The 53,354-nt window shown below is 63.9% G+C and carries 63 protein-coding genes, 1 tRNA gene and 1 riboswitch (1 of these 65 running past the window's edge); of the genes, 36 read left to right on the top strand and 28 right to left on the bottom strand.

Annotation, left to right across the window (positions count from 1 at the left end; translation table 11 throughout):
• On the bottom strand, positions 1–898 hold the start of the coding sequence (gene dnaG, locus IVA82_RS21695) for a DNA primase (protein ID WP_247382473.1). The gene continues 1,103 nt to the left of window position 1, outside the view; 898 of the gene's 2,001 nt are visible here — the first part of the coding sequence; the start codon lies at positions 896–898; its stop codon lies beyond the left edge, outside the window.
• Between the two features lie 240 nt (positions 899–1,138).
• Between dnaG and IVA82_RS21690 the strand changes: the two genes are divergently transcribed.
• Positions 1,139–1,702 carry a chlorite dismutase family protein gene (locus tag IVA82_RS21690; RefSeq protein WP_247382477.1) on the top strand — a complete coding sequence of 188 codons (564 nt, stop codon included), beginning with the start codon at positions 1,139–1,141 and terminating at the stop codon, positions 1,700–1,702.
• Positions 1,703–1,775: 73 nt separating this feature from the next.
• Here IVA82_RS21690 and IVA82_RS21685 read toward each other — a convergent pair whose 3' ends face one another.
• Both IVA82_RS21685 and IVA82_RS21680 read right to left on the bottom strand, forming a co-directional pair.
• Positions 1,776–2,174 (bottom strand): gamma-glutamylcyclotransferase family protein, encoded by a 399-nt coding sequence (locus IVA82_RS21685; protein WP_247382472.1) that lies wholly within the window; start codon positions 2,172–2,174, stop codon positions 1,776–1,778.
• An 82-nt stretch (positions 2,175–2,256) separates the two neighbouring features.
• Positions 2,257–3,168 (bottom strand): transglutaminase family protein, encoded by a 912-nt coding sequence (locus IVA82_RS21680; RefSeq protein ID WP_247382471.1) that lies wholly within the window; start codon positions 3,166–3,168, stop codon positions 2,257–2,259.
• Between the two features lie 89 nt (positions 3,169–3,257).
• Between IVA82_RS21680 and IVA82_RS21675 the strand changes: the two genes are divergently transcribed.
• Positions 3,258–4,061: an N-formylglutamate amidohydrolase gene (locus IVA82_RS21675; RefSeq protein WP_247382470.1), complete on the top strand. Its 804-nt coding sequence runs from the start codon at positions 3,258–3,260 to the stop codon at positions 4,059–4,061.
• A 4-nt stretch (positions 4,062–4,065) separates the two neighbouring features.
• Here IVA82_RS21675 and IVA82_RS21670 read toward each other — a convergent pair whose 3' ends face one another.
• Positions 4,066–4,686 carry a LysE family translocator gene (locus IVA82_RS21670; RefSeq protein WP_247382469.1) on the bottom strand — a complete coding sequence of 207 codons (621 nt, stop codon included), beginning with the start codon at positions 4,684–4,686 and terminating at the stop codon, positions 4,066–4,068.
• 139 nt (positions 4,687–4,825) lie between these two features.
• Between IVA82_RS21670 and IVA82_RS21665 the strand changes: the two genes are divergently transcribed.
• The 3 genes from IVA82_RS21665 to IVA82_RS21655 are packed head-to-tail and all read left to right on the top strand — an operon-like array spanning position 4,826 to position 6,112.
• A complete protein-coding gene (locus IVA82_RS21665; RefSeq protein WP_247382476.1) occupies positions 4,826–5,140 on the top strand; it encodes a metalloregulator ArsR/SmtB family transcription factor in 315 nt (104 codons plus the stop codon).
• Positions 5,133–5,603: an SRPBCC family protein gene (locus IVA82_RS21660; RefSeq protein WP_148741937.1), complete on the top strand. Its 471-nt coding sequence runs from the start codon at positions 5,133–5,135 to the stop codon at positions 5,601–5,603. Before IVA82_RS21665 ends, IVA82_RS21660 begins: the two co-directional genes overlap by 8 nt.
• A complete protein-coding gene (locus tag IVA82_RS21655; RefSeq protein WP_247382468.1) occupies positions 5,600–6,112 on the top strand; it encodes an SRPBCC family protein in 513 nt (170 codons plus the stop codon). The genes IVA82_RS21660 and IVA82_RS21655 overlap by 4 nt, the downstream gene beginning before the upstream one ends.
• Before the next feature lie 262 nt (positions 6,113–6,374).
• Here IVA82_RS21655 and IVA82_RS21650 read toward each other — a convergent pair whose 3' ends face one another.
• The 5 genes from IVA82_RS21650 to IVA82_RS21630 form a co-directional block, all read right to left on the bottom strand.
• Positions 6,375–6,818, bottom strand: a complete 444-nt coding sequence (locus IVA82_RS21650) for a hypothetical protein (protein WP_247382467.1) — start codon at positions 6,816–6,818, stop codon at positions 6,375–6,377.
• A 2-nt stretch (positions 6,819–6,820) separates the two neighbouring features.
• On the bottom strand, positions 6,821–7,189 hold the full coding sequence (locus IVA82_RS21645; RefSeq protein WP_247493518.1) for a nuclear transport factor 2 family protein: 369 nt from the start codon (positions 7,187–7,189) through the stop codon (positions 6,821–6,823).
• 80 nt (positions 7,190–7,269) lie between these two features.
• Positions 7,270–7,737 (bottom strand): MarR family transcriptional regulator, encoded by a 468-nt coding sequence (locus IVA82_RS21640; protein ID WP_247382465.1) that lies wholly within the window; start codon positions 7,735–7,737, stop codon positions 7,270–7,272.
• Positions 7,738–7,764: 27 nt separating this feature from the next.
• On the bottom strand, positions 7,765–9,375 hold the full coding sequence (locus tag IVA82_RS21635; protein ID WP_247382464.1) for an acyl-CoA synthetase: 1,611 nt from the start codon (positions 9,373–9,375) through the stop codon (positions 7,765–7,767).
• A gap of 24 nt (positions 9,376–9,399) precedes the next feature.
• On the bottom strand, positions 9,400–9,855 hold the full coding sequence (locus tag IVA82_RS21630) for a GatB/YqeY domain-containing protein (RefSeq protein WP_247382463.1): 456 nt from the start codon (positions 9,853–9,855) through the stop codon (positions 9,400–9,402).
• Positions 9,856–10,088: 233 nt separating this feature from the next.
• Between IVA82_RS21630 and carA the strand changes: the two genes are divergently transcribed.
• Together carA and IVA82_RS21620 are read left to right on the top strand one after the other, a co-directional pair.
• Positions 10,089–11,279, top strand: a complete 1,191-nt coding sequence (gene carA / locus IVA82_RS21625; protein ID WP_247382462.1) for a glutamine-hydrolyzing carbamoyl-phosphate synthase small subunit — start codon at positions 10,089–10,091, stop codon at positions 11,277–11,279.
• Between the two features lie 247 nt (positions 11,280–11,526).
• The gene (locus tag IVA82_RS21620; protein ID WP_247382461.1) at positions 11,527–12,051 is read left to right on the top strand and encodes a cupin domain-containing protein; all 525 of its coding nucleotides are present in this window, start codon (positions 11,527–11,529) and stop codon (positions 12,049–12,051) included.
• A 199-nt stretch (positions 12,052–12,250) separates the two neighbouring features.
• Here IVA82_RS21620 and IVA82_RS21615 read toward each other — a convergent pair whose 3' ends face one another.
• Positions 12,251–12,775 carry a DNA starvation/stationary phase protection protein gene (locus IVA82_RS21615; protein WP_247382460.1) on the bottom strand — a complete coding sequence of 175 codons (525 nt, stop codon included), beginning with the start codon at positions 12,773–12,775 and terminating at the stop codon, positions 12,251–12,253.
• A gap of 115 nt (positions 12,776–12,890) precedes the next feature.
• Between IVA82_RS21615 and IVA82_RS21610 the strand changes: the two genes are divergently transcribed.
• The gene (locus IVA82_RS21610) at positions 12,891–13,592 is read left to right on the top strand and encodes a class I SAM-dependent methyltransferase (RefSeq protein WP_247382459.1); all 702 of its coding nucleotides are present in this window, start codon (positions 12,891–12,893) and stop codon (positions 13,590–13,592) included.
• A 54-nt stretch (positions 13,593–13,646) separates the two neighbouring features.
• Positions 13,647–13,722, top strand: a tRNA-Ala gene (locus IVA82_RS21605).
• Positions 13,723–13,851: 129 nt separating this feature from the next.
• On the opposite strand, the gene IVA82_RS21600 is transcribed toward IVA82_RS21605, so the two are convergent.
• A complete protein-coding gene (locus IVA82_RS21600) occupies positions 13,852–14,229 on the bottom strand; it encodes a helix-turn-helix transcriptional regulator (protein ID WP_247382458.1) in 378 nt (125 codons plus the stop codon).
• 110 nt (positions 14,230–14,339) lie between these two features.
• Between IVA82_RS21600 and IVA82_RS21595 the strand changes: the two genes are divergently transcribed.
• The 3 genes from IVA82_RS21595 to greA all read left to right on the top strand — a co-directional run bounded on the left by IVA82_RS21595 (position 14,340) and on the right by greA (position 19,804).
• Complete coding sequence (locus IVA82_RS21595) at positions 14,340–15,509, top strand: MFS transporter (RefSeq protein WP_247382457.1); 1,170 nt, start codon at positions 14,340–14,342, stop codon at positions 15,507–15,509.
• A gap of 144 nt (positions 15,510–15,653) precedes the next feature.
• A complete protein-coding gene (gene carB / locus IVA82_RS21590) occupies positions 15,654–19,118 on the top strand; it encodes a carbamoyl-phosphate synthase large subunit (protein ID WP_247382456.1) in 3,465 nt (1,154 codons plus the stop codon).
• A 212-nt stretch (positions 19,119–19,330) separates the two neighbouring features.
• A complete protein-coding gene (gene greA / locus IVA82_RS21585; protein ID WP_027534300.1) occupies positions 19,331–19,804 on the top strand; it encodes a transcription elongation factor GreA in 474 nt (157 codons plus the stop codon).
• Positions 19,805–19,902: 98 nt separating this feature from the next.
• On the opposite strand, the gene IVA82_RS21580 is transcribed toward greA, so the two are convergent.
• Positions 19,903–20,382 (bottom strand): Lrp/AsnC family transcriptional regulator, encoded by a 480-nt coding sequence (locus IVA82_RS21580; protein ID WP_247382455.1) that lies wholly within the window; start codon positions 20,380–20,382, stop codon positions 19,903–19,905.
• A gap of 265 nt (positions 20,383–20,647) precedes the next feature.
• Here IVA82_RS21580 and trxB point away from each other — a divergent pair, with 265 nt between their 5' ends.
• From trxB to IVA82_RS48570, 5 genes are all read left to right on the top strand, one after another.
• Complete coding sequence (gene trxB / locus IVA82_RS21575) at positions 20,648–21,613, top strand: thioredoxin-disulfide reductase (RefSeq protein WP_247382454.1); 966 nt, start codon at positions 20,648–20,650, stop codon at positions 21,611–21,613.
• A gap of 5 nt (positions 21,614–21,618) precedes the next feature.
• Positions 21,619–22,542: a LysR family transcriptional regulator gene (locus IVA82_RS21570; RefSeq protein WP_007614700.1), complete on the top strand. Its 924-nt coding sequence runs from the start codon at positions 21,619–21,621 to the stop codon at positions 22,540–22,542.
• A 460-nt stretch (positions 22,543–23,002) separates the two neighbouring features.
• Positions 23,003–23,911, top strand: a complete 909-nt coding sequence (locus IVA82_RS21565) for a 4-hydroxy-tetrahydrodipicolinate synthase (RefSeq protein WP_247382453.1) — start codon at positions 23,003–23,005, stop codon at positions 23,909–23,911.
• A gap of 415 nt (positions 23,912–24,326) precedes the next feature.
• Positions 24,327–24,473: a hypothetical protein gene (locus tag IVA82_RS21560; RefSeq protein WP_247382452.1), complete on the top strand. Its 147-nt coding sequence runs from the start codon at positions 24,327–24,329 to the stop codon at positions 24,471–24,473.
• 149 nt (positions 24,474–24,622) lie between these two features.
• Positions 24,623–24,751 (top strand): hypothetical protein, encoded by a 129-nt coding sequence (locus tag IVA82_RS48570; protein ID WP_256469691.1) that lies wholly within the window; start codon positions 24,623–24,625, stop codon positions 24,749–24,751.
• Positions 24,752–24,828: 77 nt separating this feature from the next.
• On the opposite strand, the gene IVA82_RS21555 is transcribed toward IVA82_RS48570, so the two are convergent.
• Positions 24,829–25,506, bottom strand: a complete 678-nt coding sequence (locus tag IVA82_RS21555) for a ParA family protein (protein WP_148739356.1) — start codon at positions 25,504–25,506, stop codon at positions 24,829–24,831.
• Between the two features lie 459 nt (positions 25,507–25,965).
• On the bottom strand, positions 25,966–26,307 hold the full coding sequence (locus tag IVA82_RS21550) for a hypothetical protein (protein ID WP_247382451.1): 342 nt from the start codon (positions 26,305–26,307) through the stop codon (positions 25,966–25,968).
• Positions 26,308–26,733: 426 nt separating this feature from the next.
• Between IVA82_RS21550 and IVA82_RS21545 the strand changes: the two genes are divergently transcribed.
• The 4 genes from IVA82_RS21545 (at position 26,734) to IVA82_RS21530 (ending at position 29,423) form a co-directional block, all read left to right on the top strand.
• Entirely contained in the window at positions 26,734–27,174 is a 441-nt protein-coding gene (locus IVA82_RS21545; RefSeq protein ID WP_247382450.1) for a nuclear transport factor 2 family protein, read from the top strand.
• Positions 27,175–27,442: 268 nt separating this feature from the next.
• Positions 27,443–28,309 carry a hypothetical protein gene (locus IVA82_RS21540; protein ID WP_247382449.1) on the top strand — a complete coding sequence of 289 codons (867 nt, stop codon included), beginning with the start codon at positions 27,443–27,445 and terminating at the stop codon, positions 28,307–28,309.
• 252 nt (positions 28,310–28,561) lie between these two features.
• Positions 28,562–28,981, top strand: coding sequence for a hypothetical protein (locus IVA82_RS21535; protein ID WP_148739354.1), 420 nt, complete (start codon positions 28,562–28,564; stop codon positions 28,979–28,981).
• Between the two features lie 304 nt (positions 28,982–29,285).
• Positions 29,286–29,423 carry a hypothetical protein gene (locus IVA82_RS21530; protein WP_247382448.1) on the top strand — a complete coding sequence of 46 codons (138 nt, stop codon included), beginning with the start codon at positions 29,286–29,288 and terminating at the stop codon, positions 29,421–29,423.
• A gap of 39 nt (positions 29,424–29,462) precedes the next feature.
• On the opposite strand, the gene IVA82_RS21525 is transcribed toward IVA82_RS21530, so the two are convergent.
• The 3 genes from IVA82_RS21525 to IVA82_RS21515 form a co-directional block, all read right to left on the bottom strand.
• A complete protein-coding gene (locus IVA82_RS21525) occupies positions 29,463–29,609 on the bottom strand; it encodes a hypothetical protein (protein ID WP_166103493.1) in 147 nt (48 codons plus the stop codon).
• A 200-nt stretch (positions 29,610–29,809) separates the two neighbouring features.
• Positions 29,810–30,292: a MaoC family dehydratase gene (locus tag IVA82_RS21520; protein WP_247382447.1), complete on the bottom strand. Its 483-nt coding sequence runs from the start codon at positions 30,290–30,292 to the stop codon at positions 29,810–29,812.
• The gene (locus IVA82_RS21515) at positions 30,292–30,744 is read right to left on the bottom strand and encodes a MaoC family dehydratase (RefSeq protein ID WP_247382446.1); all 453 of its coding nucleotides are present in this window, start codon (positions 30,742–30,744) and stop codon (positions 30,292–30,294) included. Before IVA82_RS21515 ends, IVA82_RS21520 begins: the two co-directional genes overlap by 1 nt.
• Before the next feature lie 157 nt (positions 30,745–30,901).
• On the opposite strand from IVA82_RS21515, the gene IVA82_RS21510 reads away from it, so the two are divergent.
• Positions 30,902–31,198: a DUF4282 domain-containing protein gene (locus tag IVA82_RS21510; RefSeq protein ID WP_148739351.1), complete on the top strand. Its 297-nt coding sequence runs from the start codon at positions 30,902–30,904 to the stop codon at positions 31,196–31,198.
• Between the two features lie 118 nt (positions 31,199–31,316).
• On the opposite strand, the gene ychF is transcribed toward IVA82_RS21510, so the two are convergent.
• The 4 genes from ychF to IVA82_RS21490 form a co-directional block, all read right to left on the bottom strand.
• Positions 31,317–32,414, bottom strand: coding sequence for a redox-regulated ATPase YchF (gene ychF / locus IVA82_RS21505; protein WP_247382445.1), 1,098 nt, complete (start codon positions 32,412–32,414; stop codon positions 31,317–31,319).
• A gap of 164 nt (positions 32,415–32,578) precedes the next feature.
• The gene (gene pth / locus IVA82_RS21500) at positions 32,579–33,184 is read right to left on the bottom strand and encodes an aminoacyl-tRNA hydrolase (RefSeq protein ID WP_247382444.1); all 606 of its coding nucleotides are present in this window, start codon (positions 33,182–33,184) and stop codon (positions 32,579–32,581) included.
• A 58-nt stretch (positions 33,185–33,242) separates the two neighbouring features.
• Positions 33,243–33,965 carry a 50S ribosomal protein L25/general stress protein Ctc gene (locus IVA82_RS21495; RefSeq protein ID WP_247382443.1) on the bottom strand — a complete coding sequence of 241 codons (723 nt, stop codon included), beginning with the start codon at positions 33,963–33,965 and terminating at the stop codon, positions 33,243–33,245.
• A gap of 203 nt (positions 33,966–34,168) precedes the next feature.
• The gene (locus tag IVA82_RS21490) at positions 34,169–34,432 is read right to left on the bottom strand and encodes an accessory factor UbiK family protein (protein ID WP_247382442.1); all 264 of its coding nucleotides are present in this window, start codon (positions 34,430–34,432) and stop codon (positions 34,169–34,171) included.
• Between the two features lie 199 nt (positions 34,433–34,631).
• On the opposite strand from IVA82_RS21490, the gene lgt reads away from it, so the two are divergent.
• The 5 genes from lgt (at position 34,632) to IVA82_RS21465 (ending at position 39,368) form a co-directional block, all read left to right on the top strand.
• A complete protein-coding gene (gene lgt / locus IVA82_RS21485; protein ID WP_247382441.1) occupies positions 34,632–35,477 on the top strand; it encodes a prolipoprotein diacylglyceryl transferase in 846 nt (281 codons plus the stop codon).
• Positions 35,478–35,497: 20 nt separating this feature from the next.
• A complete protein-coding gene (locus IVA82_RS21480) occupies positions 35,498–36,616 on the top strand; it encodes an SAM-dependent methyltransferase (protein ID WP_247382440.1) in 1,119 nt (372 codons plus the stop codon).
• Positions 36,613–37,380, top strand: coding sequence for a peptidoglycan editing factor PgeF (pgeF, locus tag IVA82_RS21475; RefSeq protein WP_247382439.1), 768 nt, complete (start codon positions 36,613–36,615; stop codon positions 37,378–37,380). Before IVA82_RS21480 ends, pgeF begins: the two co-directional genes overlap by 4 nt.
• Before the next feature lie 212 nt (positions 37,381–37,592).
• A complete protein-coding gene (locus IVA82_RS21470) occupies positions 37,593–38,210 on the top strand; it encodes a hypothetical protein (RefSeq protein WP_247382438.1) in 618 nt (205 codons plus the stop codon).
• Between the two features lie 204 nt (positions 38,211–38,414).
• Positions 38,415–39,368 (top strand): ribose-phosphate pyrophosphokinase, encoded by a 954-nt coding sequence (locus IVA82_RS21465; RefSeq protein ID WP_247382437.1) that lies wholly within the window; start codon positions 38,415–38,417, stop codon positions 39,366–39,368.
• 124 nt (positions 39,369–39,492) lie between these two features.
• Here the strand turns inward: IVA82_RS21465 and IVA82_RS21460 are convergent, their stop codons facing one another.
• The gene (locus IVA82_RS21460; protein ID WP_247382436.1) at positions 39,493–40,053 is read right to left on the bottom strand and encodes a 6,7-dimethyl-8-ribityllumazine synthase; all 561 of its coding nucleotides are present in this window, start codon (positions 40,051–40,053) and stop codon (positions 39,493–39,495) included.
• A gap of 75 nt (positions 40,054–40,128) precedes the next feature.
• A riboswitch (FMN riboswitch) is annotated at positions 40,129–40,287 on the bottom strand.
• Positions 40,288–40,696: 409 nt separating this feature from the next.
• Here IVA82_RS21460 and IVA82_RS21455 point away from each other — a divergent pair.
• Positions 40,697–41,197, top strand: a complete 501-nt coding sequence (locus tag IVA82_RS21455) for a YbjN domain-containing protein (protein WP_247382435.1) — start codon at positions 40,697–40,699, stop codon at positions 41,195–41,197.
• Between the two features lie 227 nt (positions 41,198–41,424).
• Entirely contained in the window at positions 41,425–42,252 is an 828-nt protein-coding gene (gene proC, locus IVA82_RS21450; RefSeq protein ID WP_247382434.1) for a pyrroline-5-carboxylate reductase, read from the top strand.
• Positions 42,253–42,391: 139 nt separating this feature from the next.
• On the opposite strand, the gene IVA82_RS21445 is transcribed toward proC, so the two are convergent.
• The 4 genes from IVA82_RS21445 to IVA82_RS21430 all read right to left on the bottom strand — a co-directional run bounded on the left by IVA82_RS21445 (position 42,392) and on the right by IVA82_RS21430 (position 46,190).
• Complete coding sequence (locus tag IVA82_RS21445) at positions 42,392–42,784, bottom strand: hotdog domain-containing protein (RefSeq protein ID WP_247382433.1); 393 nt, start codon at positions 42,782–42,784, stop codon at positions 42,392–42,394.
• A 240-nt stretch (positions 42,785–43,024) separates the two neighbouring features.
• On the bottom strand, positions 43,025–43,294 hold the full coding sequence (locus IVA82_RS21440) for a tautomerase family protein (RefSeq protein ID WP_256469692.1): 270 nt from the start codon (positions 43,292–43,294) through the stop codon (positions 43,025–43,027).
• 55 nt (positions 43,295–43,349) lie between these two features.
• Positions 43,350–44,834 (bottom strand): histidine--tRNA ligase, encoded by a 1,485-nt coding sequence (hisS, locus tag IVA82_RS21435; protein WP_247382432.1) that lies wholly within the window; start codon positions 44,832–44,834, stop codon positions 43,350–43,352.
• Between the two features lie 273 nt (positions 44,835–45,107).
• A complete protein-coding gene (locus IVA82_RS21430; RefSeq protein ID WP_247382431.1) occupies positions 45,108–46,190 on the bottom strand; it encodes a branched-chain amino acid aminotransferase in 1,083 nt (360 codons plus the stop codon).
• 401 nt (positions 46,191–46,591) lie between these two features.
• On the opposite strand from IVA82_RS21430, the gene IVA82_RS21425 reads away from it, so the two are divergent.
• The 3 genes from IVA82_RS21425 to IVA82_RS21415 are packed head-to-tail and all read left to right on the top strand — an operon-like array spanning position 46,592 to position 49,201.
• A complete protein-coding gene (locus IVA82_RS21425; RefSeq protein WP_346659678.1) occupies positions 46,592–47,059 on the top strand; it encodes a MarR family transcriptional regulator in 468 nt (155 codons plus the stop codon).
• The gene (locus IVA82_RS21420; protein ID WP_247382429.1) at positions 47,056–47,787 is read left to right on the top strand and encodes a response regulator transcription factor; all 732 of its coding nucleotides are present in this window, start codon (positions 47,056–47,058) and stop codon (positions 47,785–47,787) included. Before IVA82_RS21425 ends, IVA82_RS21420 begins: the two co-directional genes overlap by 4 nt.
• A 25-nt stretch (positions 47,788–47,812) precedes the next feature.
• Positions 47,813–49,201, top strand: a complete 1,389-nt coding sequence (locus tag IVA82_RS21415) for an ATP-binding protein (RefSeq protein WP_247382428.1) — start codon at positions 47,813–47,815, stop codon at positions 49,199–49,201.
• Positions 49,202–49,368: 167 nt separating this feature from the next.
• Here IVA82_RS21415 and IVA82_RS21410 read toward each other — a convergent pair whose 3' ends face one another.
• Both IVA82_RS21410 and IVA82_RS21405 read right to left on the bottom strand, forming a co-directional pair.
• Positions 49,369–49,899: a DUF3617 family protein gene (locus tag IVA82_RS21410; RefSeq protein ID WP_247382427.1), complete on the bottom strand. Its 531-nt coding sequence runs from the start codon at positions 49,897–49,899 to the stop codon at positions 49,369–49,371.
• Positions 49,900–49,954: 55 nt separating this feature from the next.
• Entirely contained in the window at positions 49,955–50,260 is a 306-nt protein-coding gene (locus IVA82_RS21405; RefSeq protein WP_247382426.1) for a hypothetical protein, read from the bottom strand.
• 182 nt (positions 50,261–50,442) lie between these two features.
• Between IVA82_RS21405 and IVA82_RS21400 the strand changes: the two genes are divergently transcribed.
• From IVA82_RS21400 to IVA82_RS21385, 4 genes are all read left to right on the top strand, one after another.
• Positions 50,443–50,907 (top strand): hypothetical protein, encoded by a 465-nt coding sequence (locus tag IVA82_RS21400; protein WP_247382425.1) that lies wholly within the window; start codon positions 50,443–50,445, stop codon positions 50,905–50,907.
• 105 nt (positions 50,908–51,012) lie between these two features.
• Positions 51,013–51,705, top strand: coding sequence for a ribonuclease T2 (locus IVA82_RS21395; RefSeq protein WP_247382424.1), 693 nt, complete (start codon positions 51,013–51,015; stop codon positions 51,703–51,705).
• A 213-nt stretch (positions 51,706–51,918) separates the two neighbouring features.
• Positions 51,919–52,779 (top strand): 23S rRNA (adenine(2030)-N(6))-methyltransferase RlmJ, encoded by an 861-nt coding sequence (gene rlmJ, locus IVA82_RS21390; RefSeq protein ID WP_247382475.1) that lies wholly within the window; start codon positions 51,919–51,921, stop codon positions 52,777–52,779.
• Between the two features lie 250 nt (positions 52,780–53,029).
• Complete coding sequence (locus IVA82_RS21385) at positions 53,030–53,245, top strand: cold-shock protein (RefSeq protein ID WP_028176631.1); 216 nt, start codon at positions 53,030–53,032, stop codon at positions 53,243–53,245.
• Positions 53,246–53,354 lie beyond the last annotated feature (109 nt).

Below are 53,354 nucleotides of genomic sequence, written 5' to 3'. Positions count from 1 at the left end.
CCGCCATCTTCCAGAGCAACGCGAGCTGGCTTTCGGTCAGCGCCGTGCCAAGCGGCGCGACCGTGCCGGAGAAACCTGCCGTGATCATCGCGATAACGTCGACATAGCCTTCGACGACAATGAGCGGCGCGCCATTGTGGGCGGCGGCGCGTGCGGTCTGGTGATTGTAGAGGTTATCGCCCTTGTGGAAGAGCGGCGTCTCCGGCGAGTTCAGATATTTTGCCGCAACGTCCTTCTCCAGCGCACGGCCGCCGAAGGCGATGACGCGGCCGCGCAAGTCAGTGATCGGAAACATCACGCGGTCGCGGAAGCGATCGTAGGGCACGGGAATGCCGTCGCCGGCCACCAGCAGCCCGGTCTCGACCATGTCGTCGACGGAGACACCGAGCTTGCCGAGATGCTCCTTCAGGGCGAAGCGCTCGGGCGAGGCGTAACCGATGCGGAACTGCAATTGCGTCGCCGGCGAGATCGCGCGGTCGGCAAGATAGCCGCGCGCCTTGGCGCCGAGACGCGAGGCCAGCGTCTCCGCGAAGAATTTGGCGGCGAGATCCATGACGTCGTGCAGCGACTTGCGCCGCTGCTCATGCCGCGCCGCGTCGGGCGTCACCGCCGGCAACGGCAGCCCCGCCATGCTCGCGAGCCGCTCCACGGCCTCGGCGAACGGCAGGCCGTCGGTCTCCATCACGAAGGCGATGATGTCGCCGTGCTTGCCGGAGGAGAAGTCGTGGTAAAATCCCTTCTGGTCGTTGACGTAGAAGGACGGCGTCTTCTCCTGCTGGAACGGCGACAGCCCCTTCCACTCCCGCCCCGCCTTCTTCAGCTTGACGCGCTTGCCCACGACTTCGGAAACCGAAAGCCGGGCACGCAGCTCGTCGAGGAATTGGGGCGTGAAGCGCATAGGGTGAGTCTAGCGGACCGGCTGAGTCGGGGCGAACAGTTAGGCATATAGGAAGCGCGCCCTGAGAAGTCAGGAATGTTAGCCTTGTCCGAGTTATTCGACCTGTGCACAGCCGCGTCATTCCGGGGCGATGCGAAGCGTCGAGCTATGATGCGCAATTGCGCATCATAGCTCGCCTCTCCGAGGCGCCCCGGAATGACGGAGCTTGAACCCGGCCCGGTTCCACGCTTCCATGTCGCCATGTTCAGGACGTTTCGAGGCGGCCAGAGCGGGGGCTGGCGGGTGACCTCGATTTCGCCCGTGACGGGCGAACCCCTGCCCTTCATGCCGGCGCTGTCGGTCACCGACAGCGAGGCGATCGCGTTGCCGCTGGTGCCCTCGCGCAATGCGTGGCGGCTGGTCGGCGTGCCGAGCTCGCTGCGCTACACCGAGCGGCCTGAGAAGCAGCAGCTCATCGCCGTGCAGGCCGGGCTCGGCCGGCTGGAGGCCACCTGCGCGGCGCTGATCCCGATCCGCAAGTCGCAAGCCTGGTGGGAGCTGACCCAGGAGGAGCGGCGCAGGATTTTCGAAGACAAGTCGCATCACATCGCCAGCAGCCTGCGCTTTCTGCCCGCCATTGCGCGCCAGCTCTATCACTGCCGCGATCTCGGCGAGCCCTTCGACTTCCTGACCTGGTTCGAATTCGCACCCGCGCATGCCTCGCTGTTCGAAGAGCTGGTGGCGATGCTCAGGCGGACCGAAGAATGGACCTACGTCGAGCGCGAAGTCGACGTGCGTGTGGTCAAGGAAGTGCTCTCTGCTTAATGCTCGACTGCCGGCCGCGATGAAGGTGCACTCCCTCGCCCCGCTTGCGGGGAGGTGAAGTCCGCATCCGGCGTCAATGATCGAGAAAGCGCCCCGACTCGATGCGCGGCAGATCGGCGACGGGCCAGTTGTAGATGTAGGTCCAGGCCTTCTCGGTGGCGCCGTCCGGCCGCGTCACGTCGACCAGCTTGCGCAGATATTCGGTCGGCTCCGGAAAGCCCTCGCCGCAGGCTTCGTACATGTCGAGCTCGCGCAGCAGCTCATCGGGGGCGCGCAGGTGAAAGAGCTCGCCGTGGACGAGCTCGGACGACACCTCGGACAGCAGCAGTCCCGGATAGTGTTTCACCAGCACGAGCCGGCCGCGGCAGGTCGCATCCCCGAGGAAATCCGCATGGGCTGCAAGCAGCCGCGCCATCGGATGATCGAAGCCGCGCATCAGCGTGCCGTAGACGAAGAGACGATCGGAGGTCATTTGGGTGTCTATAGCTGTCAATTGTGTAGAGCGACAGCGCCGCGCATTTGGCGTCGTCCCGGCGGAAACGGCCAGGCCATCTCTATGAAACCTCTGCCTCCATATCCAGGTCGCTGTCCTGGTCGTCCGAGACCACCTTGATGTTCACGTCCATGGCCTCGAACGCGCCGGCGGAGCCGACATAGACGCCGTGCAGCGGGATCGCCTGGCGCGGGTCGCGGGCGACCGCGACGCGGATGAGATCGCGGGTGCCGACGATGCCGTTGGTCGGATCGAACTCGATCCAGCCCGCGCTCGGCAGGTAGACCTGCACCCAGGCATGCGTCGAGCCGCCGCCGACATGACGCTGCTCGATATCCTCGGGCACGAAGATGTAGCCGGAGACGAATCGCGCCGCGATGCCGAGCTGGCGCAGCGCCTCGATCATGAACAGCGCATAGTCCCGGCAGGTTCCAGTGCCCGACTGCAAGGTATCAAGCGGATGCTGCGTCCCCAGTTCGTGACGCTTGCGGTACTTGAACTGCTCGCGGATGCCGTGGGTCATGCCGCTGAGGATCTTGTAGGTCGGCGTCGGCGCGTCCTCGTCCAGAAAGCCGCGCGCCCACTCCGCGATCTCGCCGTCCGGATCGGTATATTGCGGCGTGGTGTATTGCACGAGGTCGGGAAACTCATCGTCGTTGTAGACGAACGGATAGAAATAGGCAGGATCATCCGGCGTCAGCGCGAACTCCTCCACCGGATTGTGCTCGACGGTGACGTGCCAGTCGAAGATCAGCCTGTCCGCGCGTTCGTCGAAATTGGCGATCGCGACCGAATTGCCGAACACATCGTGGATCCAGTGCAGCGACATCGGTGTGGGCGAGATATCGAGCTGAGAGTCGAGCACGCGCAGATCGTGCCCGTCGCGCGGACGCAGCATGATTCTGTGTTCGCCGAACGCCACGGGGCGGTTGTAGCGATATTCGGTCTTGTGATGAATCGTGAGCAGCGGCATCGTCAGCCAATCATGGAGATTTTGGGCAGATCAATCTATAGCGATTCTGCCCAATTTTGGGGGCGACTGCTTTTTCCAGGGCAATCAGGATGGCTTTAGACACAGCCGGCGCGACGGATCAAATCCTCGGCGAGGGCGACATTCCGCCGGTGCATGAGGTGAATGCGGAAGGGGCATCGCCCTTCCTGCTCACCTCCGATCACCATGGACGGGCGCTGCCGCGCGCGCTCGGCGACCTCGGCGTTGCCGAAGGCGAACTGCAACGGCACATCGCCTGGGACATCGGCATTGCCGGCGTCGCCGAGCGGCTGGCCAAAATGCTGGGTGCGCATCTGGTCGCGCAGCGCTATTCGCGGCTGGTGATCGACTGCAACCGCCCGCCGGGCGCTGCGAGCTCGATTCCCATGATTTCCGAGGCCACTTCGGTCCCCCGCAACGAGGGGATTTCGGAGCACGAGCGCGAGGCACGGCGGCGCGAGATCTTCGAGCCCTATCACCACCGCATCGACGCCGCGATCAACCGACGTTTGCACAACAAGCGGCCGACCGTGCTGGTGTCGCTGCACAGTTTCACACCGGTTTATGCCGGCGTCGCGCGGCCCTGGCACATCGGCGCGCTCTACAACCATGACAAGGTGCTGCCGCATCTGCTGCTGAAGCACCTGCGCCTCGAGAGCGATCTTGTCGTCGGCGACAACGAGCCCTATGCAGTGAGTGACCTCACCGACTACACCATCCCCGTGCATGGCGAAGCCCGCGGCCTCGTCAACACCGGCATCGAGATTCGCCAGGATTTGATCGCGGACCAGTCCGGCCAGCAGCAATGGGCCGAGCGGCTGGCGCGGATTTTCGCGGAGATAGAGGTGGAGTTGCGGGCGAAGAGACTGGTGTAGGCCGTCACTTCGCCCGGGTCAGCGCCAGCCAGATGCCGCCGCCGATCATGAAGCCGCCGGAGACGCGCGACATCATGCGTGTGCGGCGGGCCGAGAAGAATTTTCGGGCGCGGCCGGCAGCGATAGCGTAGAGCGCGTCCGTCATCGCCGCCGTCACCATGAAGGTGGCCCCGAGCAGCGCGACCTGCGGGAAGTGGTCGCGGTTCATGTCCATGAACTGGGGAATGAAGGCGCCGAAGAACACCAGCACCTTCGGGTTCGACAACAGCACCACAAAACCTTGCAGGAAGAAGCCGCCGCGCGGCGGCGGAGGCGGCTGGTCGACATTGACGCCTTCGACCGGCGCCCAGATCAGCTTGATGCCGAGCCAGACCAGATAGGCGGCGCCGGCAAAGCGCACCCAGTCGAACCAGTAGCCCATCGTTGCCATCAACGAGGTCAGGCCAACCGCGACGATGCAGATGACGATGGCAAGGCCCGCCTGCGCGCCCGCGACATTGGTCAGCGCCGCGCGGGTGCCATGGCGCAGGCCGTTGGCGATGACGAGAGTCACGATCGGGCCAGGCAGCAGCGCCAGCGCAATGCAGGCGGCGAAAAAGGCAAGGTAGGCTTGCAGGGACATCATGGCGGAGACTCGCTGAAGGCGGTTTGCAGGCCATTAATGCATGACAGAGCCGGGAACGGAAGCTGCGACGATGCACAGTATCGGGATCTCTCAGGTTGCAGCTTGACAGGCAACCATTTGGTTGCATATTATCCCTGCCATGGACGAGGTCTTCAAAGCGCTGGCCGACGCATCCCGACGGTCGCTGCTGGACAGGCTTCACGCCCGCAACGGACAGTCGTTGAACGAACTCTGCGAGGGCCTCGCGATGACGCGCCAGGCAGTCACAAAACATCTTGCGATCCTGGAACAAGCCAACCTGGTCACGGCCATCAAGCATGGCCGCGAGAAGCTGCACTATCTCAACCCAGTGCCGATCCATCAGATCGGCGAACGCTGGATCAGGAAATTCGAGCGCGGCAAGCTTGCCGCGCTCGGCAAGTTGAAACGCCAGTTGGAGAAGCGCGATGAGTAAACCGGAATTTGTCTACGTCACCTATATCGAGACCACGCCGGAGAAGCTGTGGGAGGCGCTGACATCGAGCGAATTCACCAAGCAATACTGGTTCGGCGCCGAGGTCAGGTCCGACTGGAAGGTCGGCTCTCCCTTCGCACTGCTGCTGGACGGCGAGACCACCGATTCCGGCGAAATCCTCGAAGCCGATCCGCCGCGGCGGTTGTCCTACAGCTTTAAGCACCAAAAGTACGAGGAACTGCGCGGCGAACCGATCTCGCGTGTGGCCTTCACCATCGAACCGTTCGGCTCGCTCGTGCGTTTGACCGTGCTGCATGACGGCTTCGTCGAAGGCGGGAAATATCTCGGAGCCGTTTCCAATGGCTGGCCGGCGATCCTGTCCGGGCTCAAGAGCCTCCTGGAAAGAGGCAAAGTGCTCGCCATCCCGCGCACGGCGCTTAATAAGGGATTCGACGCAAAATGAACCTCGATCAATTCAAGCCGCTTACGGTCTACACCATCTACATCGCCTCGACGCCCGAGAAGGTATGGGAGGCGCTGACCTCGGCGGAGTTCAGCCGGCAATACTTCTTCGGCAATGCCGTGGAGGTCGAGCCACGGCTCGGCGGCGCGTTTATCGTGCGTACGCCCGACGGTGCCCTGCACATCAGCGGCGAAGTCCTCGAATATGATCCGCCACGGAGGCTTTCCGTCACTTTCAACGTCAAGTGGCCCGAGCTGATCGAAAAGCTCGGTCCGACGCTGGTGACCTATGAGATCGAGGCGGTCGGCGACGCGGCCCGGCTCACCATGAGTGAGAGCCACGACCGGCCGCTCAGCGACGACATCCTTGCCGGCGGACGGCAAGGCTGGCCCGCGATCCTGTCGGGACTGAAGAGTTTGCTGGAGACGGGCAAGGCGCCACAGATCAAGATGGCGCCGCCGGCGCAGATGCTCGCCGCGCTGAAGGCGATGGGGATCAAGACGCCGTAGCGGCTACAATGCTCATTGTCGTCCCGACGAAGGCCGGGACCCATAGCCACTGAATGAATTTTCGCGAAGGCTGGTCATCACCAACTTGCGTCAAACTCTCCCTAGGGATATGCGTCCCGGCTTCGCCGGGACGACATCAGAGCACCACCGGCACCACCAAGCGCCGAGACGATCAAGAGCACCACGATCACCGCGGCTCAGCCGATCATCGGCAAGTGGCGCCTTTGCTCAAGCTGCCGTGCGATCTGCACCACACGCTGTGTCACGACTGCAACGCCAGCAAAATCGCCACACCAAGGTTGGCCACGAACAATGCCGCGTCGACGACAAATATCCTGAGCATCGGGCCCTTCAGCACGGGCCAGTAAGCCACCCCGACGCGTCCGCCGCGCATCAAAACCGGAACGGTGTAGGCGAACTGGCTGAAGTGGCAGGCGGCAAAAAACAGCAGCAGTACAAGCTGCGCCTCGAGCGATCCGAAAAACGGCGGACGAGCAGCGAGAAGATAGAGCGACAACAGCCCGATCGGCAGATTGATCCCGCCCAGGAACGCGACGCTCGCGGCCAAGGTCGGCGCGATCGGGTTGCTGCGCTCTTCCCGCGGCAGCAATATCTTCAGCGTGTTGCGCTGGGCAACGCTGAACTGGATGAAGGCACCGCCGAACCAGAGAGCATTGAGAAGCAGTACGAAGTCGGAAGGGCGCATGATTATTTTCCGTAGAAGGCCTCGCTGCGCACTACACGGCCGGCGTCATCAAAATCCATGAACTCGCTGGCGCGCGTGTCGCCCAGTTGCCACCACACCGTCAGTCGCGCGATCGTGTCGTCCCAGCTCCAATTCAGGATCCTCAAATCGGCGCTTTCGATGCTGCCATAGGCTTTGCGCCAGTAGGCGCGGATGTTCTCGGCGCCGGTGACGATGGGAGAGTCGGTCAGTTTGAGGGCCAGAGGGCTGCGCATCTCTGCATTGGCGGCAAAATGCGCAACGACCGCATCGATATCGACCCTGCACCAGTTCGCGCACCATGCCGCGACAAACCGTTCGGCGGCTGCGCGATTCATTGCCTGTCCGCTCATGAAGCGACCCTCCCCTGGTTCGTTGCCCGAACAGTGGCAAAGCTCGGCTCTCATGTCAACTATATTGACTTTAGGATCCGTCAGCTGTTGTCGGCGATCGTCTCCATGACGGCCATCCATGCGGCAGCACCGGGCGCCCCGACGCGATCGAACGCTTCGCGCAGAACCTTGCGCTCATGGTCGGATGCCCTTCGCTCGATGCGCTGCCCCGCGCCCGTCAGGCGCAGCAGTTTGGAGCGATGCTGCTCGGGCGACCGCTGCGAGATCAGGAGCTTGCGCTCCAGGAGGAGGTTGAGTGGCCGGTTCAAAGCCTGCTTGGACACCCCGAGGATCTCGATCAGCGAGCCGATTGCGATATCCGGCCGGCGCGCCACCACATAGAGGATACGATGGTGCGGGCGCGAGAGGCCCTGCTTGGCAAGATACGCGTCGGCCTCCAGCGTCATCCCGCGCCAGCCGTAATACATGAGCTCCAGCGCTGCATCCAGATCGTGCAACTTCTCGAGTGAGGCGCGGTGGAGGCCGGCGGCTTGAGACATCTTTGCCATCACCTGACTTCGTCGAATCAAAACAACTTACCCGAGCGCCCGCAGCTCGCGTCGCAACACCTTGCCGGTCGCCGTCATCGGCAAGGTTTCCGCAAACTGCACGAAGCGCGGATATTCGTGGGCGGCGAGTTGCACCTTGACGAACTCCTGGATCTCGCGCGCGAGTGCGTCGCTGCCGGCAAAGCCCGGACGCAGCACGATCCAGGCCTTGATCGATTCGGTGCGGATCGGATCGGGGATGCCGACCACCGCGGCCATCGCCACCGCGGGATGCTTCATCAGCGTGTGCTCGATCTCGGACGGGCCGACGCGGTAGCCGGCGGTGGTGATGACATCGTCCTCGCGGCTGACGTACCAGAAGTAACCGTCCGCATCGTGCACGCCGAGATCGCCGGTGAGCAGGAACTCGCCGGCATATTTCTTCGCCGTCGCCTCCGGATTGCGCCAGTATTCGATCATCGTGCACGGGCACGGCTGGCGCACACCGATGATGCCGCGCTGCCCGCGCGGTAATTCCTCGCCCTTGTCATTGACGATGCGGACGTCGAAGCCGGGTGTCGCCTTGCCCATCGAACCGGGGCGGATCGGAAACAGGTTGGAGTTGCTGCCGATCACGAGGTTGCACTCGGTCTGGCCGAACACCTCGTGCGCATCGATGCCGAAGGTCTCGCGCACCCAGCCCAGAAGCTCGCCGCCGAGCGATTCACCGCCGGTAAAAATACTGCGCAGCTTGACGCCCGGATGCTTCACGCCGGCCTGGCGCATCAGCTTCAGCGCCGTCGGCGGCAGGAAGACGTTGCGGACGCCGAGATCAGCCATCATCTGCATCGCCGCCTGCGGTTCGAATTTTCGCGCCCGGTGGCCGACCAGGGGAATGCCGTGATACCAGAATGCGAACAGGCCGTTGACGAGCCCGCCGATCCAGGCCCAGTCCGCCGGCGTCCACATGAGATCGCCCGGTCGCGGCAGGAAGTTGTGGCACATCTCGACGTTCGGGAGATGCCCGAGCACAAGGCGGTGCGCATGCAGCGCGCCCTTGGGATTGCCGGTCGTGCCTGACGTGTAGATGATCAGCGCCGGATCATCCGCAGAAGTATCGACCGTCTCAAAGTCCTCTGAGGCGGTTTCGATCGCCGACCAGAACGGTTTTGCGCCCGCGTGAACGGCGCCGCTCGTGACGTAGATGTCTTGCAGATAGGGCAGCCGATCGCGGATCTTTGTAAGCTTCTCCCAGCCGGCTTCGTCGGTGACGATTGCCTTGGCCTGCGCGTTCGACAGACGGAATTCCAGCGCGTCCTCACCGAACAGCGCGAATAGCGGGATCGAGATCAACCCGGAGCGGAACGCCGCCATGTGCACGATCGGCAATTCCAATGACTGCGACAGGAACACCGCGACGCGGTCGCCGCGCGTGAGCCCGTCCGCCCGCAGCACGTTGGCAAAGCGCCGCGACATCTCGGCGACCTCGTCAAATGAGGTGCGCGAGGTTGCGCCGTTCTCGTCGACATAGACCAGCGCGAGGCGTCCCGTGCCGTCGGCATGGCGATCGCAGCACGCCTCCGCCATGTTGAAGCGCGCCGGGATGTCCCAGCGAAAGTTGCGATAGAGCTCGTCGTAGGTGGACGCTTCGGTCAGCATGACAAAGCTCCAGAGGAGGGTAAGTTAGCCCGACAACGCCGCCTTCACCAAACCGCTGGCCTTGCCGAAATCCATCTGCCCTGCGTACTTCGCCTTCAAGGCCGCGATGACCTTGCCCATGTCCTTCATGCCGGCCGCGCCGGTCTCGGCGATGGCGCCCGAGATCGCCGTCTTCACGTCGTCATCCGACATCTGCTTCGGCAGGTAAGCCGAGATCACCGCGATCTCCTCGCGCTCCTGCGCGGCGAGCTCGGCGCGGCCGCCCTTGTCGTAGAGCTCGACCGACTCCTGACGCTGCTTGATCATCTTCTGGAGCACGCCGAGCAGGTCGGCATCCGACAGCGGCGGCTTGCCGCTGCCGCGCGCCTCGATGTCGGCATTCTTGATGGTCGAGTTGACCATACGCAGCGTGGAGAGCTTGCGCTCCTCCTTGGCCTTCATGGCCTCCTTCACCGCATTGTTGATGTCATCGCGCAACATGGTCGTGATCCTCTCAATCCATAGCGCCTGATCTAGGACGTTCGCAGGCAAGAGGCCATACCGGACCCGCCGTGGTCCGGTTCATTGTTTCCCGGCGGCCACCCTAAAACTGCGCAAAAATTGCCAGTTCCAGCTTAGGTGCCCGAGGAGAACTGTCAAATATGCAAAAACGCATGTGAATCGGCGCTGTCCTGCTTTGACGGCGGCGTCCGCGGAGACTATGAACCGGGCTCATGACACAACATGACAACGACCCCGCCTGGCCGGACCACAAACCGACCGCGCTCCTCGTGCTCGCCGATGGCACGGTGCTCGAAGGCTTTGGTCTCGGCGCCGAGGGCCAAGCCGTCGGTGAAGTCTGCTTCAACACCGCGATGACCGGATACGAGGAGATCTTGACTGATCCCTCCTATGCCGGGCAGCTCATCACCTTCACCTTCCCGCATATCGGCAATGTCGGCACCAACGAGGACGACATCGAGACGGTGAACATGGCCGCGACGCCCGGCGCGCGCGGCGTGATCCTGCGCACCGCGATCACCGATCCCTCGAACTACCGCGCCACCAGGCATCTCGACGCCTGGCTCAAGGCGCGCGGCATCATCGGCCTCTCCGGCATCGACACCCGGGCGCTGACCGCGTTGATCCGCTCCAAGGGCATGCCCAATGCCGTGATCGCGCACGCCAAGGACGGCGAGTTCGACCTGCATGGCCTCAAGGAAGAGGCGCGCGAATGGCCGGGGCTCGAGGGCATGGACCTCGTGCCGATGGTCACTTCCGGCCAGCGCTTCACCTGGGACGAGACGCCCTGGCTGTGGGACAAGGGCTTTGGCCGCCAGGAAAACCCGGAGTTCAACATCGTTGCCATCGATTACGGCATCAAGCGCAACATTCTGCGCCTGCTCGCCGGTGTCGGCTGCAAGGTGACGGTGGTGCCGGCCACGACCTCGTCCGAAGACATTCTGGCGATGAAGCCGGACGGCGTGTTCCTGTCCAATGGTCCGGGCGATCCGGCCGCGACCGGCAAATATGCCGTGCCGGTGATCCAGGACGTGATCAAGTCGGGCACGCCGACCTTCGGCATATGCCTCGGCCACCAGATGCTCGGCCTCGCCGTCGGCGCCAAGACCAGGAAGATGCATCAGGGCCATCACGGCGCCAATCACCCGGTAAAGGACGAGACCACCGGCAAGGTCGAGATCACCTCGATGAACCACGGCTTTGCCGTGGACGAGAGCACGCTGCCGAAGGGCGCAACCCAGACCCACATCTCGCTGTTCGACGGCTCCAATTGCGGCATCCAGCTCGACGGCAAGCCGGTGTTCTCGGTGCAGTACCACCCGGAAGCTTCACCCGGCCCGCGCGACTCGCACTATCTGTTCCAGCGGTTTGCGGATCTGATGCGGCAGAAGAAGAGCGCGTAAGGCGCGCTCTCCTCTCTCAACTGCACTCACGACATCAAGCCTGGGCATGGTCCCGGGCTTTTTTTGTCATTCCGGGGCGTGCGAAGCACGAACCCGGAATCCATCAGACAACAAGCTCTGCGGCACGATGGATTCTCAGGTGCGCAATTGCGCATCATAGGTCGACGCTGCGCGTCGCCCTGGAATGACGGGGAACGTCGAGTGACGCCCCTCGTTGATCCCTGCCACGCTCACGCAGGAGCCCGCCATGTCCGTCGTCCGCGACAATGCCGAGCCGCTCGCCATCGTGTTCGAGGATGACGGGCTGGTGCCGAACAACATCCTCCCCTTCCTGGTCTATCAGGGCGCAGTGAAGCTCGATCCGAAACACCCGGAGGAGTCCATCGAAAATCTGTTCGGCGCCAATGGCTGGGGCGGGACGTGGCGCAACGGCGTCTTCGACTATCTGCACTATCACACGACGGTGCACGAAGTGCTCGGCGTCGCGCGCGGTAGCGCCCGGGTGCGCTTCGGCGGCGATCATGGCCAGGAGCTGGAGATCAAGGCAGGCGATGTCGCGATCCTTCCCGCCGGCACCGGACATCAATGCATCAAGGCGAGCGACGATTTCTGCGTGATCGGCGCCTATCCGCCGGGATCGAAGATGGAGATCACGCGGCCGACTCCGGAGAACCACGCCAGGGCGCTGAAGACGATTCCCGCCGTGAAGCTGCCGCCGGCCGATCCGGTGCAAGGCAAGGACGGGCCTTTGATGCAGCTGTGGCGCGACTGAGTTGCTCAGGTCTATCCAAACACTCGTCGTCGTCCCGGCGAGGGCCGGGACTCATAACCACCAAACGTAGTTTGGCGAAGACTCGCTAACGCGCATCCCGCGCCACAACTTCTCCCTGGGGATATGGGTCCCGGCCCCCGTACGCAAGTTGCGCGCTAGGCCTGGACGACATTGTGGAGGCGTTTGCGTCTAACGTCCTCTACGCCGCGTTGCTGCCTTCCTGGCGGGTGGCTTCGAACAGGAACCAGGTGCGGCGCTCGGTCTCGTCGATGAAGACTTCGAGGATGCTGGCGCTGGCGACATCTCCGGCTTCGTCGCAGACCTCGTGCGCCTTGCGCATCGCAGCTGCGACATGCTTGTTGTCCTGCATCAGTTCGCGCAGCATCTCGCGCGGCGGGACGTAATCCTCGTTGTTGTCCTTGATGGTCTGCAGCTTGGCGACCTGGCCGATCGACTTCAGTGTGGTGCCGCCGATCTTGCGCACGCGCTCGGCGAGCTGGTCCGTGGTGGCGAAGATCTGATCGGACTGCTCGTCGAGCAGCAGATGATAATCGCGGAAATGCCGGCCGCTGATGTGCCAGTGGAAATTCTTGGTCTTCAGATACAGCGCGAATGCATCGGCCAGAAGCACGTTGAGCGCCTCGGAAACCTTGTTGACGGCCTGTGGCGACAGATCCGTGGGAGTGTCGAGGTCGGGCGAGACCTTGTTGGGGGCTTTGCTCACGGGAAACCTTCCTGTTAGGACGCGGACATTGACGGCGCGCCGTCGCACCCCTAACGCAAGGCGGGCAGCGCCGGTTCCGCTCACGGAACCGTTAGGCCGGGACCTTCGAAATACCATGGATGATTGGATCGATTATTACGACTCCACGCATACGATCTATGTCAGCAAGTTGCATCGCGATTTGCACTTCCGGATCATCGCGCGGGACATCATCGGCTACATCTCGTCGCCCGAGGCGACCGTGCTCGACTATGCCTGCGGCGAGGCGCTCTCGGCCGAGCAGGTGGCATCCGCCTGCGGCAAGCTGATCCTGGCCGAGCCCGCCCCGGGCGTGCGCGGCCGCCTGATCGCCCGGTTTGCCCCGAATACAAAAATCCGCGTCCGCTCGCTCGATGACGTTCGCAAGATGCAGGACCAATCCATCGACCTTGTCGTGATGAACTCGGTCGCGCAATACATGACGCCGGGGGAACTCGATGCGGCGCTACGCAACATCCGGCGGTTGTTGACGCCGTCCGGCAAGCTGGTGCTCGGCGACATCCTCCAGCCCAATGTCGGGATGGCCCAGGACGTCACCGCGCTGCTCAGCTTCGCCTTGCGCCACGGCTTCTTGAAGGATGCGCTGGTCGGGCTGATCAGCACGGCGCTGTCGGACTACCGCCATCTGCGAACGCGCATTGGACTGCAGCGCTACAGCGAGGACGAGATCACCGCGAAGCTGGCGGCGGCCGGGTTCGCGGTCCAGCGTGCCCACACCAATATCGGCCATAACCGCTGGCGCATGACCTTCATCGCGCGGCCGCCCTTGGTCCGTTAAGCATAACAATTGGCTGAGGTGGCTTGTCGCCTCCCGATCGGCAATGATCCGCGCGGCCCGGTGGCGGAAGCGTCTACGCGAGAGCAGTGCATTGCTCTTTATCCTGGTTCAAATCCAGGCCGGGCCTCCACGCTTCGCCCCTGCGGGGCTACGCGTGGCGCAGCCACGCCAGACCCGCAGCGTGTCCGGCGTAGCTTGAGCGAAGCGAAAGCGTAGACGGACTGGAGCTTCCTCGGCCCGGCACCTGCGCGCAATCGGCTCAATTGCTCTGCGCGTCGACCACATCGCACCCGGACAGCAGCTGAAGCCGGTCGGCATCCTTCGCGGCGGAGTTGATCACGGCATCGAGCAGGCCCGGGAAGCGCGCATCCAGATCCTCGCGGCGCAGCCGCACGAACCGATTGGTCCCCGCCACCCGAGTCTGCATCAGCCCGCATTCGCGCAGCTTGGCGAAGTGGTAGGCGAGGTTGGACTTCCCGCCGAGGCCGCTGAAATCGCCGCAGCACAATTCGCTGCTGATATGTTCCTGCTGGGCGAGCTGGTAGACGATTGCCAGCCTGATCGGATCGCTCAGGCAATCCAGGACCATCGGCAGCTCGATCTGCTCGCGGGTGGGATGAAGGGGCGTGCGGCTCATGTCGGAATCATAGCGAAGTGACCGCATTGTTCAATAGTTCTTGAACCAATTGACACCGAAACGTTGCCGATCAATAGTTCAATAAACGTTGAACATAAGGATAAAATCGGATGAGCGTCTTCTGGCTGGCCTTGGCGGCGTTCGCGATCGGCACGGAAAGCTTTGTCATTGCAGGACTTTTGCCGACGATCGCCACTGACTTGGGAATTTCGGTCCCGGCCGCCGGTCAATTGGTCACCGCTTACGCCCTCACCTATGCCGTGGGCTCGCCCATCCTCGCGGTGACCATGAACAACATCGACCGCCGCACCGCGCTGGCGCTGGCGCTGTCGACCTTCATTGCCGGAAACCTGTTTGCAGCCGTTGCGTCGGGCTACGCACTGCTGCTCGCCTCGCGCATGCTGATGGCGCTGGGCGCGGGGCTGTGCATGCCGACGGCGCTCGCCGTGTCGGTGGCCGTCGCCTCGCCCGAGCGGCGCGGCCGCGCCGTGGCGCTTGTCACCTCGGGCCTTACGGTGGCGACCGTCGTCGGCGTCCCGCTTGGCAATCTGGTTGGCAGCGTGCTCGGCTGGCGCGCAACCTTTGCCATGGTTGCGGTCCTCGGCGCTGTCGCACTCGCCGGCCTCCTGCTTGGCCTGCCTCGCGGCCTGCCGCGAAACACGGCTTCGCTCGCTGAACGGCTGGCCGTGGCGCGTCACAGCAACGTGCTGGCCGCGCTCGTCATTACGATTCTGTGGGCGCTCGGCGGCTTCACCGTGTTCACCTATTTCGCGGTCCCGCTGCGCGGCCTGGGATTCGATGCGTCGCAGATCAGCCTTGCGCTGCTGGTGTTCGGCGGTGCAGCCGCAATCGGCAACATGCTCGGCGGCGTCCTGGCTGACCGGCTCGGCACGCTGATGACCGCGGCGCTCGGACTCGCCGGCATGGCGAGCGCGCTGATCCTGCATTCGCTGGTCCTGAAGCTGATGCCGGGGCAGGCGCATTATGCCGTGCTGGGTGCGATCTTCCTCTGGGGCATTTCCGGCTGGGCGTTCTATCCGGCCCAGATTGCCAGCATCATCCGGATCGAGCCACAGGCCTCGATGATCGCGCTCTCGCTCAACGCCTCCGCCATGTATCTCGGCTTCGCCATCGGCGGGGCCCTGGGCGGCGCGGTGCTGGCGACGCTGTCGCCGACAGACCTCGGCTGGATTGGCGGATCGAGCGTTACGGCTTCGCTTTTGGTCCACCTCACCCGCGGCTGGCAGGCCCGGCCGAAACCCGTCAAAATTGCCGGTTGATGGGCATTTTTCGGGGTTTCGCCGCCCCGGAATCTGGTCTAAGACCCACCCGCGCGCGAGGAAGACCAACGCGCTCTCGGCCACAGGGGACGCGCAGCAAGCGCGCCCTTTTTTTGTGCCCAAATCCGACTTCGGCGAGAGTTGATGCCCAAACGTACAGACATCACCACCATCCTGATCATCGGCGCCGGTCCTATCGTGATCGGACAGGCCTGCGAGTTCGACTATTCGGGCACGCAGGCGGTGAAGACGCTGAAGGAAGAGGGCTATCGCATCGTGCTCGTCAATTCCAACCCGGCCACCATCATGACCGACCCGGAATTGGCCGATGCGACCTATATCGAGCCGATCACGCCCGAGATCGTCGCCAAGATCATCGAGAAGGAACGTCACATCATTCCCGGCGGCTTCGCGCTGCTGCCGACCATGGGCGGGCAGACCGCGCTAAACTGCGCGCTGTCGCTGCGCCGGCAAGGCACGCTCGAAAAATTCGACGTCGAGATGATCGGCGCCACGGCGGATGCGATCGACAAGGCGGAAGACCGCCAGCTGTTCCGCGAGGCCATGACCAAGATCGGGCTTGAGACGCCGAAGTCGCGGCTTGCCAACGCCTCCGCCCTGAAGAAATCCTATCGCGACAAATACCAGGCCGAGCGCGAGAAACTGTCCGGCGCAGCTCTCGAAGAACTCGAGCGACAATGGATCCTCGGCGAAAGCGACCGCCGCAAGCGCTACCAGGAATATGCGCTCGGCCAGGCGCTGATGGCGCTGTCCGAGATCGGCCTGCCGGCGATCATCCGCCCCTCCTTCACGATGGGCGGCACTGGCGGCGGCATTGCCTATAACAAGGAAGAATTCCTCGACATCATCGAGCGCGGCCTGGATGCATCTCCCACCAACGAAGTGCTGATCGAAGAATCCGTGCTCGGCTGGAAAGAGTTCGAGATGGAGGTGGTGCGCGACAAGAAGGACAATTGCATCATCGTCTGCTCGATCGAGAACCTCGATCCAATGGGCGTTCACACCGGCGATTCCATCACGGTGGCGCCGGCGCTGACGCTGACCGACAAGGAATATCAGATCATGCGCGACGCCTCGCTGGCGGTGCTGCGCGAGATCGGCGTGGAGACCGGCGGCTCCAACGTTCAGTTCGGCGTCAATCCGGACGACGGCCGCATGGTGGTCATCGAGATGAATCCGCGGGTGTCGCGCTCGTCCGCTTTGGCCTCCAAGGCCACCGGCTTTCCGATCGCAAAAGTCGCCGCCAAGCTCGCGGTCGGCTACACCCTGGACGAAATCGCCAACGACATCACCGGCGGCGCGACGCCGGCCTCGTTCGAGCCGACCATCGACTACGTCGTCACCAAGGTGCCGCGTTTCGCGTTCGAGAAGTTCCCGGGCGCATCGACCACGCTGACGACGTCGATGAAGTCGGTCGGCGAAGTGATGGCGATCGGCCGTACCTTCCAGGAGAGCCTGCAAAAGGCGCTGCGCGGGCTCGAGACCGGCCTCACCGGCCTCGACGAGATCGAGATCGAGGGTCTCGGCCGCGACGACGACAAGAACGCGATCCGGGCCGCACTCGGCACGCCGACGCCGAACCGGCTGCTCCAGGTCGCCCAGGCGATGCGGCTCGGCTGGTCGAACGAGGACATCTTCAATTCCTGCAAGATCGATCCGTGGTTCCTCAGCGAGATGCGCGGCATCGTCGAGATGGAAGAGAAGGTTCGCAAGAACGGCCTGCCGGGCAACGCCTTCGCCATGCACTCGCTCAAGACGATGGGCTTCTCGGACGCGCGGTTGGCCGTGCTCGCACAGGCGACGGAGGCCGAGGTGACCGCGAAGCGCCACGCGCTCGGTATCCGTCCCGTGTACAAGCGCATCGACACCTGCGCGGCCGAATTCGCCTCCCCCACCGCCTACATGTATTCGACCTATGAGGCGCCGTTCGCAGGCGCGCCGGCGGACGAGAGCATGCCGTCGGACAAGAAGAAGGTCATCATCCTCGGCGGCGGACCGAACCGCATCGGCCAGGGCATCGAGTTCGACTATTGCTGCTGCCATGCCTGCTTCGCGCTGCATGACGCCGGCTACGAATCCATCATGGTCAACTGCAACCCGGAAACGGTGTCGACGGACTACGACACCGCCGACCGGCTCTATTTCGAGCCGCTCACCGCCGAGGACGTGCTGGAGATCATCGCGAAGGAACGTTCGAACGGCACGCTGCACGGCGTCATCGTGCAGTTCGGCGGCCAGACTCCGCTGAAGCTTGCGCGCGCGCTGGAAGCTGCCGAAGTGCCGATCCTCGGCACCTCGCCCGACGCCATCGATCTTGCGGAGGACCGCGACCGCTTCAAGCGTGTGCTCGACAAGCTGCGTCTCAAGCAGCCGAAGAACGGCATCGCCTATTCGGTCGAGCAGGCCCGCCTGGTCGCGGCCGATCTCGGCCTGCCGCTGGTGGTGCGGCCCTCCTACGTACTCGGCGGCCGCGCGATGCAGATCATCCGCGAGGAGAACCAGCTCAGCGACTACCTGCTCGGCACGCTGCCGGAGCTGGTGCCCGCCGACGTCAAGGCGCGCTACCCGAACGACAAGACCGGGCAGATCAACACCGTGCTCGGCAAGAATCCGCTGCTGTTCGACCGCTATCTGTCAGACGCCACCGAGATCGACGTCGATTGTCTGTGCGATGGCAAGGACACCTTCATTGTCGGCATCATGGAGCACATCGAGGAAGCGGGCATCCATTCCGGCGATTCCGCCTGCTCACTGCCGCCGCACTCGCTCGATGCCAGGATGATCGGGGAGCTGGAGCGGCAGACACGTGAGCTGGCGCTTGGTCTTGACGTCGTCGGCCTGATGAACGTGCAGTACGCGATCAAGGACGGCGCTATCTACGTGCTCGAAGTCAACCCGCGCGCCTCGCGCACCGTACCGTTCGTCGCCAAGGTGGTCGGCACGCCGGTCGCAAAAATCGCCGCCCGAATCATGGCCGGCGAGAAGCTCGCCGACTTCAAGCTGACGAAGGCGGACTTCAAGCATGTCGGCGTGAAGGAATCGGTGTTTCCGTTCGCGCGCTTCCCGGGCGTCGACACGGTGCTCGGCCCGGAGATGCGCTCGACCGGCGAGGTCATGGGCATCGATAGCTCCTTCGCCGTAGCGTTTGCCAAGAGCCAGCTCGGCGGCGGCACGCACGTGCCACGCAAGGGCACGGTGTTCGTCTCTGTGCGTGAGAGCGACAAGACACGCATCGCCGAGGCCGTTCGCGAACTGCATTCGCTCGGCTTCAAGGTGCTGGCGACTTCGGGCACGCAGCGCTTCCTCACCGATCAGGGCATTCCGACCGAGAAGGTGAACAAGGTGCTGGAGGGGCGGCCGCACATCGTCGACGCCATCACCAACGGCGATATCCAGCTCGTCTTCAACACCACCGAAGGCCCGCAGGCGCTCGCCGACAGCCGCTCGCTGCGGCGCGCGGCCCTCTTGCATAAAGTGCCATATTACACCACTCTTTCCGGGGCCGTGGCGGCCGCGCAGGGCATCCGGGCCTATCTGGGCGGGGACCTTGAGGTTCGTACCCTGCAGAGCTATTTTTCGGAAACCTGATCATTGGCGGGGCAAAGCCTCCGCTAAGTGATAGGCACTGAGGCCACAATGGCCGGAGGAACCGTCCGGTCGTGTGGCAGTTCTGTTCCGTCGCCTAGCCCCTATCTGTCAACGTCCGGCGGCCCCTGTCTTGGGCCTCGGAATACCGACGAATCAAGGTTGCGGGCGCCCAACTGCGGTTTCGGGCGCACGATCGAAGGACGAGAGAGAAGATGGAAAAGGTTCCGATGACAGCGGGCGGGTTTGCCGCGCTCGGGGAAGAATTGAAGAAGCGCCAGTCGGAGGACCGTCCGCGCATCATCGAGCATATCGCGGAGGCGCGCTCGCACGGCGACCTGTCTGAAAACGCGGAATATCATGCTGCGAAGGAAGAGCAGTCCCACAATGAAGGCCGCATCGCCGAACTTGAGGACAAGCTCGCGCGCGCCGACATCATCGACATCTCGAAGCTGTCCGGCGACACCATCAAGTTCGGCGCCACCGTGACGCTGGTCGACGAGGACACCGAAAAGAAGGCGGTGTGGCAGATTGTCGGCGAGGTTGAGGCCGACGCCAAGAAAGGCCGCATCTCCATCACCTCGCCGCTCGCGCGCGCGCTGATCGGCAAGAAGAAAGGCTCGACCGTCGAGGTCAACGCACCCGGCGGCGCCAAGGCGTATGAGATCACCAAGGTGGAGTGGCGGTAAGGATTTTGCCGTCGCATGCGCCGACATTTGAAAAGGCCGCGCTTAGCGCGGCCTTTTTGTTGCTGCGCAAGAACGGGGAGAGGGAGAGATACAGCGAGCTATCTCCGTCCCTTCACGTCCAGCGGCACGGCCGCCTCGTACTTCGAATTGTGCAGCACCAGCGAGGTCCGCACGTTGCGGACATGGGGGGCCGCGGTCAGGTGCGTGACGAAATCCTGGAAATTGGCCATGTCGGGCGCGACGCATTTCAGGATGAAGTCGACCTCGCCGGACAGCATCCAGCACTCCCGCACCAAGGGCTCGGCGCGGACGAACTCCTCGAAGGCGCGCAAATCCGCCTCGGCCTGGCTGGAGAGATGCACGGCGGCGAACACCGTGACGTCGAATCCGAGTTTCCGCGGATCCAGCAGGCCACGGTAGCCATGGATATAGCCCTCTTCCTCCAGCGCGCGGACGCGGCGCAGGCAGGGCGGCGGCGAAATTCCGACGCGCTTGGCCAGCTCGACATTGGTGATTCGTCCGTCGGCCTGGATCTCGGCGAGAATTTTGAAGTCGATCTCGTCTAGGTTCCGCGACACGTGAATGGAACTCCTGGCCTTTATGGCGGTCTCGGGTGGGTTTGCCGCAACCTCATAGCCCAGTCTTGGCGGAATGAGCAATTTTATTGCGCGTGCAGCGCAAATCGACTTTTGTTCCCTGCTGGAAAAATCCGCCGATTGGGAATGCAATTCTTGCATGGCTCACCAGAAGGCTTAGATTGGCTCTGATATTTCAGCGTCTCCGCGAGGCCTCCCCGGCACGTTCCGCGCCGCGCTGCAATCCCCGTGAAAGGCGTCCGTCACCATGTCCGCCCATGTCCATGCAAAGGTCGTCATCATCGGCTCCGGTCCTGCCGGATACACAGCGGCGATCTACGCCGCGCGCGCGATGCTCGAGCCGATCCTGATCCAGGGCATCCAGCCGGGCGGCCAGCTCACCATCACCACCGACGTCGAGAATTATCCGGGCTTCGCCGACGTGATCCAGGGCCCCTGGCTGATGGAGCAGATGGAGAAGCAGGCGCTGCATGTGGGAACCCAAATCAAGACTGACCTGGTCATCAGGCTGGACACTTCACACCGGCCGTTCCGCCTCATCTGCGACTCCGGCGACGTCTACCTCGCCGAGACCGTCATCCTCGCCACCGGCGCCCAGGCGCGCTGGCTCGGGATCTCTTCCGAGGAGACCTTCAAAGGTTTTGGCGTCTCGGCCTGCGCCACCTGCGACGGCTTCTTCTATCGCGGCAAGGACGTGATCGTGGTCGGCGGCGGCAACACCGCGGTCGAGGAGGCGCTGTTCCTGACCAACTTCGCCTCGCAGGTGACGGTGGTTCACCGCCGCGACCATTTCCGCGCCGAGCGCATCCTACAGGATCGCCTGTTCAAGCACCCCAAGATCAAGGTGGTCTGGGACAGCGCCATTGACGAGATCTGCGGCGAGACCAACCCTGGCAAGGTCACCCATGTCCGCCTGAAGAACGTCAAGACCGGCGCGCTCCGCGAGCTGAAGGCCGACGGTGTCTTCATCGCCATCGGGCACGCGCCGGCGACTGAGCTCGTGAAGGACCAGGTCAAGCTCAAACGGTCGGGCTATGTCGAGGTCGCCCCGAACTCGACCGCCACTTCGGTGCCCGGCCTGTTCGCCGCCGGCGACGTCGCCGACGAGACTTATCGCCAGGCCGTCACGGCCGCAGGCCTCGGCTGCATGGCAGCGCTCGAAGCCGAACGATTCTTGGCCCTGCGCGCCTGCGAGCGCGCGGCAGCGGAATAACGATCATGGCTAGAACACGCGACGGATTTACGGATATGGACTGGGACAAGCTGAAGGTGTTTCACGCGGCGGCGGAAGCGGGCAGCTTCACGCATGCGGGCGAGCAGCTCGGCCTGTCGCAATCGGCGGTGTCACGCCAGGTCTCGGCGCTGGAGCAGGAGCTCTCGGTCTCGCTGTTCCACCGCCACGCCCGCGGCCTGATCCTCACCGAGCAGGGCGACCTCTTGTTCCGCACCGCGCATGACGTGTTCATGCAGCTCCAGGCGGCGCGCGCGAAACTGACCGACAGCCGCGAGCGGCCGAGCGGCGATCTCAAGATCACGACCACGCCCGGCGTCGGCATCAACTGGCTGATCCCGCGGCTCGGCGAATTCACCGCGCTCTATCCGGAAATCCGGATCTCGCTGATCGTCACCGACGAAGAGCTCGACCTGTCGATGCGCGAGGCCGACGTCGCGATCCGAACCCGCAAGCCGACGCAGCCGGATCTGATCCAACGCAAGCTGTTCGCGATGGGCTTCCACGCCTATTGCTCGCCGGACTACATCAAGCGATTCGGCACGCCGCGAACGCTGGAAGAGCTCGACTCCCACCGCATCATCACGCTCTCCGACGGAAATTTCGCGCCGCATCTGCAGAACCGCAACTGGCTGGTCGAAGCCGGCCGCAACGGCAGCGGTCCGCGCGAAGCTTATTTCAGGGTGAACAACATCCTCGGTCTCGTGCGCGCCTGTCAGCAGGGCCTCGGCATCGCCGCGCTGCCGGACTACCTGATCGAAGAGCAGAGCCGCTTGGTGCAGCTGTTCGGCGAGTCCGACTCGATCCAACTCGACACGTATTTCGTCTATCCCGAGGAATTGAAGACGGTCGCACGCGTGCAGGTGTTCCGCGACTTCGTGGTGAGCAAGGCGCAACGCTGGCCGTCCTGATTTCCGCATGTCTGACATGCGACCTCGACGGTTGCTGCATGGCGTGGGGCAAGCTCATAATGTATGCACGCTGAGCCTTCGCGTTGCGCATTTGTCCCCCTCCTCCAGTGGCGCGGGAGTTCAGTAATCCCTCTTGGAAGGTGATTGTGTCGGCCTCACGTGGCCAATACCTTAAGCCGGGCTCGTTCGAGTCCGGCTTTTTTTTGAATATTTCACCCTCGCCTTCCACGTGTATTGACAGTTCCACGTATACCCCACATCATTTGCGAATGATCACGAAGTCGTGCGCAATCTCGTTCGAGGCAGTCGTCTCGAAAAAGGGCCCCCATTCGGGGACCTCGGATTATTGCGCGCGCTAGGCTGACTTCGTCATCGTCGCAATCTTCGAAAACCCCGCCGCCTGGACGGGGTTTTTTCATGTGCCCTCCGTCTCAGGTCCTGTCCGAGAAGGAGATGGAACATGACCGACCTACCAAGTCATTTGCACGGGCTCTGGCTGCCGCTGGTGACGCCGTTTCACGACGGTCGTCTCGATGAGACGTCGCTGCGGCGGCTGACGCGGCATTACAGCGGACAAGCCGTCGACGGCTTCATCCTGGGGGCGACCTCCGGTGAAGGCATGACGCTGCGGGACGCCGAGCTCGAGCGCCTCGTCGCCGTCGTGCGCGACGAGATGGCGGCCGGTCGCCGCACGGTGCCGATCTGCCTCGGGCTCTCCGGCGCCGATACGTCGCGACTAAACGACCGCCTCGATGAGACCGCGGACTGGCCGATCGACGGCTATTTGATCGCCAGTCCCTATTATGTGCGACCGTCGCAACGCGGACTGCTGGCGCATTTCGAGGCGCTCGCCGATCACGCCGCCTGGCCGCTTGCGCTCTACAACATCCCGTATCGCACCTCGGTCAACATCACCAACCAGACGCTGCTGCGGCTCGCTGAGCATCCAAACATCGTCGGGCTAAAGGATTGCGGCGCGAGCCGCGCGCAATCCATCGCGCTGCTGCGCGACCGGCCGCAGGGCTTTCGCGTGCTCACCGGCGAGGACGCAAATTATCACGAAGCGCTCTGCGATGGCGCCGACGGCGGCATCGTGCTGTCAGCACATGTCGAGACCGCGACCTTCGCCGCGGTCCATGCCGAGCTCAAGCGCGGCAATCACGACGCGGCGCTGGCGCGCTGGCAGGAGGTCGCGGAGCTGACGCGCCTGCTGTTCGCCGAACCCAGTCCCGCACCTGCAAAGTACTGGCTGTGGCGAAGCGGCCTCATCGACAGCCCCGAGGTGCGCCTGCCGATGGTGGAGATCAGCAGCGAGCTCGCCGCCGCGCTCGATCGCGAGATCGAACGGCGGATGAGAGTTGCGGCCTAGCTCTTCCTTTGCCTCTCCCCGCAATCGGCAGGGCAATCGCATATGGATGCACGATGCGGCGACATCGGCAGTGGGCTCCCTCTCCCGCTTGCGGGGGAGGGTTGGGGTGGGGGCGTCTCCGCGTCGGGATTGTCGAGATTGGAAAGGATATCCCGCCATGGCGAGAGCCCGCACCCGCCGCGCTCTGCGAGCGCGTCGGCCTCTCCCGCAAGCGGGAGAGGCGGAGCAAGCCCGCGGACAATCCGCGTGAAATCCATATGGGATTGCCCTGGTAAGAACGGGGAGAGGGAGCGAGAGAGCGGAGTCCGTGGTTAACCGCGCGCGAACGGCCTTCGCAGGCGCCGCATGGGCATCCTCGTCTCGTTTACGCGAGGGTGCCTATCGTTTCCTCCAATGTCTTTCAGAGGGGGAAATCATGGGACATCGTATCCGGCCGACGGCCGCGGAGAATTTCGCGCCTGCCGATCTCTTGCAGGGAATTCTGGTGGTGTCGCCGTTCGGGTTCTGGGCCGTGTTGCTCGACCTGATCCCGGTGCTGGTGTTTCGCGTCTGGCTGGCCTGACACGGCCTGCCCACGGATGGTTAATCCGTGGTAGCACCTGTGTTCAAATACGCGCGACACTGCGACCCGGAATCTTAAAGCATCGTGCGTATCGTTCACGCCCATAAAGCGAAGAAATCGCGGGGGCGTTTGTGAATAGTCAGAATGATATGGCGTCGCATTACGACGCTGGACAGCAGAACTTTAGCACCGAGGACATTCTCTGGGCTGTCGGCATCTGGTCGGTGATCCTGACGCTGTCGCCGGTCATCGTGTTCTACATGCTGATGGTGGCGTAACTTCCATCTTCACTTCCAGAAAACGCAAAACGCGCGGACATCCGCGCGTTTTTCGTCCCAGGGAAATGAATGATGAATTATGCCGCCTGCTTGTGCATTGCGCCGGATGCCGACGCTGTGCCGCGAATAGCCTTAACTGAACGTTCGATCGCCGCCCACAGCCTTGCAATTTCATGAGCCGCGCGGCTCTCGGCCTGATATTCCCGCGCGCCTTCGCCATGGCTCAGCGCCATCAGAAGATCGGAACGGTTAGTGATCTGGCCGCCCCATACGGGAGCGCGGAACTTTGCCAGCGCCTCGCGGGCAATGGTGACGATCGGGCTTTCGGACTCGTCGCGGCGGGCCGGCGCGCCGTTGAGCACGACCGCATAGGGCTTGCGCGCCGCACGGCACATCTGAATGGTTTCCTGCACCGCGTTGACGTCGAACACGCCGGGACGCGCCGGAATCACCACCATCGTGGCGTTCCTGATCGCATCGTCGACGACGGCCGACAGGTTCGGCGGCGTGTCGATCAACACCCATTCATATCCGTCGCGCTTGGCAGCGGAGACGATGCCGCTGACCGAGTTCACCGCCGACTTGATCGGCGGCTCGTTGGTGCCACGCAGCTTGTGCCACAGCGTGAGCGACCCTTGCGGATCTGCATCGACGAGCAGGATGGGCTTCGTCGCCTTGATCTGCGCGGCGAGATGTGCGGCCAGGGTACTCTTGCCCGAGCCGCCTTTACGCGATGCAAAAACAATAACGTTCATACCTTGGCCTCCAGATTGACCCTAGATCGCGAAAATGAATCACTGCGCTGATTCGCGAAAGAAAAATTTACCGGGAGTTGCGCCCAAGCCACGAAATAACAAGACGTGTTGGCTTTTGAGTCACACTGATTGGCGCGACGATAGACACAAATTGCCGCGCAGCGTCTTTCGCACCCGGCAATCGTGCGTTTCTTGAGCAGCGCTGCGAGAAAAAACGAAACGCAACCCTGCCGAGCAAGTCGCATCGCGACTCTTCTTTCATCGACGGCGATCGCAATTGGCGCAAGCATGCGCGCGAGCGGGCGAACAAAAGGAGTCCAGTAGCTGTCGCGTAGCTGATGCCTCGGTCATTTTGATTCAAGCGGCTGCGAAACAACGCACCGGAAAAGTGAACGCCCGGAGGTCGCGCTTTGCCCGGGGCATGACGCAGTTTCGCGACAGGAACGTGCCAGGAAGCGCTCAGCCCTCGCTGGGCTTTTTCTTCTTGGCCGCCTTCGTGCTCTTCCTGGCGGTTTTGGGCGCAATGTTGGTCGGCTTGCCGGCGCGGACCTCGCCTGGCTCCGGTCCCTGCCGGAAGAACGGCCGGCACTGCGGCGAGAGCTGCGCCTTCTTCTGGATCATGCAGGCGGTAATGGCATCGACGTTCGGAACGAACTCGCCGCACAGCCGCATCGCGTCGGGCGTGCAGGCCTGCTGTTCCTCCTGCGTGTAGGCAAAGCAAGCGCGAGGCTGGAGTAGGACGGCCAGGGCAATCCCGAAGATCGCAGCGGCCAAGAACTTCTCAAAGCGGAACGCCGGCATCGATCCCCCCAAAATGTCGAGTCAGGGCGGAAGTGTGGGTGAACGGTGGTTGGTTGGCAACCGAGCGGGGAAGCGAAACCCGGGACCTGTGCGGTCACGGCAACAGGCCGGTCAGCCCGGCACCAACCAGACCAGAGGCATCACAAAGGCCGGGCTGAGGGGTTATGCCGTCTTCTCAGCAATCGCCACGCCTTGTGCACAAGGCGCGCACTGCGGCGGGTGACCCGGTTTCGGGAGACGCCGGACGGGCATCTATTGGGTAAATTTCACGAAGCGCGCTCAATTGTGCATGCGAAAACGTGAATTGCGGTTTTGGCCAGGATCCGGTATTTTGTTCGTACACTAATGAATTGAGCGGCCGCGGCGCCTTACGGTGCGTGGGGTTGTTTTTCGTTTTTTGCAAAGCCAGTTTTAGGACGCCCCAAAATGACAGAGCACAGCCTCTGGCGTTTCTCGCGCGCGTTGCACCGCGCGATCAACAACCGGCATTTCGAGGATATCGAGGCCCTGATCGACGAGGACGTCGACTGGGCGCTTTACGGCCCGATCGACATGTTCCCGTTCCTCGGCGCGCGCCAGGGCAAGGCGGCGGTTCTCGACGTGATCCGCCAGCTCGCCGACAATTTCCGGGTCCGCCGTTTCGACCGCGAAAGCATCATGCTCGGGGTGGATTCGGCCGCCTCGATGCTGCGCTATTCGCTGACCGCACTGGATTCCGACAAGCCGATCTCGCTGCGGGTGGCGCAGTTCGCCCAGTTCAGGGCGGGCAGGCTCGTCAACATGCGCGTGCTGATCGACACCTTTGATCTGGTCGAGCAGGCACTTGGCCGCGCCACTCATCTGCCGAAGATGACCAGCGTCGGCTGAGGGAGACACCAACGGGCCCCGGTTTCGGGACCGATGGCTGATGCTCCCTGCGACGCGTCCTGGCCTCCAGCCCCGCCGCCGTCGTGGAGATGCTCGTCATCGGGCGCGCGCCTTTCGCGCGGCCCGTTGGTTCGTTTTTGAGTGGTCGTTTTTTGAGATGAGGCCAGCGCCACAATTTCGCAACGATAGTTCCGCATCCTCCGCGCGAACTGGGCTCGCGGGCAGGACGATGGAATTCTCGACAGGTTTGGGTTGGACCAGGCTGCCAATGCTGGTGGCCGCGTTCATATTCGCCTCCGTGCTGACGGCATCGGCGCAGATCATCCCGCCAGCCGAGGCGGCGCCTGACGAGGAGGCCGAGGCCGCGGAGGCCCCCGACGTCAACGACCCCGACGTGCTCAAAGGCATCGACGTCGACAAGCTCGATTGGAGCCAGCTCGCGATCGACGCCGGCACGCTCAACGACATCACCGCCGCCAAGAAGCGCGCGCAGGCCGCCGCCAAGGACGGCCTCAACTGGTCGTCGAACGCCAACGCGAACGGCTCCTCGGCGGTGACGGTGAAGCAGTCGGTGTCGTCGTTCTGGGACGCCCGGATCGGCGCCGACATGACGGTAGCGAGTGAGCCGCGGACGATGTCCGAGCTCTTGGCGCAGAAGGCCACCAATGGTGGCAACCTGCCGCAATCCTCCGGCAGCGCCTGGGCGGCCGCGACCGCGCCGGGCGCGGGCTCGATCTGGGATAAAACCGCGGTGGAAGCCCGCGTCGATCCCGGCGCCGAGCAGAGCAAGATGGGCGCCTCGCTCATCAAGTCAGTGCCGCTGTCGAACGACACCTCGCTGACGCTCCAGAACGGCTATAGCATCAACCAGCAGGGCACCACCGCGCTCCCCGGCGTCGGCGGGCATATCGTCCGCAATTACGCGACCGACCAATCTGCCAAGGTCACCCTGACAGACACCGGCACCAGCATCATCGCCGGGCAGACGCTGTCGACCACCGACGACAAATGGCTGCACAAGTTCGGCGCTGAGCAGAAGCTGTTCGACAACGTCACGGTCTCAGGCTCCGTCGGCGAGACCTCGCAAGGCGCGATCAACAAGAGCCTCACGGCGGGCTTCAAGAAGAGCTGGTGAGGCTTCATACCTCGCCCCGCTTGCGGGGAGAGGGAGTCGAACACCGACCGCGCGCAAGTGCACTTCGTGCCCCGCCGCAGCAAGTATTCAGACATTTGTAACTTCGCGCCACGGCAAAGCCCCCGAATGGTCCGCCCTTGCCGCATCTTAGCCCATTTACCGTCAAAATCGGACGCCCTGATACAGAAGCCTTACAGACGTCGTCGTGCGGGGGACACTCGCGCTGCGCTCAACGCGATCAGGGGAACAACGATGAACGCCATTCGTCCGGAAAAGATCGAATCAACTGAGACCGAAACCGTCGACAACAATCTTGCCGCGGTGACCGAAGTCGAAGCTGGCATCCGCGATTTCGTCCGCAACGACATCGCCTATCTGCGCCGCCCGGCGGCGGGCAGCGCCGAGCCGGCGCTCGACCCGAGCGCGGAAGCCACCGTCACCAACGTCAACTCGCTGATCCAGCGCGTCGCCGGCACCTCGCTTGCCGAGATCGAGAACCTGATCTCCGAGCTCGAGAGCCTGCGCGACCTGCTCCATGCCGAAGGCCAGCGCGTCCAGCGTGAGATCTCCGGCTACGCTCAGCTCAGCCAGGCCGCGATGAAGTCGACCCGCATGATCTCCGACAACGTCGCCCAATGGAAGCGCGCCGCCGACGGCCTGCGCAACAGCTGATCGCATCATACTCACAGGCCGCCGCGTTCCCGCAAGGGACGCGGCGGTTTTGATTTATGGGCGGTGTCATTACGTCTTGTGCGCAATTGCGCACTGGAACGGGTGATCCAGTATTCCAGAGACAGCGGGGCGAGACCCGAGAAGCCGCGGCGTACTGGATGCCCCGCCTTCGCGCGGCATAACGGCGAATGCGGTCTGCGCCGCGTAGCCCAGCCAGCTACCGCGCTTTGAACTTTGCGCGCCCCCGCGCCGACCAATGCCCAGCGCCGGTCTATGTTGCGACCGGCCCGAGGGGACATTTCAGATGCAAAGCATTCGGCCCGACAACACGGACCCCATTCCGTTGCAGCCAGCGCCGAACCAGTTCGGCACGATCATGCTGCGCTTTGTCGGATTGTTGGCGATTGCGATCGCAGTGCTGGTGTTCGTCTACAGCCGCTGAGTGGAGACCGGACGCCGGCCTCAAGGAGTTAACGAACTCTTAACGGCTCGCGTCGACCGTCGAAGCTTCCAGGGTGTAGCCGCCGTCCGCATAGCCCTTCACCACCATGCCGGCGACCAGCATCACGGCGAGCGTAGCGGTCGCGAAGATAAATCCGACCAGCTTGAGTGCGCCGCGGTCTGCCATGGTCCTCGTCCCCCTGTCCTCTGCCCAGTTCATTCAAATAGACAGCGACAGGTTCATAATTGGTTAGCAACTCGATGGTTTCGCGAACTGCTGCGCAGGTAGCCCATCTCGCGCTGGCTTATGGCAGCCACCCGGAATCGCGTCCATAGCGCGCGGGCAACAGTCGCGCGCTCATTTCGGCTGTTCATCTTGGAAAGGGGCTAACTGCCCTTGCCACGCATCGGAACGAAGGCGCTGGCGGTGATGGAATAGACTTGTTCGCCGCGCTGGTTGGTGCCGGAGGTGCGGGCCGTTAAAATGCCCCAGCCGGGACGCGAACCGGAGGCGCGCTTGTCGACGACCTCGTTGACGAAGCTGACGGTGTCGCCGGCGAGCACCGGCCTCAGCCAGCGCAAGTCCCGAAAGCCTGGCGACGGGCCCCACACCGCGACCTCCTCACCGCGCACAGCGGCTTCTCGCGCCAGACGCTGGCCGTCCGCGACAAGAAGACTCATGCAGGCCGACCCGACATGCCAGCCCGAGGCTGCGAGCCCGCCGAACAGCGAGTTCTTGGCTTCCTCCTCGTCGAGGTGGAAGCGCTGCGGATCGAATTTTGCGGCGAACGTCTTGATGGAGTCCGCGGTGAAAATATAGGCGCCGATCTCGCGGCGATGGCCGATCTCGATCTCCTCGAAGAAGCCCATCAGACCGTCCCCTCGCGCCGCGCGATCAGGATCGGCGAGGTCATCTCGCACAGCGCCTCGCCTTTGGCGTTGCGCGCAGTGCATTTGAACTTGACGATGCCGAGCTCGGGACGGCTGTTCGAGGTGCGCGCGTCCACGACGTCAACGTCGAGCGTGAGGTCGTCGCCGGGCCGCAAGGGAGAAAGCCAGCGCACCTCGTCGACGCCGGGCGAGCCGAGCGAAGCGGCGCGGGTGATGAACCCGTCGTCCATCATCCGCATCATCAGCGAGCAGAGGTGCCAGCCCGAGCCGGACAGGCCGCGCAGCATGCTCTTGGCCGCCGCCTCCTCGTCGAGGTGCATCGGCTGCGGATCGAACTCGGCGGCAAAGGCCAGGATCTCGTCGCGGGTGACATGCCGCGGGCCGAACGTTCCGAACCGGCCGGGTGGGAAATCTTCGAAGGTCAGGGTCATCTTGGGAAAGCTTTGCGGGAGGGTCAGATTGTGGCCGCACTTTCCGGCAATCTCAACCCGCCGGCCCGCATGGCTCGTGCTACATTCGACGAGTCGGGCCAGACCTGCCTCGAATCGGTTGACGCAGCCGGAGGCGCGATTTGCCCGGGGGAGAGAGATGTTTTCATTCAGCGATCTGTTTCAATGGGACCGCTTCATCACGCCGACGATCATCAAGACTTTCTACTGGCTGGTGATCGCGGTGATCTGCCTGTTCGGACTGTCCGGAATCTTTGCAGGGTTGACCGCGATGGCGATCAGCCCGTTCGCCGGCTTCCTGATGGTGCTGGAATCGATCGCGGGCGTGGTCGTCGGCATCATATTCTCGCGCATCGCGGCGGAACTGATCCTGATCATCTTCCGCATCAACGAACACCTCGGCGCGATCAGGGACCAGGGCGGCGGGGTGCGGTGATCTTGTCATTCCGGGGCGCCTCGAAGAGGCGAACCCGGAATCCATCGAGCCGCGAGCGAGTGGATGAATGGATTCCGGGTTCGCGCTACGCGCGCCCCGGAATGACAGCGGATCGGTCTTACGTATTAAACCTAAAATGCATCACGTCGCCGTCGGCGACGACGTATTCCTTGCCTTCGAGCCGCAGCTTGCCGGCATCGCGGGCGCCGGCTTCGCCGCCCAGCGCGACGTAATCGTCATAGGCGATGGTCTCGGCGCGGATGAAGCCTTTTTCGAAATCGGTGTGGATCACGCCGGCTGCTGCCGGCGCCTTGGTGCCGCGATGGATAGTCCAGGCGCGCGTCTCCTTCGGTCCCACCGTAAAATAGGTGATGAGGTCGAGCAGCTGATAGCCGGCGCGGATCAGGCGATCGAGCCCGGCCTCCTCCAGGCCCAGCGTCTCCAGGAAATCGGCGCGCTCTTCTCGCGAGATCGTCGCTATCTCGGATTCGATCTTGGCGGAGATGACGACGGCAATTGCGCCTTCCTTCGCCGCCTGTTCCTCGACCGCCCTGGAGAAGGCATTGCCGGTCGCAGCCGATCCCTCCTCGACGTTGCAGACATAGAGCACGGGCTTCGACGACAGCAGGCCGAGCATCGAGAAGGCGCGCTCCTCCTCGGCCTTGCGCTCGACGAGGCGCGCGGGCTTGCCCTCGCGGAGCAGCACCAGGGCGCGGTTGACGAGGTCGAGCTGCTCCTTGGCTTCCTTGTCGTTGCCCTTGGCTTTCTTGGAGAGATTGTCGACGCGCTTCTCGAGGCTGTCGAGATCAGCGAGCATCAGCTCGGTCTCGATGGTCTCGATGTCGGCAAGCGGCGCGATCTTGCCCTCGACATGGGTGACGTCGGAGTCTTCAAAGCAGCGCACGACATGCGCGATGGCGTCGACCTCGCGGATGTTGGCCAAAAACTGGTTGCCGAGGCCTTCGCCCTTGGAGGCGCCGCGGACGAGGCCGGCGATGTCGACGAAGGTCAGCCGGGTCGGGATGATCTGCGCCGATTTGGCAGCGGCCGCCAGCTTGTCGAGCCGCGGATCGGGCACGGCGACCTCGCCGACATTCGGCTCGATGGTGCAGAACGGATAGTTCGCGGCCTGCGCCGCCGCCGTCTCCGTCAGCGCATTGAACAAGGTCGACTTGCCGACATTGGGCAACCCGACAATCCCGCATTTGAATCCCATCGTATCCTCTAAGACCGTCGGTAGGGTGGGTTAGCGAAGCGTAACCCACCAATCCCTTTGCCGCGACACGGTGGGTTACGCCAAGCGGACTGCGCTTCGCGCAGCCGCGGGGCTAACCCACCCTACACATCACTGCTCATCTCGCGCAGGCGCGATGACGAGCGTTATTCCTTGCCGTTGTCGTCCTTAGTCAAAAAGCCCTTTGCCTGCATGGCAAGGTGCACCCTGTTGGCGAAGGTCGCGTCGGTGCCCTTGGCAACCAGTGCGGCGTGCTCGGCGACCGCGTCGCAGAGCGTCGCCACCCATTCGTTGTCGGCCTTGGCGAAATCCGACAGCACGTGGCCGTGCACCAATTCCTTGACGCCGGGATGACCGATGCCGAGCCGCACCCGGCGGTACTCGTTGCCAATATGCGCGGAGATCGAGCGCAGGCCGTTGTGGCCGGCGATGCCTCCGCCGATTTTCACCCGCACCTTGCCCGGCGGCAGCTCGATCTCGTCATGGAACACGGTGACGTCGCCCGGTGCGATCTTGAAGAAGCTGGCCGCCTCCTGAACGCTGCGGCCCGACTCGTTCATGTAGGTCGTGGGCTTGAGCAGGATCACGCGCTCAGGTCCGAGCGTGCCTTCCGAGGTCTCGCCCTGAAAGCGGCGGCGCCATGGCGAGAAACCATGACGCCGCGCAATCTCGTCGACGGCCATGAAGCCGATATTGTGCCGGTTGCGTGCGTATTTCGCGCCGGGATTGCCGAGCCCAACAAACAGTCGCATGACGCGGCGCGCCCCTCGCTCGGCGCGCGATCAGAGACCGCGCGCCAGCTTTGAGAGATTACTTCTTCTTGTCGCCGCCGGCGGGAGCCTTGGCAGCCGCTGCCGGAGCCGCGGCACCCGCAGCCGGCGCAGCCGCGCCAGCCGCCGGAGCAGCCGCAGCACCCGGAGCCGCACCACCGGCCGCAGCCGCAGCCGCCGCCTTCTGCTCTTCGGCATAGCCGGACGGCGGCACGATAGTGACGAGCGTGGCGTCCTCGCGCGCCAGCGTCTTGACGCCGGTCGGCAGCTTGACGTCGGACAGATGCAGCGAGTGACCGATTTCGAGCGAGCCGACGTCGACCTCGATGAACTGCGGAATGTTCTCGACGCCGCATTCGAGCTCGATCGCGTGGGCGACGATGTTGACGGTGCCGCCGCGCTTCACGCCGGGCGAGCCTTCCGCCTTCACCACGTGCAAGGGCACGCTGATGCGGATGGTGGCGCCTTCGCCGAGCCGCATGAAGTCGACATGGATCGGGAAGTCCTTGACGGGATCGAGGTGGAAGTCGCGCGGAATCACGCGGTGCTTCTTGCCCTCAAGGTCGATGTCGACCAGCGTGGTCAGGAACCGGCCGGCGAGGATGCGCTGGCGCAGTTCGCGATCTTCAATCGAGATCGTGAGCGGGGGCTGGTTGTTGCCATAGATCACTCCGGGCACTCTGCCGGCGCGACGCTCAGCCCGGGCGGCCCCCTTGCCGCTCTTCGGACGTGCGGTCGCCTTCAATTCCTTGACGGTCGCCATAACGTTAAGTCCTTGTTTTTGCAAAAGTTAATGGGCCGCAAGGCGGCCCATGGTGCCGTCCACAGCAAGCCTCCAGGGGTGCGGGGGCCGCGGACGTGGCGGGCTTTTACCCGGAAGAGGCGGAAATGACAAGGAGAATGGGCGCAGGGCGGCCCCAGGAGTAGCCGGGATGGAGCGAACGCTCCATCCGGGCTACGGCCGCGTCAGGTGGTTGGCGTCCCGCCGAGCTTGGCCTCCAGCGCCGCGATGCGCGCCTTCAGCGCCTCGTTCTCCTCACGGGCGAGGCGTGCCATGTCCTTGACCGCCTCGAACTCCTCCCGCTTGACCAGGTCCATGTCGCGCAGGAATTTTTCTGCTTGGGTGCGCAACACGGTATCAAACTCGCGCTTGACGCCCTGGGCAGCGCCGGCGGCGTCGTTCATCAGGCGGCCGATCTCGTCGAAAAACCGGTTGCTGGTCTGGGTCATGGCGGCCTCCGAAACACTTTTGCGCGAACTCTCCAAAACACAATGGCAATCCGAACGGGCCGGTTCAAGGCCCGATCAGCGGCATCCTTGTCATGCCCCGGTTTCCTTGCAATCGTATTCAACGTCCCTGCATAACAAGAATCACAAGGCGCCTGCTCGCGCTCTATCGCCGCAATCTCGTCCAGACATAGAAGGCGCGATGCCCTTTCTGCTCATCGACTTTCCCGCCTTCAAGCCGATCGCAATCGAGATCGGCCCGTTCGCGATCCGCTGGTATGCGCTGGCCTATATCTGCGGCATCGTGTTCGGCTGGCTCTATGCCCGCTCGCTTCTGAAGAACCAGCGCCTGTGGGGCGGACCTGCGCCGATCTCGCTGCTCCAGATCGACGACTTCATCCTCTGGGTCACGCTCGGCATCATTCTGGGCGGTCGCACCGGCTACGTGCTGTTCTACAATTTGCCTTTCTTCATCGAGCATCCCGCCGCGATCTTCAAATTGTGGGAGGGCGGCATGTCGTTCCATGGCGGCTTCCTCGGATGCGTCGTCGCGGTGATGTGGTTTGCCTATCGCAACAGCATCCCGATCCTGTCGCTCGGCGACATCACCACGGCGGTCGCCCCGGTCGGGCTGCTGCTGGGGCGGATCGCCAATTTCATCAATGGCGAATTGTGGGGCCGCGCCACCGACCCGGATCTGCCCTGGGCGATGATCTTCCCCAACGATCCGACGCAGCTGCCGCGCCATCCCAGCCAGCTCTACGAAGCCGGCATGGAGGGCATCCTGCTGTTTACGGTCCTCGCAGTGATGATCCGCTTCGGCGCCCTGAAGCGGCCGGGCATGATCCTTGGCGCCTTCATCCTGATCTATGGCCTGTCCCGGATTGCCGGCGAACATTTTCGCGAGCCGGACGTCCAGCTCGGCTATCTCTGGGGCGGATTAACCATGGGCATGCTGTTGTCGATTCCTATGCTTATTGTCGGCGGCATACTTATTGTATTGGCAGTGCGGCGCGGTGCGCCGACGCGCCTAGAGGCCATTCGATAACTCAATTCGAGAAAGCAGCCGTGACCGACTCGCCGCTCCTCAACGAGATCAAGGCGCTGATAAAATCCTCGGGCCCAATGCCGGTCTGGCGGTACATGGAACTGTGCCTGATGCATCCGCGCTACGGCTATTACGTGTCGCGCGATCCGCTCGGGCGTGAAGGCGACTTCACCACCGCGCCCGAGGTCAGCCAGATGTTCGGCGAGCTGCTCGGCCTGTGGAGCGCGTCGGTGTGGAAGCAGATGGGCTCGCCGCAGTTCCTGCGGCTGATCGAGCTCGGGCCCGGCCGCGGCACCATGATGGCGGATGCGCTGCGGGCGTTGCGCGTGCTGCCGCCGCTGTACCAGGCGCTTCATATCCACATGGTCGAGGTCAACCCGGTGCTGCGCGAGCGGCAGATGGCGACGCTATCGGGCCTGCGTAACATCACCTGGCACAGCAGCATCGACGACGTGCCCGAAGGCCCGAGCATCATCCTCGCCAACGAATATTTCGACGTGCTGCCGGTCCACCAGATGGTCAGGCACGAAAACGGCTGGCACGAGCGCGTGATCGAGATCGACGGCAACGGCAAGCTTGAGTTTGGCGCGGCGGTCGAGCCGACGCCGCGCTTCGAAATATTGCTGCCGCCTTTGGTGCGCGCGGCGCCGATCGGCGCCGTGTTCGAATGGCGGCCCGACGCCGAGATCATGAGGCTTGCCACAAGGGTGCGAGACCAAGACGGCGCGGCACTCATCATCGATTATGGCCATCTGCGCAGCGATGCCGGCGATACGTTCCAGGCGATCGCGCGGCACAGCTTCACCGATCCCCTGAAGGCACCGGGCCAAGCCGACCTCACCGCCCATGTCGACTTCCAAGCGCTGTCGCGCGCGGCCGAGGATGTCGGCGCCCGCGTGCATGGTCCGGTGACGCAGGGCGATTTCCTCAAGCGCATCGGCATCGACACCCGCGCCGCCGCCCTGATGCAGAAGGCGACGCCGGAAATCGCCACCGACATCTCTGTGGCGCTGAAGCGCCTGACCGATACGGGGCGCAGCGGCATGGGCTCGATGTTCAAGGTGCTCGGCATCTCCGAGCCGCGGCTGACCGCAATTGCGGGCCTCAGCGATCTCGAACAGGCTGGAGAAGGCTCATGACCCTTGCGTCGTCGCTGCTGTCGGCGGTGCCCGGTTTGCGCCATGCCTTCTTCACCCGCGAGGGCGGCGTCTCCAATGGCATCTATTCAGCGCTGAACGGAGGGCTCGGCTCCAACGACGATCCGGCCCATGTCGCGGAGAACCGCCGCCGCATGGCCGAGCATGTCGGCGTCGCACCGGAGCGCTTCCTCAGCCTGCACCAGATCCATTCGCCCGACGTCCTCGTCGCCGAGGCGCCTTGGCCTGGCAGACCACGGCCGAAGGGCGATGCGCTGGTCACCAGAAGCCCCGGCATCGCGCTCGGCGTCTCCACCGCCGATTGCGGTCCGGTGCTGTTCGTCGACCCCGAGGCGCGGGTCATCGGCGGCGCCCATGCCGGCTGGAAGGGCGCGCTCACCGGCGTGCTGGAGGCGACAATCGCGGCGATGGAGAAGCTCGGCGCCTCGCGCAGCGGCATCATCGCGGCGATCGGTCCCTTGATCCGCCAGGACAGCTACGAGGTCGGCAACGAGTTCGTGGCGCGCTTCATCGAGGCGGATGCGGACAATGCCATGTTCTTCATCCCGTCGGTGCGCGAAGGCCACGCGATGTTCGATCTCGCAGGCTTCATCCGCATGCGGCTGGAGGCCGCCGGCATTTTGATGATCGACGATCTCGGCCTCGACACCTACGCCGACGAGCGCTTCTTCAGCTACCGCCGCTCGGTGCATCGCAAGGAGCCGGATTACGGCCGCCACATCCATGCGATCGCGCTGGAAGGGTGAACACGTAAGAGTCGCGACATTCACAGTCGTCATGCCCGGGCTTGTCCCGGGCATCCACGTCTGGCTGCACGTGAACAGTTTCGTGGATGGCCGGGACAAGCCCGGCCATGACGGCTGAAATCCCGTCAAGTCCCCAAATTTCACTTGCCGACAGGATCTGTCGCGCCTGCCCTAGACGTTAATGCGTTTTAACGATATCGCTCCCCTCCATAATGAGGGATGCGTCATCATTCTTGCGCCGCGCGGGCTCGCGTGGGCTGGCGGTCATGCTGTTGGCGGCAGCGACCGCGCTCGGCGGCTGCGCCGGCGGGGGTGCTGCTGCGAGCAATTCCTATGCGATGGCGCCGAGCGCCGGCAGCGGGGCGACGGTCGCCTTCGAATCGATCGACGGGCCGCCGCCGCAGGTGTTCGACCGCATGGTCGGCGTGCTCGACAGCGAATCCAAGCTGCGCAGCCTGTCTGTCGTCTCCCGCGAAGGCGCGGCTGCCTACCGTGTGCGCAGCTACCTCTCCGCCCAAATCGTGCGCGGCAAGACCGTGATCGCCTGGATCTGGGACGTCTATGACGCCAACCAGCAACGGGCGCTGCGGCTCGCGGGCGAGGAACCGACCTCGGCCAAGGGCGGCCGCGACGCCTGGTCAGCCGCCGACGATCTGGTGCTGCGCAAGATCGCCCAGGCCGGATTCAGCGGACTTTCCAACATGATCAATGGAGCGCCGGATGCGCCGAGCCCCGTTCCGGGCCTGCGGGGACCAGCGGTGGCGAGCGTGATGCCCCCGGTACCCGCACCGGATATGCCGGCCGCGGCGCTCGGCTATGCCGAGCGATAACCACCGCTAAACCACGGCCTCAGGTATTTTTAGGACTCCTGCAAAACCGTTGCTCAGACTCGGGATTTTCGCAGGGGAAACGTAGCATCCCGGGTTGCCAGTGCGGCCCTCGGCCTGATATTTGCTCGCCCGTCGTAACCGTGCTTCCAGTGGGTATCTGTGATGTTGAACGTCGTATCCAGCAAAGCGCGGGAGGAAGCGTCGATGTCGGCCAAAAACGGCTCTATCAAGCTCGTCGCCGGCAACTCCAATCCGGCCCTCGCCCAAGCCATTGCGCAAGGCCTTGGCCTGCCGCTGACCAAAGCGGTGGTGCGGCGCTTCGCCGACATGGAGATCTTCGTCGAGATCCAGGAGAACGTCCGCGGTTCGGACGCCTTCGTCATCCAGTCGACCTCGTTCCCGGCGAACGACCATCTGATGGAATTGCTGATCATCACCGACGCGCTGCGCCGGTCATCGGCGCGCCGCATCACGGCGGTGTTGCCCTATTTCGGCTATGCGCGGCAGGACCGCAAATCGGGTTCGCGCACGCCGATCTCGGCCAAGCTGGTCGCCAATTTGATCACCCAGGCCGGCGTCGACCGCGTCATGACGCTCGACCTGCATGCCGGCCAGATCCAGGGCTTCTTCGACATCCCGACCGACAATCTCTACGCGGCGCCGCTGATGGTGCGCGACATCAAGGATAAGTTCGACCTCTCCAAGGTGATGGTGATCTCGCCCGACGTCGGCGGCGTGGCCCGCGCGCGCGGGCTCGCCAAGCGCATCAACACCCCGCTCGCGATCGTCGACAAGCGCCGTGAGCGGGCCGGCGAATCCGAGGTCATGAATGTGATCGGCGACGTCTCCGGCTACACCTGCATCCTGGTCGACGATATCGTCGATTCAGGCGGCACGCTGGTGAACGCAGCCGATGCGCTGATCGCCAAGGGCGCCAAGGACGTCTACGCCTACATCACTCACGGCGTGCTCTCCGGCGGCGCGGCCGCCCGCATCACGAACTCCAAGCTGAAAGAGCTCGTGATCACCGACTCGATCCAACCGACCGATGCGGTGAGCAAGGCACCGAACATCCGCACGCTGCCGATCGCCAGCCTGATCTCGGACGCGATCGCGCGCACCGCCGCGGAGGAGTCGGTGTCGAGCCTGTTCGACTGAACATTCGCTATTGTCATTCCGGGGCGGCGCATCAGCGCCGAACCCGGAATCCATCTTGCAGCAGTCCACGTAGATGAATGAATTCCGGGCTCGCGCTTCGCGCGCCCCGGAATGACTGCTTGGCCTACCCCACGATTCCCGCGGCGACCTGGCCGCGCAGGCGCTCGAGCCCGAGCAGCGTGTTGGCGCAGGCTTCCGCGACCTCGACGCCCTTGATGGCGAAGTGGCGGCGGAAGAAGTCGTAGTGCACCTCGGTCTCGTGGAATTGCTGCGGCGTCAGCACCGCGGAGAACACGGGCACCTCGGTGCGCAGCTGCACGTCCATCAGCGCTTTGATCACGGTGTCGGCGACGAACTCGTGGCGGTAGATGCCGCCATCGACCACGAGGCCGGCCGCGACGATTGCGGTGTAGCGCCGGGTCTTGGCAAGTATCTGGGCGTGCAGCGGGATTTCGAACGAGCCCGGCACCTCGAACACGTCGACATGGGTGAGGTGGCGTGCTTCCGCCTCCTTGATGAAGGCGATGCGGGCCTCCTCGACCACGTCGCGGTGCCAGCAGGCCTGCACGAACGCCACCCGCTGCGGCTTGGCGAAACGCGGGTGCTCGGTCGCCGGATCCTGTTGAACCGGCGATGGGGCGGCTTGGGACGTTTCGGTTTGGGGATCTTGCAACATCTGATTCATGGCTTTCCTTCTTAAGGACCAGAATCAGGGCACACGGAACGACAAACAGCCGCATCCTGCGATGCGTCCGCCACCGACCGTTCTCTTTCATCCGGACTTTAACCGTCGGCTTCGGAGTTGCACCGAATCTGCTGACCCTTCCCTTCAGGAGAACCCTTGGGGGAGGCGCTCGCGGGCTTGGGTATTTCGACCCTTACCGCCGGTGGGGACTTTCACCCCGCCCTGAGAACATCGGCCGCTCAGGATGAACGGCCTGGAAGCAAATATGACGCCGGCCGGCGGCCGCAGCAAGCGCGTTCCGCATCGGAAAATCGCATGGTCCCATGCCGTCCCGGCGGGCTGGCCCTCGCCGGACGGAAATTAACGATCGCCGGATCCGGCAAATCCGATTCCGATTTGTTCTGCTCGTTAATAATTGTGGCCGAGATGAGCTGTGGACGAACGAGTCCTGACTTGTGGACGGACTCCGGACCCGGTTGCGCAGATTCCGCAAATCACATCACTTGATCCGCGACAGGCCCGTGCCGATCCGAGGGATCGCAACAGCGACTCCGAGGGGACGCCGTAGCGACGTTGAGGGAGCGCGCGGCGGGCCAACCGCGTGCGTATCAAAGACAACAAAAAGGCAAGAGGTCGAGACGGCATGTCCCTGCTCGAAAGCACAATCGATTCCCGAAACCATCCGCTCGCGGTGGTCGAGGATATTGCCGCCAGCAACAACTGGCCGTTTGAACGCTCCGGCGAAGACGAACTCACGATTGTCTCCAAAGGACAATGGACCGACTATCAGCTCTCCTTCACCTGGATGGGCGAGATCGAGGCGCTGCATCTGGCCTGCGCATTCGACATGAAGATTCCCGTCGCGCGAAGGTCGGAGGTGCAGCGGCTCGTCGCCGCGATCAACGAGCAACTGTGGGTCGGGCATTTCGATCTGTGGACCCACACCGGCATGATCATGCACCGCCAGGCCCTGGTGCTGCCGGGCGGCCTGATCGCGTCGACCGCGCAATGCGAAGCCATGCTCGCCGGCGCCATCCACGCCAGCGAACGCTATTTCCCGGCGTTCCAGTTCGTCGTGTGGGCGGGCAAATCCACCACCGAAGCGATGGACGCCGCGATGTTCGATACGGCGGGCGAAGCGTAGGGCTTTCTCCTCAAGATGTGAGTGAGCCGCACCGCTTCCTCAACGTCGTCCTGGACAGGCAAACGGCGGCGCACAGCGCCGCCCCTAGCGAGCGCAGATCCAGGACCCATACCGCGAGGTCTCTCCGTACCGCGCGATGCTTGTTGCTCTGCCTTCCATCCACTAGAAACATTCGGGGGTAATGGGTCCTGGCTTTCGCCAGGACGACACCGAGTTTGGCAGCGCCTATGACGAGCAACAACACCCTCCAAAATATCACCGGCACCATCCTGCTTGCCGGCGCCGGCAAGATGGGCGGCGCGATGCTGACGGGATGGCTGGCGGGCGGCCTTGACCCGCGCCGTGTCGCGGTGATCGATCCCTATCTTTCGCCCGAGATCAGCGCGCTTGCCGCCAAGGGCGTTGCGCTCAACCCCGATGCGACGGCAGCCAGCACAGTCGAAACGGTCGTGGTCGCAGTGAAGCCGCAATTGTTTCGCGAGGCCGGTGCCAAGCTGAAGCCGTTCGTCTCCGACAAAACCTCCGTGGTGTCGATCATGGCGGGAACCACGATCGCATCGCTTTCCGAGGTCTGCGGCGGCGCCGTCGTGCGGGCGATGCCGAACACGCCGGCCGCGATCGGCCGCGGCATTACCGTTGCCGTCGCCGCGACGAATGTCAGCGCGCAGCAACGTAGCGTGGCCGATGCCCTGCTGCGCACCACCGGCTCGGTGGAATGGGTCGAGGATGAAGGCCTGATGGATGCGGTGACCGCCCTCTCCGGCTCGGGCCCTGCCTATGTGTTCCTGCTCGCCGAAGAGCTCGCGCGCGCCGGCGTGGAAGCGGGATTGCCCGAGGCGTTGGCGACCAGGCTCGCCCGCGAAACCGTCGCCGGCTCCGGCGAGCTTCTCCACCAATCGGAGCTTGCCTCCAGCACGCTGCGCCAGAACGTCACCTCGCCCGGCGGCACCACCGCCGCAGCGCTCGGCGTGCTGATGGGCGAGCCCGGCCTGCGCGACCTGATGATCCGTGCGATTGCGGCGGCGACGAAGCGATCTAAGGAGCTGGCGAAGTAGCCAGACCCTCGTGGTGAGGAGGCGCTTCGCGCCGTCTCGAACCATGAAAGGCCCTCATCTCGCCTGCGGCCCTCCTTCGAGACGACCGCTCCGCGGTCTCCTCAGGATGAGGTCCGATGGGTGGAGCGACGTCTTGCGGCTACGCCCCTAACCGCTTGTTGAACATCTCGACATTGACGAGACCGCGGGCGTGGCGGCCTTCACCGAGCTTGCGCATGCCCTCGAACGCCTCGACCTCGAAGCGGATGACGCGGCGCTCGACCGCGACCACCTTCGCGGTGGTCCGCACTGTCGCGCCAACGCGGGCTGCCGCAAGATGGCGGATGTCGACCTCGGTGCCGACCGTGACCCAACCCAGCCTTAGCGCATGGCGGATCGCATCGCCCGACGCCATCTCCATCTCCAGGATCATCATCGGCGTCGCATAGACAAAAGGCATGCCCGGCACGAAATGCCCGACCGTGCGCTCCATCGGCACCACCAGCGTGCGCTCGGCGCTCATGCCGATTGTAATGAAGTCGCGTGCGTCCATGGTCGCTCCAAACTCCGCTGTCGTCCCGGACAAGCGAAGCTCCCGACAATGCGTAGCGTTGTCTGGAGCGGAGCGCTGATCCGGGACCCATAATCACAGGACGTATTCGGCGAAGACTCGGAGTTACCAGCCCGCGCCTACAACCACTGCCTGTGGGGATGGGTCCCGAATCTGCGCTTACGCTTGTCCGGGATGACGGCTGTGATTGCTGCGCCAGCTGAGCTTATGCTGCGCCCGTCCCTACTTCTTCGCCGCCGCCGCGCGCTCCACGAAGGTCTTGCCGCCCTTCATCTTGTGGGCGAGCGGGGCTTCGTTGATCTGGATGACGACGGCGTCGGCGTCGACGCCGAGATTCTTCACCAGTGCCTGGGTGATGTCGCGCATCATGCCGGCCTTCTGTTCGTCGGTGCGGCCCACGGCCATGCTGACGGTGATCTCAGGCATTGTCTTCTCCCTGCTGCTTTGGTCGTAGCCCGTTCTGTCATTGCCGGGCTCGACCCGGCAATCCATCATTTTGAAGATGGATGCGCGGGTCAAGCCCGCGCATGACGAATGGAGCGAATGGCTATTCCCACTTTACGTCATGGCGCGCCAGCACCTCGCGCACTTTGGCGACGAGGTCGGCTTCGTTGCACGAGAATTGCGCCGGACGGCTCTCGCGCCATTCCTGGTTGGAGGCGATCGCGGCGGCCGCTTTCGCGCCCTCGATCAGATCCTTGATCTGCACCTCACCGCGCGTCTTCTCGTCAGAACCCTGGATGATGACGCAGGGCGCGTTGCGGCGGTCGGCATATTTGAGCTGGTTGCCCATGTTCTTCGGATTGCCGAGATAGAGCTCGGCGCGGATGCGGGCACCGCGCAGGCTTGCGACCATCTTCTGATAGTCGGCGACGCGGTCGCGGTCGAACACGGTGACGACGACGGGCCCGAACTCGGGCCGCGTGTCGAGTTTACCGAGCAGCGTCAGTGCCGCCTGGAGCCGCGATACACCGATCGAGAACCCGGTCGCCGGCACCGGCTCGCCGCGGAAGCGCGAAACGAGGCCATCATAGCGGCCGCCGCCGCCGACCGAGCCGAAGCGTACGGAACGGCCCTTCTCGTCCTTGGTGTCGAGCAGGAGTTCGACCTCGTAGACGGGGCCGGTGTAGTATTCGAGGCCGCGGACGACGGAGGGGTCGATCTTGATGCGATCTTCGCCGTAGCCGGCGGCAATCACGAGCTTGCTGATCTGTTCGAGCTCATCGCGACCCTGCTGTCCAACGACGCTCGCACTGAGGCGCGGATCGATCGGCGCATCTTTATTCTGTTCGATGGCGGAGACGACCAGCGCAATGTCTTCGTCCTTCAGCCCCGCGCCCTTGGTGAAATCGCCGGACTCATCCTTGCGACCAGGGCCAAGCAGCTGCCTGACTCCGTCCAGGCCGAGCCGATCGAGCTTGTCGATCGCGCGCATGACGGTGAGCCACTGGCCGTCATCGGCGATACCAAGCGCATCGCGCACGCCATCGAGCACCTTGCGGTTGTTCACCTTCACGACATAGGAGCCGCGCGCGATGCCCAGCGCCTCCATCGTATCCGCCGCCATCATGCAGATCTCGGCATCCGCCGCCGGCGTCGCCGAGCCGACCGTGTCGGCGTCGAACTGCATGAACTGGCGGAAGCGGCCGGGGCCGGGCTTTTCGTTGCGGAACACGTAGCCGACTCGATAGCTGCGATAGGGCAAGACAAGACTGTCGGTCCCGTAACGCTCGCCGACGTAACGGGCCAGCGGCGCGGTCAGATCGTAGCGGAGCGAAATCCACTGCTCGTCGTCGTCCTGGAACGAGAACACGCCCTCATTCGGACGATCCTGGTCGGGCAGGAATTTTCCGAGCGCGTCGGTGAATTCCATCGCCGGCGTCTCCACCGGCTCGAACCCGTAGAGCTCGTAGACGGCGCGGATTTTCTCCACCATCTCGCGCGTGGCCCGGATCGCGGCGGGATCGCGATCCTCGAGCCCGCGCGGCAGGCGCGCCTTCAGTTTCTGCGGTTTTTTGGGTTTTTCGGCCATGCGCGGCGTTTACCAGCCGACGCGCGAAGCGGCAACTGCCAGCGTGAGCTTCTTCCCCTCTCCCCCTTGTGGGAGAGGGTGGCTCGCCGCGTAGCGGCGAGACGGGTGAGGGGTCTCTGTCCGCGAGTGCAACTCGCATTTGAATATGAGGAAACAACCCCTCATCCGGCGCGATAGCCGAAGCTCCGCTTCGGCGTTCCTAAGAACGGCGGCCAAACGCCGCCTACGCCACCTTCTCCCACAAGGGGAGAAGGGAAGCACTCGTTCCACCAATCAATCCACCTTGCGGATCCACTTGTGCGGATCGTTGGTGCGGCCGTACTGGATATCGACGAGCTGCTTGCGCAGGCCCATGGCGACGGGGCCGGCGGCGCCGCCACTGATGTCGAAGTCGCCGCTGACCGAGCGCACCTTCCCGATCGGCGAGATCACGGCGGCAGTGCCGCAGGCGAACGCTTCCTTCAGCTTGCCGGAGGCTGCATCCTTGCGCCACTGGTCCAGCGAATAGGGCTCCTCGCGCACCGTCTTGCCGGCATCCTTCGCGAGCGCGATGATGGAGTCGCGGGTGATGCCGGGCAGAATGGTGCCGAGCGGCGGCGTCGACAGCGAGCCGTCCTCGAACACGAAGAAGACGTTCATGCCGCCGAGCTCCTCGATGTAGCGGCGCTCGATCGCATCGAGGAAGACCACCTGATCGCAGCCGTGCTGGATCGCCTCGGCCTGCGCCCGCAGGCTCGCGGCGTAGTTGCCGCCGCATTTGACGGCGCCGGTGCCGCCGACCGCGGCGCGCGTGTAATTCTCAGACGCCCAGATCGATACCGGCGCAGGGCCGCCCTTGAAATAGGAGCCGACCGGCGAGGCGATCACCGCGAAGATGTATTCGGACGACGGCTTGACGCCGAGGAAGGTCTCGCTCGCGATCATGAAGGGCCGCAGGTAAAGGCTGCCCTCGCCGCCCGGAATCCAGGCGCGGTCGATGCGCACGACCTGCTCGACCGCTTCGATGAAGACGTCCTCGGGCAGCTGCGCCATCGCCATGCGGTCGGCCGAATCCCTGAAGCGCCGTGCATTGGCGTCGGGGCGGAACAGGTTCACGCCGCCATCGTCGCGCTTGTAGGCCTTGAGGCCCTCGAAGATTTCCTGCGCGTAGTGCAGGACGGCGCCGGCCGGATCGAGCTGGAAGTTCGCGCGTGCCTCGATGCGCGCGTCGTACCAGCCGCCCTTGGCCTGGTTGTAGCGGACGATGGCCATGTGATCGGTGAAGACCCGCCCGAAGCCGGGGTCCGCCAGCTTGGCCACCCGGTCCTTTTCGGAAGTCGGATTTGCTGCGGGCTGGATGTCGAATTTCATGCTCATGTCCTTGGCTCCCGCTGTCCGGATCGGCGCTGTTCTGGCCCTGCCTACCCTGTTTCGGGTCCGGCTGATTTGATTAGGTTAGTGGCCGGACCACCGCCAGCCTTGTTACGGCCGGGTTCCGTGGCCAGCATGTCGCCGAGGACATGCTTTTGCGGAAGGCGGAAGTCCAGTATGTTTTATCGAAATGCCGCTCGACAATCGTGATCCGGCCGTCGCCGGCTGTCCGGCTCTCTCCGGCCGCTCTTGAAGATGTCGCCCGAGGCGAAACGATCTAAAATTTCGTACGGGCCAATCGTTTTGTAACATTGAACCCAAGATACGTCAATATGCCTGACATAAATTTCGCGACTCCCCCTCAAGACGCTGCCGAGCCGCGGCCGGCAGCAGGCGATGGAGCCAATTTGCGCTGGGATATCATCGAGCTGTTGTTCTTCGCTTATCGCGATTTCGTCGGCGATCCCGACCAGGAGCTGGAGGCTTTCGGCTTCGGCCGGGCCCATCACCGGGTCATGCATTTCGTCTACCGCTATCCCGGGCTCAAGGTCGCCGATCTGCTCGACGTCCTGCGCATCACCAAGCAATCGCTCGGCCGGGTGCTCAAGCAGTTGCTTGACGAAGGCTACATCGTGCAGAAGACCGGCGACAACGACCGCCGCCAGCGCCTGCTCTATGCGACACCCAAGGGCGAGGCGCTGGTGCAGAAGCTGGCCGGCCTACAGACCACGCGGATCACCAAGGCGCTGTCGGAAATGACGCCGCAGGACGCCGAGACCGTCAAGCGCTTCCTGCGTGCGATGATCGACCGCGACGATCCGGACAAGGTGCTCGAGACGATCTTCGCCACAGTCAACCAAGACGCAAAGGAGTGACCGTGCCGCTCGCTGCCACGCTCGCCCGCCCGCCGGTGCAACCCGCCGACGATGCCCCGCATCTGCTGCTGGTCGACGACGACCGCCGCATCCGCGATCTGTTGTCGCGCTTCCTCGCCAGCGAGGGCTATCGCGTCACCACCGCCGCGAGCGCCGGCGATGCGCGCTCAAAGCTGTTGGGCCTGCATTTCGACCTTCTCATCCTCGACGTCATGATGCCCGGCGAGACCGGCTTCGATCTTGCGCGTTTCATCCGGATGTCCTCATCGGTGCCGATAGTGATGCTGACGGCGCGGCATGAAGCGGAAAGCCGCATCGAGGGCCTGCAAATCGGCGCCGACGATTACGTGGCAAAGCCGTTCGAGCCGCGCGAGCTTGCGCTGCGCATCAACAACATCCTCAAGCGCGCCGCGCCGCCGCCGCAAGCCGCAACGGTGGAGAAGATCGCGTTCGGCCCCTACGTATACCATCTCGATCGCGGCGAACTGCGCCAGGGCGAAGAGGTCATTCACCTCACCGACCGCGAGCGCGAGATGCTGCGGATTCTCTCGGAGACGCCGGGCGAGACCGTGCCGCGCAGCGCGCTCACCGGCAATGGCAGCGTCAATGAGCGCGCCGTCGACGTGCAGATCAACCGCCTGCGACGCAAGATCGAGAACGACCCCGCCAATCCGCTGTTTCTGCAGGCGGTGCGCGGCATCGGCTATCGGCTTGTGGCCTCGCCCTAGAGTTCAAAGCAGTGAAGCGCGAGCGATGAGCACGATCGATACCGGCCTGACGCTGCTTAAAAGCGCCGCCGGGCGCGTCTCCGCCGCCAATGGCTGGATGGGCAACGCGTTCAAGGGCTGGATGCCGACCGGCCTCTATGCGCGTGCGCTGCTGATCATGATCGTGCCGATGGTGGTGCTGCAATCCGTGGTCGCCTTCGTGTTCATGGAGCGGCACTGGAACACGGTGACGCGCCGCTTGTCGGCCGCGGTGGTGCAGGACATCGCCGCTCTGATCGACGTCTACAAGGGCTATCCGCAGGACAAGGACCGCGACCAGATCCGCCGCATCGCCCAGCAGCGCCTCGGCCTCGTGGTGGATTTCCTGCCCGCCGGCGATATGCCGCCGCCGGGGCCGAAGCCGTTCTTCTCGCTGCTCGACCAGACGCTGTCGGTGCAGCTCGGCCGCCAGATCGGGCGGTCGTTCTGGATCGACACCGTCGGCCGCTCCAATCTCGTCGAGATCCGCATCCAGCTCGACGACGCGGTGATGCGCGTGTTCGCGCAGCGCAGCGCCGCCTATGCCTCGAACTCGGAGATTTTCCTGTTCTGGATGGTCGGCACGTCCTCGATCCTTTTGATCGTCGCGGTGCTGTTCCTGCGCAACCAGATCAAGCCGATCCTGCGGCTTGCGGACGCCGCCGAAAGTTTTGGCAAGGGTCGCGAGGCACCGAACTTCCGCCCCAGGGGCGCCCGCGAGGTGCGGCGCGCGTCCGTGGCCTTCCTGGAGATGAAATCCCGCATCGAGCGCACCATGGAGCAGCGCACCGCGATGCTGGCCGGCGTCAGCCACGATCTGCGCACCATCCTGACCCGGTTCAAGCTCGAGCTGGCGCTGATCGGCGACAGCCCCGAACTGGAGGGCATGCGCAAGGACGTCGACGAGATGTCGATGATGCTGGAGGATTACCTCGCCTTCGCCCGCGGCGATTCCGGCGAGCAGTCGCAGCCGACCGACATGGCCCAGGCGCTGGAAGAGCTGCGCAGCGATGCCGAACGTCACGGCCACACCGCGACCGTGACGTTCCACGGCCTGCCGGTGGTCACGGTGAAGCCGGCCTCGTTCAAGCGGTGCCTCGCCAATCTCGTCACCAACGCCGCGCGCTACGGCAAAAGCATCGCCATCGCCGGCCAGCGAGATCACCGTTATTTAACCGTCACCGTCGACGACGACGGGCCCGGCATTCCCACCCATTTGCGCGAAGAGGTGTTCAAGCCGTTCCTGCGGCTGGACAACGCCCGCAACCAGGATGAAGGCGGCACCGGCCTTGGCCTTGCTATCGCCCGCGACATCGCGCGCTCCCACGGCGGCGACATCACGCTCGGCGACAGCCCGATGGGCGGCTTGCGCGCGAGTGTGAGGGTCCCGGTGTAGCCCGCTTCTTCCTTCTCCCCTTGTGGAAGAAGGTGGCGCGAAGCGCCGGAAGACGCAAGAGATTTGCGCGTGGAGAGAAGCCCCTCACCCGTCTCGCCGCTACGCGGCGAGCCACCCTTTCCCCACAAGGGGGAGAGGGAGACAGCGCAAACAACGGCCACTGCCACCTACTTCGGCAGCAGCGCCTTTAGCTTGTCGACGTCGCGCACATTCATCTTGAATCCGCCGGGCATCACGATGTCGCCGGGCTTCTGGTCCGCCTTGCAGGCGCCTAGCCACTTGGCCTCGAGCGTCATGGTCGTATCGCGGCCCGCCGCGCCGACAGCGCCGCCTTGCGCGTGCGAGGAGGTCTTGACCGTGTAGGCCGAGTTGAAATCGCCTGTGATCTCGGCATGCGAGGTGGTGCTGATGCCGGCGACGTTGCACTCGGAATCGCTGACATAGCCGGTCGCGGTCTTCTTGATGTCCTGCTTGGCGCAGATCTGCTTGGCCATCGGGGAGACGTTGTTGTTCATCTCCTTGTCGACACTCTCGTCGGTGCAGTGCTGCATGGTCATGTCCGGCATCGCCGAGCCGGTTCGGACCATCTTCAGCTCCCACAGGCCGGCCTTGCGCACCGGCAAATCGTCGGCGCGTACCGCTCCGGACGACACCACGAGGCAAACGGCCGAACCGAGCAAAGCGAGCTTGCGCGTCACGCGAGAGGCTCCCGGCTGAGATGAGGTGACGTTATCTTGGCGTTAGAGAACCGCCTCAGTAGAGCGTGCGGATCGGCTGGTCGGCGGCACCATATGGCACCCAGCGGCAGGAAAACGAGATGTAGCCGCCGTCATAGCCCTGCACCGCGAGGAATTTGGCCACCTTGCCGTACCGCGCGCAGTGATCGACCGCGACCTGCCGGGCGTCGACCTGCGTCGCCATCGAATAGGCGATGATGCCGCCGGTGTCATTGCCCTTGAACGGCGGCACCGGAAGGATATCGGCACGTGCCGACTGGCTCGCCAACGCACCCGAGACAGCTAGGCTGGCAAGAAGGCCCGCGGCCGCAATGATTCGCATTCCCGTCACTCCAATTGGTTGGAGACAGCTTACGGTGCCGGCGCGGCGCTGAAAAGAACGGAAGGCCCCTCTGCCGTGCCATCGCGGTCAACTCGTCGGCAAGTGTTGCCGCGCTGCACTTGACCTCACCCGGCCTTCGCGGCACCGTCCGTCCCTCGCAGATCATGCTGTCTGGATTATCCATGCGCGCCCTTTCGTCCCTGACATCGCTCCGCTTTGCCGCTTTGCTCGGCCTCATGCTCGGGGCGCTGTCGCTCAGTGAGGCCCGGGCCGCCAATCCACTGGAGCTGAATTTCTGGCTGAGCGGACCGCGCTATGACGGCAACGTCGCCGATTGCGACAAGGCGCTGCCGGCCATCGCCACCCAGTTCTGGGAGAAGGAAAGCTCGTTCTGGAATTCCTCGTTGAAGATCACCGGCTTCGCTGCCGTTCACGAGACCGCGTTCCGGCCCTGGCAATCCGACAATATTCCGCGCCGCTACTGCACGGGCGAAGCCATGCTCAATGACGGCAAGATGCGCAAAGTGCACTTCTCGATCATCGAGGACGGCGGCTTCGCCGGCTACGGCAATGGCGTCGAATGGTGCGTGGTCGGGCTGGACCGCAACTGGGCCTACAATCCGGCCTGCCGGGCCGCCAAGCCCTGATCCGTGCACGGCCCGCCACGGACGGCGCGCCCCTCGAAATTTGTTCTTGAAATGTTCCTATCGCCTGCTAGGCTGGCTTGCACAGTCTAGTTGAGGGGCGTCGCCATGTTTCATTCCAGATTGCGTTCGTTTTCCCGCCTGATGATGTCGCTCACCCTCGCTGCCGGGCTGGTTGCGCTCGCCGGCGGCGCGCGCGCCCAGGACAAACGGCAGAATGCGCCGGGCGAGTTCGATTTCTACGTGCTGTCGCTGTCCTGGTCGCCCTCCTTCTGCGAAGAAGCCGCCGAACGCGGCGGACGTTCGCAGATCCAGTGCGGCGGACGGCCATATGCCTTCGTGGTGCACGGCCTGTGGCCGCAATATGAAAACGGCTTCCCCGAATACTGCCAGCGGCCGGCGCCGCGGCTGAACCGCAGCATCGTCTCCTCGATGCTCGATCTGATGCCTGCACCGGGCCTCATATTCAACGAATGGGACAAGCACGGCACCTGCGCCGGGCTCACCGACCGCAACTATTTCGAGACGGTCCGAAAGGCCCGTGCCGCGATCAAGATTCCGGCCGAATATCTCGACCTGTCGCAGGCCAAGACGGTGGCCCCGGCCGAGGTCGAGGAGGCCTTCATCAAGGCTAATCCGGGCTTGAGCAATGCCGCCGTCTCGGTCACCTGCAACCGGACGCGGCTCTCCGAGGTCCGCGTCTGCCTCAGCAAGGACCTGCAATTCCGCGCCTGCGAAGAAAACGATCGCCGCGCCTGCCGCCGCGACCAGGTGACGATGCCGCCGATCCGGGGTGGGTAGAGCGCTCTCAGCTCGTCATTCCGGGGCGCGCGCGACTTGTCCGCCGAAGCTCGAAGAGCGAAGGCGGAAGCGCGAGATGTGATGCGCAATTGCGCATCTGAGAATCCATCTGTCCGCATTGCCAGTGGCAAAATGGATTCCGGGCTCGGTGCTGCGCACCGCGCCGGAATGACGGGAGTTACTTTCATCGCCTGGATGTCGTAACTCTTGGCCATGAATTACCGCCACGCCTACCATGCCGGCAGCTTCGCCGATGTCATCAAGCACATCGTGCTGGCGCGCATCCTGACCTATCTGCAGGACAAGCCGGGCGCGTTCCGCGTCATCGACACTCATGCCGGCGCCGGCCTCTACGATCTCGAAAGCGACGAGGCGCGGCGCGGCGGCGAATGGCTGACGGGTATCGCACGGTTGATGCAGGCGCGCTTGTCGAACGAAAGCCTCGCGCTGACCAAGCCCTATCTCGACATCGTCCGCGCCTTCAATCCGAAGGGCGAGCTCAGGGCCTATCCGGGCTCGCCGCTGATCGCACGCGGCCTGATGCGGCCGCAGGACCGCCTCGTCGCCTGCGAACTCGAGCCAAAGGCGCGCAAGGCGCTGATCGGTGTGCTGCGGCGCGACGAACAGGCCCGCGTGGTCGATCTCGACGGCTGGGTCGCGCTGCCGGCATTCGTGCCGCCGAAGGAGCGGCGCGGGCTCGTGCTGATCGATCCGTCCTTCGAGGCAAAGGACGAGTTCGAACGGCTTGGCGAGGCCTTCTCCACAGCCTTCGCGAAATGGCCGACAGGTATCTATGTAATCTGGTACCCGGCCAAGAGCCGCCGCGCCACCGATGCGCTGGCGCAACTGGTGGCGCGGGCCGCTGCTGCAGCAAAGCCGCCGGGCAAATGCCTGCGGCTAGAATTCAGCGCGGCGCCGCAGGTTGACGGCGCGGCCCTCACCTCCACCGGACTGCTGATCGTCAATCCGCCCTATACGCTGCATGGCGAGCTCAAGACGATCCTTCCCGAACTGGAAGTACCGCTCGGCCAGGGCGGCGCGGCGCGCTTCCGGTTGGACGTCCCAAAGCCGTAAGGCTCCGGCATTCTTGGGAAAAATATGCAGTAGCGGTAGTCAATTTGCAAAGAACCGTATTATGCTGTTTCCGTGACTGGCTTTACGTTCCGCTTCCGCGAATGGTTGCGGCGGAGTGAAGGCCTAAGAAAGATCCAGTCGGACCGAATGGTCTGCCCAAGGATGGCCAGCTCCCGGGCTTCGTAAGGCCCGGTCATGCCGTGACGTGCGTCTGCGTCGCGGCGGAGGAGCAATGAGGGGGAGTTTCCCGATGGCCATGACGGGAACGGTCAAGTTCTTTAACGGCGAGCGCGGCTACGGCTTCATCAAGCCGGACGACGGCGGTCGCGATGTCTTCGTTCACATCACTGCTGTGGAGCGAGCGGGACTGAAGGACCTTGCCGAAGGACAGCGTATCACATTCGAAGTCGAACCGGACAAGAAGGGTAAGGGCCCGAAAGCGGTCAACCTGGTCATCCTCGCCTAGCGAGCCTGACGATCGGCATAGGGGGCGACCTTGTGGGTCGCTCCCCTGCCACACCACCCGGCATGCGGGTCCGCACCGGGCGGTTCGAGAAGTTGAGGTCATGAGAGCC

Source organism: Bradyrhizobium sp. 142, from assembly GCF_023074015.1.
Lineage (GTDB): Bacteria > Pseudomonadota > Alphaproteobacteria > Rhizobiales > Xanthobacteraceae > Bradyrhizobium.
This window is presented reverse-complemented; position numbering and strand designations above follow the sequence as displayed.

Bases quoted from the DNA above. Each gene is read 5' to 3' on its own strand.
- IVA82_RS21690 (WP_247382477.1), top strand. From the start codon at position 1,139: ATGTTCAGGACGTTTCGAGGCGGCCAGAGCGGGGGCTGGCGGGTGACC.
- IVA82_RS21685 (WP_247382472.1), bottom strand. From the start codon at position 2,174: ATGACCTCCGATCGTCTCTTCGTCTACGGCACGCTGATGCGCGGCTTC.
- IVA82_RS21680 (WP_247382471.1), bottom strand. From the start codon at position 3,168: ATGCCGCTGCTCACGATTCATCACAAGACCGAATATCGCTACAACCGC.
- IVA82_RS21675 (WP_247382470.1), top strand. From the start codon at position 3,258: ATGGCTTTAGACACAGCCGGCGCGACGGATCAAATCCTCGGCGAGGGC.
- IVA82_RS21670 (WP_247382469.1), bottom strand. From the start codon at position 4,686: ATGATGTCCCTGCAAGCCTACCTTGCCTTTTTCGCCGCCTGCATTGCG.
- IVA82_RS21665 (WP_247382476.1), top strand. From the start codon at position 4,826: ATGGACGAGGTCTTCAAAGCGCTGGCCGACGCATCCCGACGGTCGCTG.
- IVA82_RS21660 (WP_148741937.1), top strand. From the start codon at position 5,133: ATGAGTAAACCGGAATTTGTCTACGTCACCTATATCGAGACCACGCCG.
- IVA82_RS21655 (WP_247382468.1), top strand. From the start codon at position 5,600: ATGAACCTCGATCAATTCAAGCCGCTTACGGTCTACACCATCTACATC.
- IVA82_RS21650 (WP_247382467.1), bottom strand. From the start codon at position 6,818: ATGCGCCCTTCCGACTTCGTACTGCTTCTCAATGCTCTCTGGTTCGGC.
- IVA82_RS21645 (WP_247493518.1), bottom strand. From the start codon at position 7,189: ATGAGCGGACAGGCAATGAATCGCGCAGCCGCCGAACGGTTTGTCGCG.
- IVA82_RS21640 (WP_247382465.1), bottom strand. From the start codon at position 7,737: ATGGCAAAGATGTCTCAAGCCGCCGGCCTCCACCGCGCCTCACTCGAG.
- IVA82_RS21635 (WP_247382464.1), bottom strand. From the start codon at position 9,375: ATGCTGACCGAAGCGTCCACCTACGACGAGCTCTATCGCAACTTTCGC.
- IVA82_RS21630 (WP_247382463.1), bottom strand. From the start codon at position 9,855: ATGTTGCGCGATGACATCAACAATGCGGTGAAGGAGGCCATGAAGGCC.
- carA (WP_247382462.1), top strand. From the start codon at position 10,089: ATGACACAACATGACAACGACCCCGCCTGGCCGGACCACAAACCGACC.
- IVA82_RS21620 (WP_247382461.1), top strand. From the start codon at position 11,527: ATGTCCGTCGTCCGCGACAATGCCGAGCCGCTCGCCATCGTGTTCGAG.
- IVA82_RS21610 (WP_247382459.1), top strand. From the start codon at position 12,891: ATGGATGATTGGATCGATTATTACGACTCCACGCATACGATCTATGTC.
- IVA82_RS21600 (WP_247382458.1), bottom strand. From the start codon at position 14,229: ATGAGCCGCACGCCCCTTCATCCCACCCGCGAGCAGATCGAGCTGCCG.
- IVA82_RS21595 (WP_247382457.1), top strand. From the start codon at position 14,340: ATGAGCGTCTTCTGGCTGGCCTTGGCGGCGTTCGCGATCGGCACGGAA.
- carB (WP_247382456.1), top strand. From the start codon at position 15,654: ATGCCCAAACGTACAGACATCACCACCATCCTGATCATCGGCGCCGGT.
- greA (WP_027534300.1), top strand. From the start codon at position 19,331: ATGGAAAAGGTTCCGATGACAGCGGGCGGGTTTGCCGCGCTCGGGGAA.
- trxB (WP_247382454.1), top strand. From the start codon at position 20,648: ATGTCCGCCCATGTCCATGCAAAGGTCGTCATCATCGGCTCCGGTCCT.
- IVA82_RS21570 (WP_007614700.1), top strand. From the start codon at position 21,619: ATGGCTAGAACACGCGACGGATTTACGGATATGGACTGGGACAAGCTG.
- IVA82_RS21565 (WP_247382453.1), top strand. From the start codon at position 23,003: ATGACCGACCTACCAAGTCATTTGCACGGGCTCTGGCTGCCGCTGGTG.
- IVA82_RS21560 (WP_247382452.1), top strand. From the start codon at position 24,327: ATGGGACATCGTATCCGGCCGACGGCCGCGGAGAATTTCGCGCCTGCC.
- IVA82_RS48570 (WP_256469691.1), top strand. From the start codon at position 24,623: ATGGCGTCGCATTACGACGCTGGACAGCAGAACTTTAGCACCGAGGAC.
- IVA82_RS21555 (WP_148739356.1), bottom strand. From the start codon at position 25,506: ATGAACGTTATTGTTTTTGCATCGCGTAAAGGCGGCTCGGGCAAGAGT.
- IVA82_RS21550 (WP_247382451.1), bottom strand. From the start codon at position 26,307: ATGCCGGCGTTCCGCTTTGAGAAGTTCTTGGCCGCTGCGATCTTCGGG.
- IVA82_RS21545 (WP_247382450.1), top strand. From the start codon at position 26,734: ATGACAGAGCACAGCCTCTGGCGTTTCTCGCGCGCGTTGCACCGCGCG.
- IVA82_RS21540 (WP_247382449.1), top strand. From the start codon at position 27,443: ATGCTGGTGGCCGCGTTCATATTCGCCTCCGTGCTGACGGCATCGGCG.
- IVA82_RS21535 (WP_148739354.1), top strand. From the start codon at position 28,562: ATGAACGCCATTCGTCCGGAAAAGATCGAATCAACTGAGACCGAAACC.
- IVA82_RS21530 (WP_247382448.1), top strand. From the start codon at position 29,286: ATGCAAAGCATTCGGCCCGACAACACGGACCCCATTCCGTTGCAGCCA.
- IVA82_RS21525 (WP_166103493.1), bottom strand. From the start codon at position 29,609: ATGGCAGACCGCGGCGCACTCAAGCTGGTCGGATTTATCTTCGCGACC.
- IVA82_RS21520 (WP_247382447.1), bottom strand. From the start codon at position 30,292: ATGGGCTTCTTCGAGGAGATCGAGATCGGCCATCGCCGCGAGATCGGC.
- IVA82_RS21515 (WP_247382446.1), bottom strand. From the start codon at position 30,744: ATGACCCTGACCTTCGAAGATTTCCCACCCGGCCGGTTCGGAACGTTC.
- IVA82_RS21510 (WP_148739351.1), top strand. From the start codon at position 30,902: ATGTTTTCATTCAGCGATCTGTTTCAATGGGACCGCTTCATCACGCCG.
- ychF (WP_247382445.1), bottom strand. From the start codon at position 32,414: ATGGGATTCAAATGCGGGATTGTCGGGTTGCCCAATGTCGGCAAGTCG.
- pth (WP_247382444.1), bottom strand. From the start codon at position 33,184: ATGCGACTGTTTGTTGGGCTCGGCAATCCCGGCGCGAAATACGCACGC.
- IVA82_RS21495 (WP_247382443.1), bottom strand. From the start codon at position 33,965: ATGGCGACCGTCAAGGAATTGAAGGCGACCGCACGTCCGAAGAGCGGC.
- IVA82_RS21490 (WP_247382442.1), bottom strand. From the start codon at position 34,432: ATGACCCAGACCAGCAACCGGTTTTTCGACGAGATCGGCCGCCTGATG.
- lgt (WP_247382441.1), top strand. From the start codon at position 34,632: ATGCCCTTTCTGCTCATCGACTTTCCCGCCTTCAAGCCGATCGCAATC.
- pgeF (WP_247382439.1), top strand. From the start codon at position 36,613: ATGACCCTTGCGTCGTCGCTGCTGTCGGCGGTGCCCGGTTTGCGCCAT.
- IVA82_RS21470 (WP_247382438.1), top strand. From the start codon at position 37,593: ATGAGGGATGCGTCATCATTCTTGCGCCGCGCGGGCTCGCGTGGGCTG.
- IVA82_RS21465 (WP_247382437.1), top strand. From the start codon at position 38,415: ATGTCGGCCAAAAACGGCTCTATCAAGCTCGTCGCCGGCAACTCCAAT.
- IVA82_RS21460 (WP_247382436.1), bottom strand. From the start codon at position 40,053: ATGAATCAGATGTTGCAAGATCCCCAAACCGAAACGTCCCAAGCCGCC.
- IVA82_RS21455 (WP_247382435.1), top strand. From the start codon at position 40,697: ATGTCCCTGCTCGAAAGCACAATCGATTCCCGAAACCATCCGCTCGCG.
- proC (WP_247382434.1), top strand. From the start codon at position 41,425: ATGACGAGCAACAACACCCTCCAAAATATCACCGGCACCATCCTGCTT.
- IVA82_RS21445 (WP_247382433.1), bottom strand. From the start codon at position 42,784: ATGGACGCACGCGACTTCATTACAATCGGCATGAGCGCCGAGCGCACG.
- IVA82_RS21440 (WP_256469692.1), bottom strand. From the start codon at position 43,294: ATGGATTGCCGGGTCGAGCCCGGCAATGACAGAACGGGCTACGACCAA.
- hisS (WP_247382432.1), bottom strand. From the start codon at position 44,834: ATGGCCGAAAAACCCAAAAAACCGCAGAAACTGAAGGCGCGCCTGCCG.
- IVA82_RS21430 (WP_247382431.1), bottom strand. From the start codon at position 46,190: ATGAGCATGAAATTCGACATCCAGCCCGCAGCAAATCCGACTTCCGAA.
- IVA82_RS21415 (WP_247382428.1), top strand. From the start codon at position 47,813: ATGAGCACGATCGATACCGGCCTGACGCTGCTTAAAAGCGCCGCCGGG.
- IVA82_RS21405 (WP_247382426.1), bottom strand. From the start codon at position 50,260: ATGCGAATCATTGCGGCCGCGGGCCTTCTTGCCAGCCTAGCTGTCTCG.
- IVA82_RS21400 (WP_247382425.1), top strand. From the start codon at position 50,443: ATGCGCGCCCTTTCGTCCCTGACATCGCTCCGCTTTGCCGCTTTGCTC.
- IVA82_RS21395 (WP_247382424.1), top strand. From the start codon at position 51,013: ATGTTTCATTCCAGATTGCGTTCGTTTTCCCGCCTGATGATGTCGCTC.
- rlmJ (WP_247382475.1), top strand. From the start codon at position 51,919: ATGAATTACCGCCACGCCTACCATGCCGGCAGCTTCGCCGATGTCATC.
- IVA82_RS21385 (WP_028176631.1), top strand. From the start codon at position 53,030: ATGGCCATGACGGGAACGGTCAAGTTCTTTAACGGCGAGCGCGGCTAC.